The 56,536-nt window shown below is 69.9% G+C and carries 57 protein-coding genes (2 of these 57 running past the window's edge); 7 read left to right on the forward strand and 50 right to left on the reverse strand.

Translation table 11 applies throughout. The features are described from left to right. A protein-coding gene (locus AB6V29_RS11145) for an RNA-binding S4 domain-containing protein (RefSeq protein ID WP_369358669.1) crosses the window boundary here: on the forward strand, window positions 1-46 show its 3' portion. Its footprint begins 338 nt before the window's first position; 46 of the gene's 384 nt are visible here — the last part of the coding sequence; its start codon lies off the left edge, out of view; it ends in the stop codon at window positions 44-46. A 797-nt stretch (window positions 47-843) separates the two neighbouring features. Here AB6V29_RS11145 and AB6V29_RS11150 read toward each other — a convergent pair. Then, the gene (locus AB6V29_RS11150) at window positions 844-1,746 is read right to left on the reverse strand and encodes an NUDIX hydrolase (protein ID WP_267786667.1); all 903 of its coding nucleotides are present in this window, start codon (window positions 1,744-1,746) and stop codon (window positions 844-846) included. Between the two features lie 164 nt (window positions 1,747-1,910). Here AB6V29_RS11150 and AB6V29_RS11155 point away from each other — a divergent pair, with 164 nt between their 5' ends. Continuing rightward, entirely contained in the window at window positions 1,911-2,324 is a 414-nt protein-coding gene (locus tag AB6V29_RS11155; protein ID WP_369358672.1) for a GNAT family N-acetyltransferase, read from the forward strand. Between the two features lie 137 nt (window positions 2,325-2,461). On the opposite strand, the gene AB6V29_RS11160 is transcribed toward AB6V29_RS11155, so the two are convergent. The 29 genes from AB6V29_RS11160 to infC all read right to left on the reverse strand — a co-directional run bounded on the left by AB6V29_RS11160 (window position 2,462) and on the right by infC (window position 31,664). Beyond that, on the reverse strand, window positions 2,462-2,899 hold the full coding sequence (locus AB6V29_RS11160) for a DUF805 domain-containing protein (RefSeq protein ID WP_369358675.1): 438 nt from the start codon (window positions 2,897-2,899) through the stop codon (window positions 2,462-2,464). Between the two features lie 327 nt (window positions 2,900-3,226). Next, on the reverse strand, window positions 3,227-4,750 hold the full coding sequence (gene der / locus AB6V29_RS11165; RefSeq protein ID WP_210076496.1) for a ribosome biogenesis GTPase Der: 1,524 nt from the start codon (window positions 4,748-4,750) through the stop codon (window positions 3,227-3,229). Further along, a complete protein-coding gene (gene cmk / locus AB6V29_RS11170) occupies window positions 4,740-5,483 on the reverse strand; it encodes a (d)CMP kinase (protein WP_369358677.1) in 744 nt (247 codons plus the stop codon). Before cmk ends, der begins: the two co-directional genes overlap by 11 nt. Continuing rightward, window positions 5,476-6,609, reverse strand: coding sequence for a prephenate dehydrogenase (locus tag AB6V29_RS11175; protein WP_369358679.1), 1,134 nt, complete (start codon window positions 6,607-6,609; stop codon window positions 5,476-5,478). Before AB6V29_RS11175 ends, cmk begins: the two co-directional genes overlap by 8 nt. 52 nt (window positions 6,610-6,661) lie before the next feature. Then, window positions 6,662-7,447 (reverse strand): pseudouridine synthase, encoded by a 786-nt coding sequence (locus AB6V29_RS11180; RefSeq protein WP_267786661.1) that lies wholly within the window; start codon window positions 7,445-7,447, stop codon window positions 6,662-6,664. Then, window positions 7,444-8,070: an SMC-Scp complex subunit ScpB gene (scpB, locus tag AB6V29_RS11185; protein ID WP_369358680.1), complete on the reverse strand. Its 627-nt coding sequence runs from the start codon at window positions 8,068-8,070 to the stop codon at window positions 7,444-7,446. The genes AB6V29_RS11180 and scpB overlap by 4 nt, the downstream gene beginning before the upstream one ends. Continuing rightward, window positions 8,060-8,887 carry a ScpA family protein gene (locus tag AB6V29_RS11190; protein ID WP_210076524.1) on the reverse strand — a complete coding sequence of 276 codons (828 nt, stop codon included), beginning with the start codon at window positions 8,885-8,887 and terminating at the stop codon, window positions 8,060-8,062. Before AB6V29_RS11190 ends, scpB begins: the two co-directional genes overlap by 11 nt. A gap of 28 nt (window positions 8,888-8,915) precedes the next feature. After that, window positions 8,916-9,818: a ParA family protein gene (locus AB6V29_RS11195; protein WP_267786659.1), complete on the reverse strand. Its 903-nt coding sequence runs from the start codon at window positions 9,816-9,818 to the stop codon at window positions 8,916-8,918. Between the two features lie 286 nt (window positions 9,819-10,104). Continuing rightward, window positions 10,105-10,914, reverse strand: a complete 810-nt coding sequence (locus tag AB6V29_RS11200) for a DUF4184 family protein (protein ID WP_307316084.1) — start codon at window positions 10,912-10,914, stop codon at window positions 10,105-10,107. Between the two features lies 1 nt (window position 10,915). Next, window positions 10,916-12,229 carry a tyrosine--tRNA ligase gene (tyrS, locus tag AB6V29_RS11205; protein ID WP_267786657.1) on the reverse strand — a complete coding sequence of 438 codons (1,314 nt, stop codon included), beginning with the start codon at window positions 12,227-12,229 and terminating at the stop codon, window positions 10,916-10,918. A gap of 184 nt (window positions 12,230-12,413) precedes the next feature. Continuing rightward, entirely contained in the window at window positions 12,414-13,127 is a 714-nt protein-coding gene (locus AB6V29_RS11210) for a hypothetical protein (RefSeq protein ID WP_267786655.1), read from the reverse strand. Beyond that, window positions 13,124-13,771: a SatD family protein gene (locus AB6V29_RS11215; protein ID WP_369358682.1), complete on the reverse strand. Its 648-nt coding sequence runs from the start codon at window positions 13,769-13,771 to the stop codon at window positions 13,124-13,126. The genes AB6V29_RS11210 and AB6V29_RS11215 overlap by 4 nt, the downstream gene beginning before the upstream one ends. A 51-nt stretch (window positions 13,772-13,822) precedes the next feature. Next, entirely contained in the window at window positions 13,823-15,253 is a 1,431-nt protein-coding gene (argH, locus tag AB6V29_RS11220; protein ID WP_210071846.1) for an argininosuccinate lyase, read from the reverse strand. A 190-nt stretch (window positions 15,254-15,443) separates the two neighbouring features. Next, window positions 15,444-16,556 (reverse strand): heparan-alpha-glucosaminide N-acetyltransferase domain-containing protein, encoded by a 1,113-nt coding sequence (locus tag AB6V29_RS11225; RefSeq protein ID WP_267786652.1) that lies wholly within the window; start codon window positions 16,554-16,556, stop codon window positions 15,444-15,446. Continuing rightward, window positions 16,553-17,476 carry an ornithine carbamoyltransferase gene (gene argF, locus AB6V29_RS11230; RefSeq protein ID WP_369358684.1) on the reverse strand — a complete coding sequence of 308 codons (924 nt, stop codon included), beginning with the start codon at window positions 17,474-17,476 and terminating at the stop codon, window positions 16,553-16,555. Before argF ends, AB6V29_RS11225 begins: the two co-directional genes overlap by 4 nt. After that, the gene (locus AB6V29_RS11235; protein WP_267786651.1) at window positions 17,473-18,690 is read right to left on the reverse strand and encodes an acetylornithine transaminase; all 1,218 of its coding nucleotides are present in this window, start codon (window positions 18,688-18,690) and stop codon (window positions 17,473-17,475) included. The genes argF and AB6V29_RS11235 overlap by 4 nt, the downstream gene beginning before the upstream one ends. Then, window positions 18,687-19,589, reverse strand: a complete 903-nt coding sequence (argB, locus tag AB6V29_RS11240) for an acetylglutamate kinase (RefSeq protein WP_210071850.1) — start codon at window positions 19,587-19,589, stop codon at window positions 18,687-18,689. The genes AB6V29_RS11235 and argB overlap by 4 nt, the downstream gene beginning before the upstream one ends. Beyond that, window positions 19,586-20,743 (reverse strand): bifunctional glutamate N-acetyltransferase/amino-acid acetyltransferase ArgJ, encoded by a 1,158-nt coding sequence (gene argJ, locus AB6V29_RS11245; protein ID WP_210071851.1) that lies wholly within the window; start codon window positions 20,741-20,743, stop codon window positions 19,586-19,588. Before argJ ends, argB begins: the two co-directional genes overlap by 4 nt. Further along, complete coding sequence (gene argC, locus AB6V29_RS11250) at window positions 20,740-21,789, reverse strand: N-acetyl-gamma-glutamyl-phosphate reductase (protein WP_369358687.1); 1,050 nt, start codon at window positions 21,787-21,789, stop codon at window positions 20,740-20,742. The genes argJ and argC overlap by 4 nt, the downstream gene beginning before the upstream one ends. Before the next feature lie 501 nt (window positions 21,790-22,290). After that, on the reverse strand, window positions 22,291-24,801 hold the full coding sequence (gene pheT, locus AB6V29_RS11255; RefSeq protein ID WP_369358690.1) for a phenylalanine--tRNA ligase subunit beta: 2,511 nt from the start codon (window positions 24,799-24,801) through the stop codon (window positions 22,291-22,293). Beyond that, window positions 24,801-25,841 (reverse strand): phenylalanine--tRNA ligase subunit alpha, encoded by a 1,041-nt coding sequence (gene pheS / locus AB6V29_RS11260; RefSeq protein ID WP_267786647.1) that lies wholly within the window; start codon window positions 25,839-25,841, stop codon window positions 24,801-24,803. Before pheS ends, pheT begins: the two co-directional genes overlap by 1 nt. Window positions 25,842-25,924: 83 nt before the next feature. Next, a complete protein-coding gene (locus AB6V29_RS11265) occupies window positions 25,925-26,842 on the reverse strand; it encodes an amino acid ABC transporter permease (RefSeq protein WP_210071855.1) in 918 nt (305 codons plus the stop codon). After that, complete coding sequence (locus tag AB6V29_RS11270; protein ID WP_267786646.1) at window positions 26,839-27,489, reverse strand: amino acid ABC transporter permease; 651 nt, start codon at window positions 27,487-27,489, stop codon at window positions 26,839-26,841. The genes AB6V29_RS11265 and AB6V29_RS11270 overlap by 4 nt, the downstream gene beginning before the upstream one ends. Window positions 27,490-27,567: 78 nt before the next feature. Further along, window positions 27,568-28,488: a glutamate ABC transporter substrate-binding protein gene (locus AB6V29_RS11275; protein WP_369358694.1), complete on the reverse strand. Its 921-nt coding sequence runs from the start codon at window positions 28,486-28,488 to the stop codon at window positions 27,568-27,570. A gap of 132 nt (window positions 28,489-28,620) precedes the next feature. Then, on the reverse strand, window positions 28,621-29,349 hold the full coding sequence (locus AB6V29_RS11280) for an amino acid ABC transporter ATP-binding protein (RefSeq protein WP_369358869.1): 729 nt from the start codon (window positions 29,347-29,349) through the stop codon (window positions 28,621-28,623). A 105-nt stretch (window positions 29,350-29,454) separates the two neighbouring features. Continuing rightward, complete coding sequence (locus AB6V29_RS11285; protein ID WP_210071858.1) at window positions 29,455-30,252, reverse strand: RNA methyltransferase; 798 nt, start codon at window positions 30,250-30,252, stop codon at window positions 29,455-29,457. A 112-nt stretch (window positions 30,253-30,364) separates the two neighbouring features. Then, window positions 30,365-30,748 carry a 50S ribosomal protein L20 gene (gene rplT / locus AB6V29_RS11290; RefSeq protein WP_056227445.1) on the reverse strand — a complete coding sequence of 128 codons (384 nt, stop codon included), beginning with the start codon at window positions 30,746-30,748 and terminating at the stop codon, window positions 30,365-30,367. 29 nt (window positions 30,749-30,777) lie between these two features. Beyond that, entirely contained in the window at window positions 30,778-30,972 is a 195-nt protein-coding gene (gene rpmI / locus AB6V29_RS11295; RefSeq protein ID WP_013583375.1) for a 50S ribosomal protein L35, read from the reverse strand. A 47-nt stretch (window positions 30,973-31,019) separates the two neighbouring features. After that, on the reverse strand, window positions 31,020-31,664 hold the full coding sequence (gene infC / locus AB6V29_RS11300; RefSeq protein ID WP_144782047.1) for a translation initiation factor IF-3: 645 nt from the start codon (window positions 31,662-31,664) through the stop codon (window positions 31,020-31,022). Window positions 31,665-31,900: 236 nt separating this feature from the next. Between infC and AB6V29_RS11305 the strand changes: the two genes are divergently transcribed. Beyond that, window positions 31,901-32,317, forward strand: coding sequence for a DUF1844 domain-containing protein (locus AB6V29_RS11305; RefSeq protein ID WP_267789384.1), 417 nt, complete (start codon window positions 31,901-31,903; stop codon window positions 32,315-32,317). A 259-nt stretch (window positions 32,318-32,576) separates the two neighbouring features. Here AB6V29_RS11305 and AB6V29_RS11310 read toward each other — a convergent pair whose 3' ends face one another. From AB6V29_RS11310 to AB6V29_RS11335, 6 genes are read right to left on the reverse strand one after another with little or no spacing between them, the layout of a single operon-like run. Beyond that, window positions 32,577-33,377 (reverse strand): SseB family protein, encoded by an 801-nt coding sequence (locus tag AB6V29_RS11310; protein ID WP_369358698.1) that lies wholly within the window; start codon window positions 33,375-33,377, stop codon window positions 32,577-32,579. Continuing rightward, entirely contained in the window at window positions 33,361-34,107 is a 747-nt protein-coding gene (priA, locus tag AB6V29_RS11315; RefSeq protein WP_210071861.1) for a bifunctional 1-(5-phosphoribosyl)-5-((5-phosphoribosylamino)methylideneamino)imidazole-4-carboxamide isomerase/phosphoribosylanthranilate isomerase PriA, read from the reverse strand. The genes AB6V29_RS11310 and priA overlap by 17 nt, the downstream gene beginning before the upstream one ends. 46 nt (window positions 34,108-34,153) lie before the next feature. Further along, the gene (gene hisH, locus AB6V29_RS11320) at window positions 34,154-34,804 is read right to left on the reverse strand and encodes an imidazole glycerol phosphate synthase subunit HisH (RefSeq protein ID WP_210071862.1); all 651 of its coding nucleotides are present in this window, start codon (window positions 34,802-34,804) and stop codon (window positions 34,154-34,156) included. After that, window positions 34,801-35,415 carry an imidazoleglycerol-phosphate dehydratase HisB gene (hisB, locus tag AB6V29_RS11325; RefSeq protein WP_369358702.1) on the reverse strand — a complete coding sequence of 205 codons (615 nt, stop codon included), beginning with the start codon at window positions 35,413-35,415 and terminating at the stop codon, window positions 34,801-34,803. Before hisB ends, hisH begins: the two co-directional genes overlap by 4 nt. Beyond that, entirely contained in the window at window positions 35,412-36,506 is a 1,095-nt protein-coding gene (locus tag AB6V29_RS11330; RefSeq protein WP_369358705.1) for a histidinol-phosphate transaminase, read from the reverse strand. Before AB6V29_RS11330 ends, hisB begins: the two co-directional genes overlap by 4 nt. A 46-nt stretch (window positions 36,507-36,552) precedes the next feature. Then, window positions 36,553-36,903, reverse strand: a complete 351-nt coding sequence (locus tag AB6V29_RS11335) for a LysM peptidoglycan-binding domain-containing protein (RefSeq protein WP_307459666.1) — start codon at window positions 36,901-36,903, stop codon at window positions 36,553-36,555. A 258-nt stretch (window positions 36,904-37,161) separates the two neighbouring features. Here AB6V29_RS11335 and lexA point away from each other — a divergent pair, with 258 nt between their 5' ends. Together lexA and AB6V29_RS11345 are read left to right on the forward strand one after the other, a co-directional pair. Beyond that, window positions 37,162-37,851, forward strand: a complete 690-nt coding sequence (gene lexA / locus AB6V29_RS11340; RefSeq protein WP_210071866.1) for a transcriptional repressor LexA — start codon at window positions 37,162-37,164, stop codon at window positions 37,849-37,851. 97 nt (window positions 37,852-37,948) lie between these two features. Next, window positions 37,949-39,835 (forward strand): prolyl oligopeptidase family serine peptidase, encoded by a 1,887-nt coding sequence (locus AB6V29_RS11345; protein WP_369358708.1) that lies wholly within the window; start codon window positions 37,949-37,951, stop codon window positions 39,833-39,835. 134 nt (window positions 39,836-39,969) lie between these two features. On the opposite strand, the gene hflX is transcribed toward AB6V29_RS11345, so the two are convergent. Further along, on the reverse strand, window positions 39,970-41,487 hold the full coding sequence (hflX, locus tag AB6V29_RS11350) for a GTPase HflX (protein WP_210071868.1): 1,518 nt from the start codon (window positions 41,485-41,487) through the stop codon (window positions 39,970-39,972). Between the two features lie 86 nt (window positions 41,488-41,573). Here hflX and AB6V29_RS11355 point away from each other — a divergent pair, with 86 nt between their 5' ends. Further along, window positions 41,574-42,218 carry a class I SAM-dependent methyltransferase gene (locus tag AB6V29_RS11355; RefSeq protein WP_210071869.1) on the forward strand — a complete coding sequence of 215 codons (645 nt, stop codon included), beginning with the start codon at window positions 41,574-41,576 and terminating at the stop codon, window positions 42,216-42,218. 130 nt (window positions 42,219-42,348) lie between these two features. Here the strand turns inward: AB6V29_RS11355 and dapF are convergent, their stop codons facing one another. The 4 genes from dapF to miaB are packed head-to-tail and all read right to left on the reverse strand — an operon-like array spanning window position 42,349 to window position 46,161. Further along, window positions 42,349-43,203 (reverse strand): diaminopimelate epimerase, encoded by an 855-nt coding sequence (gene dapF, locus AB6V29_RS11360; RefSeq protein WP_369358712.1) that lies wholly within the window; start codon window positions 43,201-43,203, stop codon window positions 42,349-42,351. A 38-nt stretch (window positions 43,204-43,241) separates the two neighbouring features. Then, window positions 43,242-43,691, reverse strand: a complete 450-nt coding sequence (locus tag AB6V29_RS11365) for a GNAT family acetyltransferase (RefSeq protein ID WP_369358714.1) — start codon at window positions 43,689-43,691, stop codon at window positions 43,242-43,244. Next, entirely contained in the window at window positions 43,688-44,617 is a 930-nt protein-coding gene (gene miaA / locus AB6V29_RS11370) for a tRNA (adenosine(37)-N6)-dimethylallyltransferase MiaA (protein WP_307316035.1), read from the reverse strand. Before miaA ends, AB6V29_RS11365 begins: the two co-directional genes overlap by 4 nt. Continuing rightward, window positions 44,614-46,161 (reverse strand): tRNA (N6-isopentenyl adenosine(37)-C2)-methylthiotransferase MiaB, encoded by a 1,548-nt coding sequence (gene miaB / locus AB6V29_RS11375; protein WP_210071873.1) that lies wholly within the window; start codon window positions 46,159-46,161, stop codon window positions 44,614-44,616. The genes miaA and miaB overlap by 4 nt, the downstream gene beginning before the upstream one ends. A gap of 197 nt (window positions 46,162-46,358) precedes the next feature. Here miaB and AB6V29_RS11380 point away from each other — a divergent pair, with 197 nt between their 5' ends. Beyond that, entirely contained in the window at window positions 46,359-48,914 is a 2,556-nt protein-coding gene (locus tag AB6V29_RS11380) for a LuxR C-terminal-related transcriptional regulator (protein ID WP_369358717.1), read from the forward strand. 30 nt (window positions 48,915-48,944) lie between these two features. Here AB6V29_RS11380 and AB6V29_RS11385 read toward each other — a convergent pair whose 3' ends face one another. The 9 genes from AB6V29_RS11385 to AB6V29_RS11425 all read right to left on the reverse strand — a co-directional run. Continuing rightward, entirely contained in the window at window positions 48,945-49,682 is a 738-nt protein-coding gene (locus tag AB6V29_RS11385; protein ID WP_267786633.1) for a regulatory protein RecX, read from the reverse strand. A 143-nt stretch (window positions 49,683-49,825) separates the two neighbouring features. Next, entirely contained in the window at window positions 49,826-50,878 is a 1,053-nt protein-coding gene (gene recA / locus AB6V29_RS11390) for a recombinase RecA (RefSeq protein WP_210071875.1), read from the reverse strand. A 285-nt stretch (window positions 50,879-51,163) separates the two neighbouring features. Then, on the reverse strand, window positions 51,164-51,388 hold the full coding sequence (locus AB6V29_RS11395; protein WP_210071876.1) for a DUF3046 domain-containing protein: 225 nt from the start codon (window positions 51,386-51,388) through the stop codon (window positions 51,164-51,166). Window positions 51,389-51,397: 9 nt separating this feature from the next. After that, on the reverse strand, window positions 51,398-51,706 hold the full coding sequence (locus tag AB6V29_RS11400; RefSeq protein WP_055835145.1) for a helix-turn-helix domain-containing protein: 309 nt from the start codon (window positions 51,704-51,706) through the stop codon (window positions 51,398-51,400). A 171-nt stretch (window positions 51,707-51,877) separates the two neighbouring features. After that, window positions 51,878-52,405, reverse strand: a complete 528-nt coding sequence (locus tag AB6V29_RS11405; protein WP_210071877.1) for a CinA family protein — start codon at window positions 52,403-52,405, stop codon at window positions 51,878-51,880. Beyond that, window positions 52,402-52,989, reverse strand: coding sequence for a CDP-diacylglycerol--glycerol-3-phosphate 3-phosphatidyltransferase (pgsA, locus tag AB6V29_RS11410; RefSeq protein ID WP_267786632.1), 588 nt, complete (start codon window positions 52,987-52,989; stop codon window positions 52,402-52,404). The genes AB6V29_RS11405 and pgsA overlap by 4 nt, the downstream gene beginning before the upstream one ends. After that, entirely contained in the window at window positions 52,989-55,718 is a 2,730-nt protein-coding gene (locus AB6V29_RS11415) for a DNA translocase FtsK (protein WP_267786631.1), read from the reverse strand. The genes pgsA and AB6V29_RS11415 overlap by 1 nt, the downstream gene beginning before the upstream one ends. 50 nt (window positions 55,719-55,768) lie before the next feature. Then, a complete protein-coding gene (locus AB6V29_RS11420) occupies window positions 55,769-56,260 on the reverse strand; it encodes a GNAT family N-acetyltransferase (protein ID WP_267786630.1) in 492 nt (163 codons plus the stop codon). Window positions 56,261-56,338: 78 nt separating this feature from the next. Further along, a protein-coding gene (locus AB6V29_RS11425; protein ID WP_210071881.1) for a ribonuclease J crosses the window boundary here: on the reverse strand, window positions 56,339-56,536 show its 3' portion. 1,479 nt of this gene lie beyond the right edge of the window; only the last 198 of its 1,677 coding nucleotides appear in the window; the start codon falls outside the window, past its right edge; its stop codon occupies window positions 56,339-56,341.

Consider the following 56,536-nt stretch of genomic DNA (forward strand, 5'->3'; position numbering starts at 1 on the left):
CGACCGCCGCGACATCGAGAAGCTCCGCGGCCGCGACCCTGACTGACCGCGCGTCACAGCCTCGGCAATCCCCACAACCTCAGCCGCCCCCCGGCCCCGCCAACTGACCTTGTGCGAATCTCAGACCCTGAGCACGCCCCGCCCCGCGCAACCTCCACAATTCGCACAACCTCAGCCGACCCCCGGCCCCGCCGGCTGACCTCGCACGAATCTCAAACCTCGTGCACCCGCCGCCCCGCACATCCCGGCACAACCCCCACACCCCAGCCGAACCGCGCCCCCGCCAACTGACCTTGCGCGAATTTCAGAAGGAGCGCGACCGCCGCGACATCGCGAAGCTCCGAAGCCGCGACCCCGACTGACCGGCGCGTCACAACCTCGGTAACCCGCACAACCCCAGCCAAGCAGCGACCCCCGCATCTGATCGTGCGCGAACCTCAAACCTTTTGCACGCGCCGCCTCAGCACGCCCCGCACAACCTCCACAATCCGCACAACCTCAGCCGACCCCCGGCCCCGCCAACTGACCTTGCGCGAATCTCAAACCTTGTGCACGCGCCGCCTCAGCACGCCCCGCACAACCTCGGCAATCCACACAACCTCAGCCGACCCCCGGCCCCGCCAACTGACCTTGTGCGAATCTCAGACCCTGGACAGGCGCCGCCCCCGCACGCTCGCAGAACCTCCGCAATCCGCACAACCTCAGCCGACCCCGGCCCCGCCAACTGACCTTGCGCGAATCGCCGACCCAGCGACACCGCTGACCCAGCGACACCGCTGACCTAACGACACCGCAGACCCCTCGCCGCACGCACGACGTCGGGGCGGTGACGCCCCGCAGCCGTCAGTCCAGCTGATCCAACAACCAGCGCGCACCGCGCACGCTCGCCCCGAGCTCCTCGACGCGCGCCGACAGCTCGCGGTCGCTCGTCACGACGACCACCGGGCGGCACGCCCCCGCGACCTCGCGCACGACCGCGACGATCTCGTCGTCGCCCTCGCCCGGCGCGTGCCGCACCTCGACCGGGGGTGCCACCGGCTCGGCAGACCGCGCCTGGCCCTCCAGCACCGCCGTGACCACCGGGAACCAGCGCGTCGCGGACAGCCCGAGCGCCTCGGCATCCACTCCCCGCTCCGCCAGCCGCGAGAGCTTCGTAACCAAACGGGTCGCGGCACCGGCGCGATCCTTCCACCACCCGTCGGGAACCGAACCCATGACGTTGGCCACGTCGACGACGATCGCCGGCCGCGCGGTGAGCGCTTGGCGCAGGGCCGGCCACGAGGCGGCGAAGCCGGGGTGCAGCGGCAGGGAATCGACGTCGTCGACGGCGACCCACTTCAGGGCGACGCTCTCGGGATCGCTGATCACGGGCTCGAACGGGGTCGTCACATCGGCGACGAGAGTCGAATACGACCAGATGCCGAGGTCGAGAACGCTCTCGAAGCGCGCACTCACGGCATCCGCCGGCACTCCCGCCTCTTCGCCCGATTCGCGCAGGGCGCCGTCTCGAGCGGATTCGCCCTCGTGCCGCGCGCCACCCGGCAGGGCCCACGTGTTGCCGAAGTGGCTCCACGAGACGCGATGCTGCAGCAGCACTCCGCGCTCGGGGTCGAGGGCGAGCAGCCCCGCGGCGCCGAAACGACCCCAGTACTTCTCGCCCGTGGGCGCGACGACCCAGGCATCGCCCGGGTCGCGAGGCCCGTGCGGGCGTCGCGGCTCACCGGGGGCGGGGGGCTCGATCGTCATCGTCTCCAGCCTGGCACACACAGGACCGACGGTCCCCGCCGAGCGTCACGAGACGCCATGAGATCACCCGCGCCAAGGCACATACCGCGCCGAGAAGCGCGATATGACCGCCACCCCTCGGCCGCGGGGAAGTCCGACTTGCCTGGAGTTGCCAGAATCGTCGGATGGAGTACGAATTCGACGACGACCCCGAACGGATCGACCGCGACGCCATCTGGCAGTGGCTGAGCACCGAGGCGTACTGGGGGCGCTGGCGCACCCGAGCCGACGTCGAGGCCCAGCTCGACAGCGCATGGCGCGTGGTCGCGGCGTACCGCCGCGAAACGGGCGAGCTGGTCGGCTTCGCGCGGGCGATCTCCGACGGCGTCGGGTTCGCCTACCTGGCCGACGTGTTCGTCCTCGACGGGCACCGGGGCCACGGCCTCGGCAAGGGCCTGGTCTCGCTCATGATCGATGAGGGCCCCGGCCCCCACTTCCGATGGACGCTCTTCACCAGCGACGCGCACGGCCTCTACCGCCAGTTCGGTTTCGCCGAGCCCGACCAGACGGCTCTCGTCCGCCCCGCGGCGCCCCTCTGAGACACCGGATGCCGGCTCCCCCCGCCGACGCCGCATCCCGCTGACACGTCGGTCGCCGCCCGTCATCCCCCACCGCCGAGGCCGCGCGCGAGTGGATCGCCGGGCCCACGGCATCCGGAACGACGAGCGCCGATGTATCAGGCGTCGAAGCGCGCGCCCTCCGCCCGCGGCCCCTGGAGCGTGAAGACGAAGAGAACCAGGACGCCGATGAGCGGCACCACCCCGATGAACACCCAGAAGCCGCTGTGACCGGTGTCGTGCAGGCGCCGCACGAGCACCGCGAACGTCGGGACGATGGTTGCGAGGGCCCACACGAGCCAGATCGTCCCGAGGACCACCCCGAGCGGTCCGGTGACGGTCGTCGAGCCATCGGCTTCGATACGGATGCCATCGGTCAGCGTTGGCAGCGCGTTCAGCACCGTGCCCACGACGGCGGCGGTCAGCACCCACCACCAGTACTCGCTGCGGCTCGCGCGCCCACGGAAGGTGGCGTACTTCTCGAAGACGCGGCGGACCGCAGCGCCCAGCGGCGCGCCGTAGTACGGCTGGTCGAGCGGCGGGGCGGCGGTGGTCATGGGGTCTCCCGGCGTCAGTGGAGGGCGGATGCCACGGCGTCGCCGTCGCGAGAGCACTGTATCGACCACCCGGTCCGGCCCGACCCCGCTTGCGCTCATGCCCGTCCGTGCCTCACGGCACCCACCGCGCGCGAGACGGCATCTCGCTGACACACCCACGTCAGCCTGCAACCGACTCGTCAGCGAGCTGCAGTCTCGCGCGACATACGGGCCCGCAGTCGCAGCGCACACACGCCGCCGCCCCACCGCCGTGCGCGCGAGGCACACGCCCCAGCACGCGAAAGCGCCCCGACCCCCATGTAGGGACCGGGGCGCTCGCTGCGCGACTCAGCGCTGGCGCTTCTCGCGAATACGCATGTTGAGCACGATCGGCGTGCCCTCGAAGCCGTAGATCTCGCGCAGGCGCCGCTGGATGAACCGGCGGTAGCCCGGGTCGAGGAATCCGGTCGTGAACAGCACGAATGTCGGCGGACGCGTCGCCGCCTGCGTGCCGAACAGGATGCGCGGCTGCTTGCCACCGCGCAGCGGGTGCGGGTGCTCGGCGACGAGCTCCGACAGGAAGGCGTTGAACTTTCCGGTCGGGATGCGGGTGTCCCACGACTCGAGCGCCTGCTCGAGGGCCGGCACGAGCTTGTCGAGGTGGCGACCGGTGCGGGCCGAGATGTTCACGCGCGGGGCCCAGGCGACGTGCGCGAGGTCCTGCTCGATCTCGCGCTCGAGGTAGCGGCGACGGTCCTGGTTCTCCATGTCGTCGTCGTTGAGGCGGTCCCACTTGTTGAACGCCAGCACGAGCGCGCGACCCGACTCGAGCACGAGGTCGATGATGTTGAGATCCTGCACGCTGATGGGCTGCGACACGTCGATGACGACGACCGCGACCTCGGACTTCTCCAGCGCCGTCGAGGTGCGCAGTGACGCGTAGAAGTCGGCGCCCTGCGACAGGTGCACGCGGCGACGGATGCCGGCGGTGTCCACCAGCGTCCAGAGCTTGCCACCGAGTTCCACGACCTCGTCGACGGGGTCGCGGGTCGTGCCGGCGAGCTCGTTGACGACGACGCGCTCTTCGCCGGCCGCCTTGTTGAGGAGAGACGACTTGCCGACGTTCGGGCGACCGAGGATCGCGACGCGGCGAGGTCCGCCGATCTCGTATCGGGCGACCGCCGACACGTCGGGCAGCACCTTCATGATCTCGTCGAGCAGGTCGGCCACGCCGCGGCCGTGGATCGCCGACACGGGGTGCGGCTCGCCGAGTCCGAGGTTCCACAGGGCGGCGGCCTCGGGCTCGTGGCGGGCGTCGTCGACCTTGTTCGCGATGAGGAAGACCGGCTTGCCGCTCTTTCGCAGCAGCTTCACGACGTGCTCGTCGGTCGAGGTCGCTCCCACCGTGGCATCCACCACGAACAGGACGATGTCGGCGAGATCGATCGCGACCTCGGCTTGCGCTGCGACCGAGCGGTCGATGCCCTTCGCGTCGGGCTCCCAGCCGCCGGTGTCGACCAGCGAGAAGCGCCGGTCGAGCCACTCGGCCTTATAGGTCACGCGGTCGCGGGTGACACCGGGGGTGTCCTCGACCACGGCCTCGCGGCGGCCGAGGATGCGGTTCACCAGCGCCGACTTGCCCACGTTCGGGCGGCCGACGATCGCGACCACCGGCAGCGCCGGCAGGAACTCGATCGCTCCCTCGCCCGAGGCGAGACCGGCGAGCAGCGCCGCGTCCTCCTCGTCGAGGTCGAAGTCCTCGAGGCCCGCGCGCAACGCTTCGGCCCGCTGTTCGGCGAGCACCTCGTCGAGCTGCTCCATCTTCTCGGCGAGCTGGTCGGGCCCGCCCTCGTACTCGTCTTCAACGCCCATCGCGGGCTCCCATCGTGGAGTCGACGACGCTCAGCACGGCGTCGACGGTCTGTTCGAAATCAAGGTGGGTCGAATCGACGACCTGCACGCCGGGGGCGGCGGTGAGGAAGTCGACGACCGTGGAATCAGCGGCGTCGCGCTGGTGGAGGGCTGCGGCGACCTTCGCGGCATCCTGATCCGTCAGCTCCGCACTGCGGCGCGCGGCGCGCACCTCGGGAGCGGCGGTGAGGAGGATGCGCACGGGGGCGTCGGGGAACACGACCGTGGTGATGTCGCGGCCTTCGACCACGACGCCCGGAAGAGCAGCGGATGCCACGAGCCGGCGGAACAGCTCGTTCACCGCGTGGCGCACCGCGGGAACGCGGGCCACGCCGCTCACGGCATCGGTCACGCGGGGTTCGCGGATGGCGGCGGTGACGTCGGTGCCGCCGACGCGTACCCAGCGATCGGTCGGGTCGAGCGAGATCGCGTAGTCGAAGTCGCCGAAGACCTCCAGCACCGCCGTGGCGTCGGAGGTGTCGGCCTCGTGCGCGAGGGCGTGCCAGGCGAGGGCGCGGTAGGCGGCACCGGTGTCGAGGAAGCCGTACCCGAGACGGGTGGCGGCGGCCTTGGACACGCTGGACTTGCCGCTGCCGGCGGGGCCGTCGATCGCGACGACGGCGGGGGCGGATGCCGAACCCTCGGCGGGGGCGGCGAGACCGGGCCGGAAGAGGGCCGAGGTGGGATCAGTCATGGGTGGTGCTCGCAATCCGCCAACCGCGCTGCTGGAGGCCGTCGACGGCGCGGCGGACCGCGTCGGGGACGACGCTGATCTCGGCCAGGCCGAACGGGGCTCCGGGCGAGTGCTCGAGGCGTAGGTCTTCGACGTTGACGTCGAGGTCGCCGAGCTCGCCGAACAGGCGCCCCAGCTGGCCGGAGGTGTCGTCGACCATGACGACGAAGGTATCGAAACGGCGATTCTGGCCGTGCTTGCCCGGCAGGCGCTCCACGCCCTCGTTGCCGCGGCGAATGGTGTCGGCGACCGCGCGACGTGCACCGGGCACCTCGGGATCGCGCAGGGCCCCGGCGACAGCGGTGAGGTCGGCGGCGAGCTGATCGAGCACCTCGACGACGGGCGCCGCGTTCGCCCCGAGGATCTGCACCCACAGTTCCGGAGCGGAGGCCGCGATGCGCGTCGTGTCGCGCACGCCCTGACCCGCGAGACGCAGCGAACCGTCGGGGGCCTCGACGAAGCGCCCGGCGAGAAGGCTCGCCACGAGCTGCGGAACGTGCGACATGAGCGCGACGGACTCGTCGTGCTCCTCCGGCGTCATCTCGATCAGGGTCGCGCCGAGATCGAGAGCGAGGCCCTCGACCAGGGAGAGATCGTGCGCGGAGGTCTCGCCGTCGCGGCAGACCACCCACGGGCGCCCCACGAAGATGTCGGCGCGGGCCGAGATGGCTCCGCCGCGCTCACGACCGGCCATGGGGTGCGAGCCGATGTAGTGGGTGAGATCGACGCCGCGTTCACGCAGCGTGCGCAGCGGCTCGAGCTTCACGCTCGCGACGTCGGTGACCACGGCATCCGGGAATGTCTCGAGCTCGCGCTGCACGACGTCGGCCGTGACATCGGGCGGAACAGCCACCACGATCAGCGAGGGCCGGTCGTCGGGGCGTTCGGCCCGACCGGCACCGTAATCGATGGCGAGCCGCAGCTGCGACGGCGACGCGTCGACGAGCACGACGTCGACACCGCGGGCGGTGAGCGCGTGGCCGATGCTGGCTCCCAGCAGCCCCGAGCCGACGATGCGGACGGTGCCGCTCGTACGGGTCGCCAAAGGCCCGGCCGCGCGCGCGGACGTTCCGTTGACTTCGCTCATCGGGTCTCCTGCCCTGGGCGGCGCCGCTGGCACCGCGAAGCGCCCGAGAGGCTCACTCCGCCGGATCGGCCGGAGCGCTGTCGTCCTGGCGGGACAGCGTGAGCAGGGCACCGCGTTCTACTGTAGTCAACTCGCGGGCCTTGCCCACCGGGAGAGTTCCCAGGTGGAGCGGTCCGAACTGCCGCCGGACCAACTCGATGACCGGGTGACCGACCGCAGCCATCATGCGGCGGACGATCCGGTTCTTGCCCGAGTGCAGGGTCAGCTCGACCAGGCTCTCGCCGCGGGAGGCGTCGAGCAGGCGCGCCTTGTCGGCGACGATCCGCCCGTCTTCGAGGTCGACGCCCTTGATGAGGCGTTGGATCGTCTGGGGCAGCACCTGCCCCTCGACCTTGGCGATGTACACCTTGGTCACCCCGAACGAGGGGTGCGCGAGCACGTGCGCGAGGTCGCCGTCGTTGGTGAGGACGAGAAGACCGCTCGTGTCGGCATCCAGTCGTCCGACGTTGTAGAGGCGCTCCTCCCAGTCCTTCGTGTACTGGCGCAGATCGGGGCGGCCGCGGTCGTCGCTCATGGAGCTGACGACGCCGGTGGGCTTGTTGAGGATGACGTAGCGCTTGGACTCGTCGAGCTGGATGGCCGTACCGTCCACGTCGACGAGGTCGGTCTCGGGGTGGATGCGGCGGCCGAGCTCGGTGACGACGACACCGTTCACTCGCACGCGTCCCTCGACGATCATCTGCTCGGCGACGCGGCGCGAGGCCACTCCCCTGTTCGCCAGCACCTTCTGCAGGCGAATGCCGTCCTCGCTCGCCGCTCCCGTCGAATCGTCGCTCATTTCAATACCTCTCCGTCGAATCCGTCCGAGCCGTCGTCGAGCAACGGCGAGATGTGCGGCAGCTCGTCGAGCGAGTTGATGCCGAGGTTGACCAGCAACTGGTCGGTCGTTCCGTAGTGGATCGCGCCCGTGTCGGAGTCGGTGAAGACCTCCGTGATGAGTCCGCGCGACAGCAGCGTGCGCACCACGGAGTCCACGTTCACCGCGCGGATGGATGCCACCTGCCCGCGCGTGACGGGCTGCTTGTACGCGATGACGGCCAGGGTCTCGAGCGCCGCCTGGGACAAGCGCGAGGGCGCCTGGGTGTTCACGAACTCGCCGACGACGTCGTCGTACTCTTCGCGTACGTAGAGGCGCCAGCCGCCGCCGACCTCGCGCAGCTCGAAGCCGCGGACCGGTCCCCCGGTCTGGCCGTCGTAGTCGGCGACGAGCGCCTCGACGGCCTGGCGGACGGCCGGGACGGGCGCACCCACGGCGGCGGCGAGGCTCACGAGGCTCTGCGGCTCGTCGAGGACCAGCAGGATCGCCTCGAGGCGACGGGCGACGGATGCCGGATCGCTCGGGCGCGGGGCCGGAGCGGCGTCGGTGAGCTGTGGCGACGGGGACGTGGCGTCATCGGTCATAGTCGGCTCCCAGGGCGGCGAGGTTCTCTTCCGACCACCGCTCGGCGGTCCAGCGGAGCGTCAGCTCCCCCAGCGGTTCGAGCTGCTCGAACGACAGTGCCGCGTGGCGGTACAGCTCGAGGATCGACAGGAACCGAGCGACGACGACCCCGGTCTCGGTGACGCCGGCGACGAGGTCGCGGAAGTTCAGTGTCCCCGCCGATCGCAGCAGGGTCACCACGATCGCGGCCTGCTCGCGGATGCTCACGAGGGGCGCGTGCAGGTGGTCGAGACCCACCGTGGGGATCTGCTTCGGCGCGAAGGCGACGACGGCCAGCGCGGCGAAATCGTCGGCGCTGAGGGTCCACTTCAGCTCGGGCACCGCGCTGCGGTACTTCTCATCGAGCCGCACATTGCGCGTGTGCCGCTTGTCCTCGCGCTGCAGGCACCGGGCGAACCACGCCGACACCTCCTTGAAGGCGCGGTACTGCAGCAGGCGCGCGAACAGCAGGTCGCGAGCTTCGAGGAGCGCCACCGACTCGGCATCGACGAGCTCCCCCTGCGGGAGGAGACCGGCGATCTTCATGTCGAGGAGGGTCGCGGCGACGACGAGGAACTCGGAGGCCTCGTCGAGATCGCTCTCCGGGCCCATCTCGCGCAGGTACGCGATGAACTCGTCGGTCACGCGGCTCAGTGCGACCTCGGTGATGTCGAGCTCGGCGCGCGAGATGAGGGTGAGCAGCAGGTCGAAGGGTCCGTCGAAAACGGGGAGGGTGACCCGGAAGCCGGGGGCGTCGGGGGTTCCAGACCCGTCGACGGCCTCGAGGACCGATGGCACCGCGAGGCCGGTGCCGGCGGGGGCGTCGTCAGGCGACGGCGCCACGGGCGACCAGCTCCCGCGCCAACCGCAGGTAGGCCTGGGCGGCTGCGTGCTCGGGAGCGAACTCGGTGATCGGCATGCCCGAGACCGAGGCATCCGGGAACTTCACCGTGCGACCGATGACCGTCTCGAGCACGTCGTCGCCGAAGGCCTCGACCACGCGCTCGAGCACTTCGCGCGAGTGGAGCGTGCGGGGGTCGTACATCGTGGCGAGGACGCCGTCGAGCTCGATCGCCGGGTTGAGGCGGTCGCGCACCTTGTCGATGGTCTCAACGAGCAGGGCGACACCGCGGAGGGCGAAGAACTCGCACTCGAGCGGGATCAGCACGCCGTGCGCGGCGGTCAGGGCGTTGACGGTCAGCAGACCGAGCGAGGGCTGGCAGTCGATGAGGATGACGTCGTAGTCCGCCGCGACCTTGCGCAGCACCCGGGCGAGGATCGTCTCGCGCGCGACCTCGTTGACGAGGTGCACCTCGGCGGCCGAGAGGTCGATGTTCGCGGGGAGGATGTCGAGACCGTCGACGCGCGTCGAGACGATGACCTCACGGGGGTCGCGCTTGGTGTCGAGCAGCAGGTCGTAGATGGTCGGCACATCGTGCGTCTGGATGCCCAGGCCCGCCGACAGCGCGCCCTGTGGGTCGAAGTCGATCGCGAGAACACGACGGCCGTATCCCGCGAGCGAGGCCGCCAGGTTGATCGTGGTCGTCGTCTTGCCGACGCCGCCCTTCTGGTTGCAGAGGGCGATGATGCGGGCCGGGCCGTGGCTGTCGAGCGGCTTGGGGGTGGGGAACCCCTGGTAGGGGCGACCGGTGGGTCCGAGGATGACCTCGTCTGCGCCCGTCTTCTGGCCCTTTGTGCTCGCCGACACCGAGTCTCCCGCCTTCGTCATAACGTCCCCGAGTCTAGCCGCCACCCGCCGCCGAGCCCGTGTGACCCGCGGGTGGTCGCCGCCTCGGCACACGGCATCCCTCCGCCCCGCACGACCTCAGCGATTCGCACGACCTCAGCGCGAGAGGACCACGTCCCGCTGAGTCTGCGCGAATCACCGACCTCGTGCGCGCCGCACCCCGGCCCGCGGTCCCCGCACCTGTCGAAGGACCGCAACCCGTCGCACAACCTCCGTGATTCGTACACCCTCCGCGCGAAAGGCCCGCATCCCGCTGAGTCTGCGCGAATCACTGACCGTGCACCGAAGCCCGCTTCGCGTCGACCGCCCGCGCGCGCCGCACCTGCACGACCACCGCCAGCGCGAGCGTCAGCGCCGCCCAGGCCGCGGCGACCTTCGTCAGCACGCCGTAGATGAGGTGCGTGGGCGTGTAGTCCGCGCCGAACCCGCCCTGCACCGCGAGCGCGACGAGCGCGGCACCGACTAGCGCGACCGGGAGCGAGAGCCACCACGCCGCGCGGGCGGCATCCGGGATCACCCTCCGCACCGGGTGCGGCGCGTGCCGCGACAGCCACACGAGAGCGAAGATGGCGAGCACGAGCAGGCCGAACGCGCTCGACGCATGCTGCAGCCACTTCGCGCCCGTGAACATCCCCCACTGCCCCGAGAGCGCCGGGAACAGTTGCTCCCCCACCCGGCCTTCGTGCGTGAACAGGTCCCACGCGATGTGCGAGACGACGCCCAGCGCGAGCGAGACGACGAGCCACAGGATGCCGACGACTCCCCCGCCCACGCTCTCGCGCAGCGCCGTGCGGGCACCGGCATCCCACTCCGCCGGCAGGCGCTCCGCGACCGCGCGCGGCAGCAGCTCCCGGCTCGCCGGTCGCAGCACGCACCGCCACACGAGCAGGAGCACGAACGCCACCACGACGGTGATCGGCACCCACGCGAAATCGTGCGTGAGTCCGTAGCCGGGCCACATCCCGCGAACGAAGAGCGGCAGGTCCGGAGTCATCGCCCCGATCGCGATCGCCGCCGGAACCAGCCGCGTGCGCAGGAAGGGCAGCGCGACGACGGCGTGGCTCGGTGTGAACGGCATGTCAGCTCAGGAACAGCCCCGCGAGCGTCTTCTTGCCGCGGCGGAGCACCGAGACACCGCCGGGGAGCGTGCCCTCGACGACCGCCTCGTCGCTCGTGACCTTCTCGCCGTCGAGCGAGACACCGCCCTGCGAGATCGCTCGTCGCGCTTCGCTGAGGCTCGCGCACAGCCCCGTGGCGGTGAGCGCTTCGACGACGGTGGATCCGGCGGCGACGGTCGCGTGGGGCAGTTCCTCGAGCGCACTGCGCAGCACGGCGGCGTCGAGCACGGTCATATCGCCCTGCCCGAACAGCGCCTCGGTCGCGGCGATGACGGCCTCGGTCGCCTCGACGCCGTGCACGGTCGTCAGCACCTCACGAGCGAGACGCTTCTGCGCCGCACGACGGAACGGCTCCGCCTCGACGAGGGTCTCGTACTCCTCGATCTCGGCGCGCGTGAGGAACGTGAACACCCTGAGGCGCTCGATCACGTCGCGGTCGTCGGTGTTGAGCCAGAACTGGTACATGACCCACGGACTGCACATCTCGGCATCGAGCCAGATGGCGTTGCCCTCGCTCTTGCCGAACTTCGTGCCGTCGCTGTTGGTGATCAGCGGCGTGCCGATGGCGTGAACCGAGCCCCCTTCGACGCGGCGAACGAGATCGGTGCCGCTGGTGAGGTTGCCCCACTGGTCGCTGCCGCCGGTCTGCAGGATGCAGCCGTACTGGCGGAACAGCTCGAGGTAGTCCATGCCCTGAAGGATCTGGTAGCTGAACTCGGTGTAGCTGATTCCGGCCTCGGAGTTCAGGCGCGCGCTGACCGCGTCTTTCTTCAGCATCGTGCCGACGCGGAAGTGCTTGCCGATCTCGCGGAGGAAGTCGATGGCGCTGAGCGGCGCCGTCCAGTCGAGATTGTTGACGATGCGCGCGGCGTTCTCGCCCTCGAAGCTGAGGTAGCGCTCGACCTGATCCCGGAGTTTGCCGACCCACTCGGCCACCGTCTCGGGCGTATTCAGGGTGCGCTCGGCCGTCGGGCGAGGATCGCCGATCAGGCCCGTCGACCCGCCGACGAGCCCGAGTGGGCGGTGCCCGGCGAGCTGCAACCGGCGCATGGTGAGCAGCTGCACGAGGTTGCCCAGGTGCAGGCTCGGGGCGGTCGGGTCGAAGCCGCAGTAGAACGTGATGGGGTCGCCACCGAGGAGCTCGCGCAGCTCGCCCTCATCGGTCGAGACGTGCACCAGACCGCGATACACCAGCTCGTCCCAGACGTTGTCGAAGGTCGGGTCGTTGGCGGGGGCGAGGGCGCTCACGGGCGCCGCATCGGTGGAGGCAGACACCGGTTTAGGCTATCAGCGGGGGTGTCCGAGTCCGGATGCCATCGCCCGGGCGCTCAGCGGGGTCGCCGCGGAGACTGGCCGGCGGCGGGCGGCTCAGCGAAAAGAAGCAGCGTCCTCGAAGCCGTCTCCCCCGGTGATGACCATCGACCGTGTCGACCTCAGTCGGTGTCCCTCGCGCGACGCGTCAGTGCGCGTGCACGCCCCACCACACGAGGAATGCGACCGCGAGCGAGGTGACCCAGCTCACGAGGCTGCCGATGAGGAAGTACTCGGCGCGGTCTCCGTCGTCGCGGTCGCGCGAGATCTCGGGGAATCGCACGATTCCCTTCGCCGCGAGCACCGCGGCGAGCAGCGTGTACGCCCCGGTCAGCGTCAGCACGAACACGAGGATGCGCTCGAGCGGCCCGATGAGTCGACCGCCTCTGAGGGTCGGCACCGCGTCGCGCTCGGGATCGGCCGCGCGCCCGCCCATCTCGGACCGCAACGCGATGCGCACCACCGCGTTGCCCGACTCCAGCAGGAACACCAGCGAGCCGATGACGAGGACGGCGACGTCGATCGACGCCGACGCCCCCGGCCGATAGGCGGCCCACGCCTCGCCGAGCAGGCCCGGCCGCTCGCGCCCCGGCGCGATGACCACGCACGCCGCGGCGGCGAGCGCGAGCAGGGCGACCGGCCACAGCCCCGCTCGAGCGGGACCGTCTTCGGGCACGACCCACGTCCAGATAGCGGCAACGGCGACGGCGAGGAGCCCGGCGATCACGGCATCCAGTCCCGCCGAAACGACGACGAGAGCGAGGGATGCCACGGCGAAGGCGAGCCAGCGCCGCGTGCGGATCATCTGACGGATGAGGTCGACCGCGCCCACCGCGAGCAGCAGGAGGCCGGCGGCGATCATGAGCGCACCCGCGCGGTGAGAGCCGCGAAGCCCTCGACGAGAGCGGCGGAGCCTGCGGCGGAGAGCGCCTGCGATACCGCGGACTGACTGATGCCCTCGATGTCGGCGAGTTCGCGCTGAGAGCGTCCGACGCAGCGTCCGTAGGTCAACCGACGCGATCGCTCGCTCATGGCCGACACGAGCTGGTCGCGGCTCAGGGCGTAGGCGCGGGCCAGCGCGATGGTCTCGGTCATGCTGGCATCCTGCCCCTCGGCGAGAACGATCCAGGTGCGCGCGAGCGGCGCGGCGCGGGTCTGCAGCCGTTCGATGTGGTCGATGGCCTCTCGAGCGGCCCACCATGCCGGGCCCTCGGGGACGGTGCGGTCGGCGAGCTCGATCGGTCGCACCTCCCCCACTCCCGCACCGAAACGGCAGTCGACGTCGTCGGGCAGGGCCAGACGCAGCAGCAGGAGCGAGGCGAGCGCACCGGAGAGGTCGTCATACTCGCCTTGCAGCTCGTCGCCCACGACGGGCGCGAGGGGGGCCACGGCGACGGGCAGATCATGCTGAACCATGCGCACCGACTCGACGATGGCCCGCTGCGCGCCGGCGCGATCGTCGAGTCGCCGAGAGGCGATGATGTCGGCGATCACAGCGACGGTCATGAGATAAGTCTAACGCTTATTATCTCGTCTTGATAAGCGAATAGCTGATACTCAGGCGATGAGTGAGCGAGATGCCGCCTGCGCTCGGGCCACCAGCTCTTCGCGCTGTTCGCGCACGCGCTCCGGAGCAGTACCGCCGACACCCGTCCGGCTCGACACGGACCCCTCGATCGTCAGCACCTCGCGCACCCGCGGGGTGAGCTGGGGCGACACCGAGGCGAGCAGAGCGTCGTCGGCGTCTTCGAGTCCGATCTCGCGCTCCTCACACGCCCGCACCAGGGCCCCCGAGATCTCGTGGGCATCGCGGAAGGCCACCCCCTGACGCACCAGCCATTCGGCGACGTCGGTCGCGAGCGAGAAGCCCTGCGGGGCGAGCTCGGCCATGCGATCGGTGTGGAAGCGGAGCGTGGCGATCATGCCCGAGAACGCGGGCAGAACGAGCTCGAGGGTGCGCACCGAGTCGAAGACGGGCTCTTTGTCTTCCTGCAGGTCGCGGTTGTACGCCAACGGCAGGCCCTTGAGCGTCGCCATCAGCCCCGACAGGTTGCCGATCAGGCGGCCGGCCTTGCCACGCGCGAGTTCGGCGATGTCGGGGTTCTTCTTCTGCGGCATGATGCTCGAGCCGGTCGAGTAGGAGTCGTCGAGGGTGACGAAGCCGAACTCGCGGGTGTTCCAGAGGATCACGTCTTCGGCGAGGCGCGAGAGGTCGACGCCGATCATCGCGGTGATGAAGGCGAACTCGGCGACCACGTCGCGCGAGGCGGTGCCGTCGAGGGAGTTCTCGGCCGGACGGGCGAGACCGAGGCGGTCGGCCACCAGCTGGGGGTCGAGGCCGAGGGTCGCCCCGGCGAGCGCACCGCCGCCGTACGGCGAGACCGAGGCGCGCACCGACCAGTCGCGCAGGCGCTCGAGGCCGCGGACGAGAGCCCAGCCGTACGCCTGCAGGTGGTGGGCGAGGAGCACGGGCTGCGCGTGCTGCAGGTGGGTGCGACCGGGCATGATCGCGCCCTCGTGCGCCTCGGCCTGAGCGACCAGGGCGTCGATGAGGCGGAGGAGCTCACGCGTGATGGTGCGCGAGTGATCGATCAGGTACAGCCGCACGAGAGTGGCGATCTGGTCGTTTCGGCTGCGACCCGCGCGGAGCTTGCCGCCGAGAGCCGGGCCCACGGTCTCGATGAGCACACGCTCGAGAGCCCCGTGCACGTCTTCGTCGCCGGGTGCGGCGAGCAGCGAGCCGTCCTGCACGCGGGCCGCGAGCTCGTCGAGGCCGTCGTGCATGGACTGCGCCTCGTCGGCCGTGAGATACCCCGCCGCCTCGAGAGCGGCGGCGTGGGCGTGCGAACCCTGGATGTCGTAGAGCGCGAGATCCCAGTCGAAGTGGGTCGAGCGGCTCAGCGCCGCCAGTTCGGGAGACGGTCCGCCCGAGAAACGGGCTCCCCACAGGGCGCCCTCGTTCGTCGATTGACCGGTCTCGCTGCTCATGGCGTCCAGCCTACCGAGGGCCACCGACGCCGCCGTCGGCGCGCGGCCCGAACCGGTGACGCTCCCCGTGCCACACTCCGGAGAAATCGCGCCCGCCGGCACCGACCACGCCAGAAACCGGCCCCCGGCGCACGTTCCTCCGGAGTTCCGCACACCCCGCGCCGCGCACCCCGAGGCCAGGCCCCCGGCGTCAGCGGTGAGGTGTGACCGGCGGCCGGGTATCCCGTCCGACGATTAGACGCACGACGGCGTCGACGAACATCTCGAGCGGGCCGCGGCCGATCGTGAGCGCCCAGACCGTGCAGCCCACGATGAGCCCGAGCGTCAGGGGGACGAACAGCCCCGCCTCGCGGATGCCGACGAGGTCGGACGTGTCGCCCAGCAGGGCGGAGGCGACGATGGCCCAGACGACGAGTTGCAGCACGTACGCGGTCAGCGGCATCGACCCGACGGCGCGCAGCGGCACCGCGACCCAGCGCAGCGGCGTGCGGCACAGCAGCAGGCACACCCCGATCGTCAACAGCGCGAAGCCGCCGGAACCGATGACCTCCCACAGTCCCGAAGAGTGGTCTTCGGCGGTCAGCACCGCCGCGAGATACGGATCCCCCGCCGCCACCGGGGCCGTGGCGATCGCGAAACCGTACCCGGCGAGCGCGAGCGAGGCGCCCGCCATGGCGAGCAGCGCCTGATCCGTGACGTTGCGCAGGTCGAGTCGGCCCACGCCCATGCCCGCCAGCAGGAACGCGATCCACACGGTGAACGGGTACGCCCACCCCACGGCGGCCTCGAGCTCGGCTCCCGCCGGACCCGCCCAGATCGGCGCCGCGTCGAGGAACGGCTGGATCCACGGCATGACGATCGCGAGCACGCCGGCGGTCAGGAACAGATTCCGCGCACGCATGCCCAGAAACGGCAACGCCAGCACGAACAGCAGCGCGTACGCCGGGAGGATGACGTAGACGGGCACTCCCGTCATCACCAACGACAGGCCGATCACCCAGAGCAGGGCTCCGCGCAACGCCAACCGGGCGGCCGCGCGGGGTCGTCGCTGCGGGGCGAGCGGCCGCGGTCCACCGGTGACGAGGGCGATCGAGACCCCCGCGAGCACCGCGAAGAGGATCGACGAACGACCGTTCACGACGGTGACCCACGTGCTCGGATCCGGTGTGAAGGTGCGCTCGGTGTCGAGCAGGTGCGCGGCGAGCATGCCCAGGACGGCCAGCCCGCGCGCGAGGTCCACGCCGACCAGCCGGCCCGGTCCGTCGAAACGGGACCAGGCGCGGCCGAGCGGCGAAGAGGTCACTGCTGACGCAGAAGCCACACCAGGAGCGCCTTCTGGGCGTGCAGACGGTTCTCGGCCTCGTCCCAGACGACGCTCTGCGGCCCGTCGATGACCTCGGCGTCGACCTCGTAGCCGCGGTCGGCGGGCAGGCAGTGGATGAAGATCGCGTCGTCGTCGGCGCGCGCCATGAGCTCGCCGGTGACCTTGAAGCCGCCCAGGTCGCGGATGCGTGCGATCTTCTCCTCCTCTTTGCCCATCGAGACCCACGTGTCCGTGACGACGACGTCGGCTCCGGATGCCGCGGCCTCGGGGTCGGCGAGCAGGGTGATCGACCCGCCGGTCTCGGCGGCGATGCGCTCGGCGTCGGCGATCACGTCGGCGCGCGGCGCGTAGTCGGCCGGGGCCGCGACACGCACGTGCATGCCGGCGGTGACCCCCGCGAGGACGTACGAGTGGGCCATGTTGCTCTGACCGTCACCGAAGAACGACAGGGTCAGGCCCTTCAGCTCGCCCTTGTGCTCGCGGATCGTGAGCAGGTCCGCCAGCAGCTGGCACGGGTGGAAGTCGTCGCTGAGCGCGTTCACCACGGGAACGCGCGTCCCGCGCGCCATCTCTTCGAGACCCGCCTGCGCGTAGGTGCGCCACACGATCGCGGCGACCTGACGCTCGAGCACGCGCGCGGTGTCGGAGGGGGTCTCCTTGCCGCCGAGCTGGCTGTTCGCGGTCGAGATGATCAGCGGGGAACCGCCGAGGTCGGCGATCCCGACCGCGAACGAGACACGCGTGCGGGTCGACGACTTGTCGAAGATCACGGCGACGGTCTGAGGGCCCTTGAGCGGCTTCTGCGCCCAGCGGTCCTTCTTCAGCTCGATCGCAAGGTCGAGGATCTCGGCCTGCTCGGCCGGGGTCAGGTCGTCGTCACGCAGCAGGTGGCGGGTCACGCGGGGGCTCCTTCGAGGATCAGGGCATCGGAGACGGTGGCCAGCGCGGCACCGAAGAGGTCGAGGAACGCCGAGACCTCGGCATCCTGGATCGTCAGGGGCGGCGCGATGCGGATCGAGTTGTCGTTCGCGGCGTTGACCACCAGGCCGTGCTGCTGGGCGGCGGCCACCACGGCCTTGGCGACGGGACTGTTGAGCCCGATGCCGAGGAGCAGACCGCGACCGCGCACGCCCGACACGAGCGGGGAGCCGAGGGCGGCGATCCCCTCGCGCAGCTGGATCTCGCGGCGGGCGGCGTTCTCGACCAGTCCCGCCGACTCGATCTCTTCGAGCACGGCCCCGCCGACGGCGGTGCCCAGGGCGTTGCCGCCGAAGGTCGAGCCGTGCGTGCCGGGGAAGAAGAGGTCGCTGGCCGCGCCGAAGGTGATGAGCGCGCCGATCGGGAAGCCGCCGCCGATGCCCTTGGCGACCGTGATCGCGTCGGGGACGATCCCGGCGTGCTGGAAGCCGAACCAGGCGCCCGTGCGACCGGCACCGGTCTGGATCTCGTCGACGATCAGCAGGGCCCCGTGGCGCGCGGTGATCTCGCGCGCAGCCTGCAGGTAGCCCTCGGGCAGCTCGACGACCCCGGCCTCGCCCTGGATGGGCTCGACGAGCAGCGCCGCCACGCGCTCGTCCATCGCGGCCTCGAGAGCGTCGATGGTGGCGTCGATGTGCTCGACGCCCGGCACCATCGGCAGGAAATCGGCCTGCAACGAGGGCTTGCCGGTGAGGGCGAGAGCACCCATCGTGCGGCCGTGGAAGCCGCCCTTGAGGGTCAGGATCCGGGTGCGGTCGGTACCGCGACCGTGCAGGCGCGCGAGTTTGAGAGCGGCCTCGTTGGCCTCGGCACCCGAGTTGCCGAAGTACACACGGCCCGACTCGCCCGTGCCCGCGAGACGCTTCAGGCGCGCGGCCATCGCCAACTGCGGGGGCGTGGCGAAGTAGTTCGAGACGTGCGCGAGCGTCGCCGCCTGCGCCGAGACGGCCTCGACGAAGACGGGGTGGGCGTGGCCCAGGGCGTTCACGGCGATGCCCGCGAGGAAGTCGAGGTACTTGGTGCCCTCGCTGTCCCAGACGTACGCGCCTTCTCCGCGCACGAACAGCGCCATGCGGTCGCCGAAGCTGCGGACCAGGTCGCGTCCGGCGTCGTCCTGCCAGGTTGCGGTGGTCATGCGACCACCTCCGTTCCGATTCCCTTGCTGGTGAACAATTCGACGAGCACCGAGTGCGGTACGCGTCCGTCGATGATGGCCGCGGTGGGCACTCCCCCGTCGACGGCGTCGAGACACGCCTGCATCTTCGGGATCATCCCCGACTCGAGCTTCGGCAGCATCGCGCGCAGCTCCGTCGAGGTCAGGTGCGACACCAGCGAGTCACGGTTCGGCCAATCGGCGTAGAGCCCGGGGACGTCGGTGAGCACGACGAGCTTCTTGGCGTTGAGGGCCGTCGCGAGCGCCGCCGCCGCGGCATCCGCATTCACGTTCAACGAGGTGCCGGGGTTGTCGAGGTCGGGCGCGATGCTCGACACGATCGGCACGCGGCCGGCGGCCAGGTGGTCGAGGACCGGCTGCGGGTCGACCGTGACGACATCGCCGACACGACCGAGATCGTGCTCGACACCGTCGACGACGACGCCGCGACGGCGGCCGCCGAAGAGTCCCGCATCTTCGCCGCTCAGGCCGGTGGCCAGGGGGCCGTGGGCGTTGACCTTCGCCACCAGCTGCGGGTTGATCTGCCCGGTCAGCACCATGCGGACCACGCTGATCGCCTCGGTCGAGGTCACGCGGTAACCGCCGCGGAACTCGCTCGGGATGTCGAGGCGGTCGAGCATCGACGAGATCTGCGGGCCGCCGCCGTGCACGACGACGGGCTTGACGCCGACGTAGCGGAGGTAGGCGATGTCGGCGGCGAAAGCGTTCTGCAGCTCGTCGCTGACCATGGCGTTCCCGCCGTACTTCACCACCACCACCTGGTCGCGGTACTTGCGCACCCAGGGCAGCGACTCGACGAGCGTGACCGCCCGTTCGCTCGCCTGGGCGGGATCGGTGTCTTGGAGATCGACGTGGGTCATGAGGAGTAAGCGCTGTTCTCGTGGACGTAGTCGTGCGTGAGGTCGTTGGTGCGGATCGTCGCCGTCGCCTCGCCGACGCGCAGGTCGATGACGAGGTCGGTGGCGCGCGGGGTGAGGTCGACGTCTTCGCGGGGGCGGTCGGGGCCGCCGGCGGTGCACACGCGCACCCCGTTCATCCATACGTCCACGTCGTACGGGTCGAAGGCCGCGTCGGTCGTGCCGATCGCGGCGAGCACGCGGCCCCAGTTGGGGTCGTTGCCGAAGATCGCCGCCTTGAACAGATTGTTCCGAGCGACCGAGCGACCGACCTCGACTGCATCGTCCTCGCTCGCGGCGTTCACGACCTCGATCGTGATGTCGTGGCTGGAGCCCTCGGCATCGCCCTGCAGTTGCGCGGCCAGATCGTCGCACACCGCGGCGAGCGCGGCGGCGAACTCATCGGCATCCACGCGGATGCCACTGGCTCCGCTGGCGAGGAGCGTGACCTGGTCATTGGTCGACATGCACCCGTCGGAGTCGAGGCGGTCGAAGCTGACCCGCGTCGCAGAGCGAAGGGCCGCGTCGGCCTCGGCGGCGTCGAGCACGACGTCGGTCGTGAGAACGACGAGCATGGTCGCCAGGCCCGGGGCGAGCATGCCGGCGCCCTTCGCCATCCCGCCGATCGACCATCCCTCACCGGCGTGGACCGCGCGCTTGGGCCGGGAGTCGGTGGTCATGATCGCCAGCGACGCGTCTTCTCCGCCCTCGGCGGACAGGGCGGCCACGCCCTCGTCGACGCCCCGCAGAACCTTGGCCCGGAACGCCTCGTCCCCCGTGCCGATGAGGCCGGTGGAGCACACCACCACATCGCCCGCCCCGACACCGAGGAGCTCGGCGGCGCGCTCAGCGGTCTGATGAGTGGTCTGGAAGCCGAACGAACCGGTGAAACAGTTGGCCCCGCCGGAGTTCAGGACGACCGCCTCGATCGTGCCGTCCTTGACGACCTGCTCCGACCAGAGGATCGGGTTGGCCTTGGCGCGGTTCGACGTGAAGACGGCGGCACCCACTTTGAGCGGGCCGCGGTTGACCACGAGGGCGACGTCGCGCGCGCCGGTCGATTTCAGGCCGACCGCCACACCGGCGGCCTCGAATCCTGCGGGGGCGGTCACGCTCACGGGGCGACTCCGTTCAGGGGAAGGGCGGTGGTCTCGGCGAGACCCAGCGCCAGGTTCATGGACTGGATGGCAGCGCCGGCGGTGCCCTTGACGAGATTGTCGACCGCCGCGACGACCGTCACCCGGTTCGCCGCGCGATCGATCGCGATTCCCATCGATGCGATATTGGCGCCGAGCACGTCGGCCGTCCGCGGGAAGACGCCCTGGGGAAGCAGCTCGACGAAGGGCTCGTCGGCGTAAGCCGTCTCCCAGGCACCGCGGATCTCGGCATCCGTCACTCCCTCCCGGATCGGAGCGGACGAGGTGGCGAGGATGCCGCGCGACATCGGAACCAGAACGGGAGTGAAAGAGAGCCGTACGCCGCCGCTCGGCGCCCCGGCTGCCACCAGCGCCTGGCGGATCTCGGGAATGTGACGGTGCGTGCCGCCAACGGCATATGGGTTGGCGGAGCCGAGGATCTCACTCGCGAGGAGGTTCGTCTTGGCCGACTTCCCGGCACCACTGGGACCCACGGCGAGCACCGACACGATGTCGAAAGGATCGATGACCCCGGCGGCGACACCGGGAGCGAGGGAGAGAGCGACGGTGGAGGCGTTGCAGCCGGGAGCGGCGATACGCGCGGCCCCGCGGAGGTTCTCGCGCTGCTTTCCCCCCGCGACGGGCAGTTCGGGGACGCCGTAGGCCCACGGGTCGGGGTGAGCCCCGCCGTAGAACGCCGCCCAGTCCTCCGCCGAGGTGAGGCGGTGGTCGGCACCCGCATCGATCACGAGCGGGGTCTCGGCCAGGGCGTCGGTGTACTGCGCGGACTGCCCGTGTGGCAGGGCGAGGAACACCACGTCGTGCCCGGCGAGCACCTCGGGAGTCGTCGGTTTCAGCTCGAGGTGCGCGAGGGAGCGCAGGTGCGGCTGGTGGGCGACGAGGGGCTGCCCCGCGCTGGAGTGCGCGGTGACGGTGCGGATCTCGACGTCGGGATGAGAGGCCAGGAGGCGGAGGATCTCGCCGCCCGCATAGCCGGAAGCGCCGGAGACGGCGACCGAGAGGGTCATGTATCCACCTTACGAGTCGGGGCTGGTGCTGAAATCAGCGTGAACCGGGGCGGCGACGCCCGTACGCCCGACCGAAGGCGGGTTACGAGGTCGCCGAGAATCGGCGCGCGACCCGACGTCGACGCTCGCCACCGGTGCTCACGAAGAGCTCCTCGGTGCGCACGGTGATCGACGACATGTGGCGAGGGTATCCGCAGCGCAGGGATGGGGGCAAATCGAGCCTTCCGCCCGCCGGCGACGATCGATGCGCGCACGAACTGAGGTGCCCGCCCCCCTTTGTCCCCCAAATGGGGGACAAACAACCGGTATGATGAAGTACCTGCCCTCATCGCCGGGCGCTTCCGGCAGCCCCCTTACCGGCGGTGAGGGCAGGCCCACCGTGCGCGATCGCGTCCGAGCGTGTGACGCACACCACGCCGTCGACGAGAGAATCCGCCGACGGCGGGAACGCCGAAGCGCCGCACGGCCTGAGCCGGCGGCGCTCCAGAACGCGTGGAATGCTCAGTCGCGAATCGCGGCGCCGAAACGCTCGGCGGCCACGGCGACACCGGCGAGCTTCGCCTCGGTCGCCTCGGCTGCGGTGAGCGTGCGGTCCTCGGCCCGGAAGCGCAGGGCGAAGGTCAGGCTCTTCGTTCCCTCGGCCAGACCCGGGCCGCGGTAGTCGTCGACGAGCCGAGCGCCTTCGAGAAGCGGAGCCCCGCCCTCGAGAAGCGCGGCACGCACCGCGCCAGCGGCGACGTCGGTCGAAATGGTCAACGACACGTCCTGAGTCGCGGCCGGGAAGCTCGAGAGGGATGCCGCGACCACGCGCGCGTGAGCGAGCTCGAGCATCGCGTCGAGGTCGAGCTCGGCCACGAGAACGCGACCGGGCAGGTCGGCGGCGGCAGCGACCGCGGGCAGCAGCTCGCCGACGTAGCCGATGTCGGTCCCCGCGGCGAGCACGCGAGCCGTGCGACCCGGGTGCAGGGCTGCACGCTGCGCCTGCACCAGCTCGATGTCGAGACCCGCGGCGGCGGTGAGTACGCGCACGGCGTCGACGGCGGCGGCGAGGTCCGCTGCCACCGCGGCCTGGCCGGGCTGCTTGGCCACGGTGTGTCCCGTCAGCAGCACGGCGATATGGCGACGCTGCGGCGGAATCGATGCGTCGAGGGCCGTGAGCGTCGCGGCGTCCGGTCGCACGGCCAGCGGCGGCACCGACGGGGTGCCGTACTGCACGCCGGGCTTCGGCAGGAACACCGTGCCGGTCTCGAACAGCGCGAGATCCACGATGCCGCGTGAGACGTTGCGGTGCGCGACCTGCAGCAGAGCCGGGACGAGGGAGCGGCGCAGGAACGGCGCCAGGCCGTCGAGCGGGTTCGCGAGCTTCACGCTCGGCAGCCGGTCGCCTGACGGCGAGCCGTGCAGGGCGTTCTGCTCTTCGGTGGTGAACGGGAACGACGGCGTCTCGACGAAGCCGGCCGAGGCCAGGGCGTTCGCCACGCGACGGCGCCCCTGCTGAGCGGAGGTGAGGCCGCGACCCGACGGGGGCGTCGGGAGCACGGACGGGATGCGGTCGTAACCCTCGATGCGCGCGACCTCTTCGGCCAACGTCCACTTGTCGCCGAGGTCGTGACGCCAGGACGGTGCGGTCACGGACCAGCCGCCGTCGCGCTCGTCGACCGTGCAGCCGATGAGGCGCAGGGCCGAGACGATCTCGTCGTCGGTGTACTCGACGCCGATCAGACCGGGCACGAAGCCCGCCGGAAGCGTGATGGCCTCGCGACGGTAGGTCGAACCGAGCGAGGCGCCCAGCTCGGTGTCGAGCGTGCCGCCGGCCAGCTCGACCATCAGCGTGGCGACGCGCTCCGCCGCCACGTACGGCACGAGCGGGTCGACGCCGCGCTCGAACCGGCGCGAGGCCTCGGAGGGCAGCTTGTGCCGTCGCGCGGTGCGGGCGATCGATACCTGGTCGAAGGTGGCGACCTCGATGAGCACGTTGCGCGTGGCGTCGCTCATCTCGGTGAGCCCGCCGCCCATGACGCCGGCGAGACCGATCGGCCCCGACTCATCGGTGATCAGCAGGTCTTCGGCGTGGAGCGAACGAACCTGGCCGTCGAGGGTCTCGAGCTTCTCGCCCTGCTCCGCACGGCGCACCGTGATGCCGCCCCGCAGACGGTCGAGGTCGTAGCCGTGGATCGGCTGGCCGAGCTCGAGCATGACGTAGTTCGTGATGTCGATGAGCACCCCGAGGGAGCGGATGCCAGCTAGCGACAGGCGCGTGATCATCCACGGCGGCGTCGGACGGGAGGGGTCGACGTCTCGCACGATCCGCGCCACGAACTCGGTCGCGCCGTGGCGTCCGCGAATGGGTGCCTGATCGGCGACCGTGACCGGGAAACCGGAGGGCGTGCGCGCTGCAGCCTCGTCGTGCCCGAGGCCCGGATCGCGGAAATCCGCCCCGGTCGCGTGCGAGTACTCGCGGGCGACACCGCGCAGCGACAGGGCGTAGCCGCGGTCGGGGGTGACGTTGATCTCGACCGCGAGGTCGTCGAGACCGAGGAGCGCGATGGCATCCGTTCCGACCGGCGCATCGATCCCGAGATCGACCAGGCGCAGGATGCCGCCGTGCTCGCTGCCGAGCCCCAGCTCTTTCGCCGAGGCGATCATGCCGTCGGACACGTGGCCGTATGTCTTGCGGGCGGCAATCGGGAAGGGACCGGGCAGAACCGAGCCGGGCAGGGTCACCACGACCTTGTCGCCCTCGAAGAAGTTGCCCGCACCGCAGACGATGCCGCGCACTCCCCCGTGCTCGGCGCCGACGTCGACCTGGCACCAGCGGATGGTCTTGCCGTTGGACTGCGGCTCGGGAGTGAACTCCTTCACCTCTCCGACCACGATCGGGCCGGACAGCTCGAAGCGGTGCACGTCCTCTTCTTCGAAGCCGACCGACACCAGAGCCGCGAGGACGTCCTCGGGCGTGGCCTCGGCGGGCACGTCGACGTACTCGCGCAACCAGGAGAGCGGGACGCGCATCAGACCACCATTCCGAACTGCTCGCTGAAGCGCACATCGCCCTCGGCCATGTCGCGCATGTCTTGCACGTCGCTGCGGAACATGAGCGTGCGCTCGATGCCCATACCGAAGGCGAAGCCCGAGTACTCCTCGGGGTCGATGCCTGCGGCCCGAAGGACGTTGGGATTGACCATCCCGCACCCGCCCCACTCGATCCAGCGCGCCCCGCCCTTGAAGGTGGGGTGCCACAGATCGAGCTCGGCACTCGGCTCGGTGAACGGGAAGAAGTTCGCACGGAAGCGCGTCTTGGCCTCGGGCCCGAACAGCACGCGCGCGGCGTGATCGAGCGTGCCCTTGAGGTGCGCCATCGTGATGTTCTTGTCGATGACGAGACCCTCGAACTGCGTGAACACCGGCAGGTGCGTCGCATCGAACTCGTCGGTGCGGTAGACCCGGCCCGGGCACAGCACGTAGATCGGCAGGTCGCGCTCGAGCATCGACCGCACCTGCACGGGGCTGGTGTGGGTGCGCAGCACCAGGTGGCGCGCGACCGGGTCGACGAAGAACGTGTCCTGCATCTGACGCGCGGGGTGGTCGACGTCGAAGTTGAGCGCGTCGAAGTTGAACCACTCGTGCTCGAGCTCGGGGCCCTCGGCGATCTCCCACCCCATGCCGACGAAGATGTCCGACACCTGCTCCTGGAGGAGCGAGATCGGATGCCGCGCCCCGACGCGTGCGCGCTGCGGAAGGGCGGTGACGTCGATGCGCTCGGCCTCGAGCTGGGCGGCGGTCTCGGCTTCGGCCAGCTCGCTCTCTCGAGCGGCGAGCGCCTGGTTCACCTGACCGCGAGCCTGCCCGACGAGCTTGCCGAAGGCGGCCTTGTGCTCGGGGGCGACATTGCGCATCTGGGCGTTCAGCTGCGCGAGAGAGGACTGCTCCCCCGTGTGCGCGGAACGGGCGGACTTCAGCTCGGCCGTGGTCGCGGCTGCGGCGATGGCGGCAAGCGCGTCATCGACCGCGGAGGCGACGGCCTCAGGGGTGATCTCGGGTGCGTCGGACACGAGATGAGAGTCTACCGACGGGCGGGGACACTGCCCCGCCCGTCGGTCGGTTACATCGTCACTCGGAGTGTCTGCCGAGAGCGTCAGGCGGGAGAACCCGGGTCGTGCTTCCCGAGACCGCGCTGGGCGACGATCAGCTCGGTGTCGGTGCCGGTCTGCCCCGCCGGCTCGGCGGGGGCGACGTTGCCGCCCTTCGGCGACCGGCGCAGACCGATCTCGACGCGGTGCGCAGTGTACGACAGGGCGAGGCACATCGCGACGTAGATGACGCTGGCGACCATCGCGGCGGGGATCAGCGGCGACCCGTACTCGCCGTTCGATCCCAGCAGACGTGCGAAGTACAGGAGTTCGGGGTAGGTGATGATGAAGCCGAGGGCGGTGTCTTTCAACGTCACCACGAGCTGGGCGATGATCACGGGCAGCATGGCGCGGATCGCCTGCGGAAGCAGGATCAGGCGCATCACGCCGGCCTTGCGCAGCCCCACGGCGTACCCGGCCTCGCTCTGGCCGCGCGGCAGCGCCTCGACGCCCGCGCGGATGACCTCGGACAGGACCGAGCCGTTGTAGAGGATCAGCGCGATGACGACGGCCCAGTACGACGACATCTTGATACCGACGACGGGCAGGCCGTAGTACAGCAACAGCATGAAGACGAGGACGGGGACGGCGCGGAGCAGTTCGACGACCCACCCGACCGGAAGGCGCACCCAGCGGTGGTCGGACATGCGGCCGATGGCGAGGATAAATCCGAGGACGAGCGCGCCGACGGCCGCGACGGCGAACGCCGCGAGAGTCGCCAGCGTCGCCTGACCGAATCGCTCCCAGATCGCGCTGTAGCTGAAGACGTTCCACTTCGCCGCCGAGAACTGGCCGGTGTCGATGAAGCGCCACACGACGAAGCCGATGACGGCGGCGACGAAGACGAGCGTGATCACGCCGAGGATGCGGTTGCGCAGCTGCGCGCGGGGACCCGGCACGTCATAGAGGACGGAGGAACTCATCGGGCGACCTTCCACTTCTTCTCGGCGGCGTTCTGCAGCCCAGCGAGCAGCAGGACGAGGATGACGAAGACCGCCATCACGAGGAGGATGGTGACGAGCTGGTTCTCGCCGTTCTCACTCATCGTCGCTCGGATGTTTCCGAGGTTGACCACCGAGAATCCGGCGGCGACGGTGGTGTTCTTGAGCAGGGCGATGAAGACGCTCATCATCGGCGGGATGACCGAGCGGGTCGCCTGGGGCAGCACGACGAGCGTCATGACCTGACCGAAACCGAGGCCGAGCGCGCGAGCCGCCTCCGCCTGGCCGACGGGGACGGTGTTGATGCCGGCGCGCAGGGTCTCGGCCACATAGGTCGCGGTGTAGATGCCGAGGCCGCACACGGCCAGCGTCAAGAAGCTGCCGCGCGGGACGTCGATCAGCAGCGGGACGCAGAACGCGAAGAAGAACAGCACCAGCGTGAGCGGGGTGTTGCGGATCCAGTTCACGTAGACCGCGCCGACCGCGCGCGCGATGGGCACGGGCGACACGCGCATGGCGGCCACGATGAAGCCGAGCACGAGCGCGATCAGGCCGCCGCCCAAGAAGAGCACGACCGTCCCCCAGAGCGCCTGCGCCCACAGGTCGGGGTAGTCGAAGATCTGGTTCACCGTACGCTGTCCGTTTCTCTCTCGTCGTCCTCGTCGGGCGGTGCGGACGGCGCGGTGTGCGCCGCCCGCACCGGGAGATCAGCTGACGGGGTCGACCGCCGGCTGCTCGCCCTTGACGCCCGAGGCGCCGAGGTTCTTCTCGAAGATGGCCTCCCAGGTGGGACCGCCATCGGTGAACATGGTGTTCACGAACTCCTGGAAGGCGGTGTCGCCCTTGGCGATGCCGACGCCGTAGCGCTCCTCGCTGAAGGGCTCGCCCGCGATCTTGAGGTTGTCGGGGTCCTGCGCGGCGTAGCCGAGGAGGATCGCCTCGTCGGTGGTCACCGCGTCGACCTCGCCGTTCTTCAGCTTCTCGACGCACTGCGAGTAGGTGTCGAACTCGACGACCTTGGCCGGCGTCTGCTCGCGGATCCGCTGGATCGGCGTCGAGCCGGTCACCGAGCACACGGTGGTCTCGGCCGTGAGCGAGTCCTTGCCCGTGATGGTGTCGTTGTCGGCGGCCACGAGCAGGCCCTGACCGGTCAGGAAGTAGGGACCGGCGAAGGAGATCTGGTCCTTGCGCTTGTCGGTGATCGAGTAGGTCCCGACGTAGTAGTCGATGTCGCCGTTGATGATGGCCTGCTCGCGGTTCGCCGAGGCGATGGCCTTGTACTCCACCTTCGAGGTGTCGGCCGGGTCGTACCCGAGGGACGCGGCGATCCAGCGCGCGACGTCGACGTCGAAGCCCTTGCGCTCGCCCGTCACGGGGTCGAGGTAGCCGAGGCCGGGCTGGTCTTCCTTCACACCGACCACGATCTTGCCGGCCGAGGTGATCTTCTCGAACGTGGGGCTGCCGTCGATCTTGACGTCGGTGGCGACCGCGCCGTAGACGGGGGCGTCGGAGCCGCTGCCGCCGTCGGAACCGGGTGCTGCGCCCGGGGTGCCGCTGTTGCAGGCCGTCAGGGCCAGCAGGCCGGCGGCGACGATGCTCGCGCCGGCGAGAAAACGAGTTTTACGCATGTGATGTCTCCTTGGTTACGTGTGCTGTGCGGATAGGGGTCGTCGGTGACGGCGCGCGAGATCGACCGGGGGGAACGGTGCGTATGCGGTCGGCGGAAGAACCTCCTCGTTCATCGCCGTCAGGGGAAAGCCTCAGTGCGTGATGAGCTTCGAGAGGAAGTCCTTGGCACGGTCGGACTCGGGGCGGGTGAAGAACTGCTCGGGCGTCGCCTGCTCGACGATCTGCCCGTCGGCCATGAACACCACGCGGTTCGCGGCCTTGCGCGCGAAGCCCATCTCGTGGGTGACGACGATCATCGTCATGCCGTCCTTGGCGAGGCCGACCATGACGTCGAGCACCTCGTTGATCATCTCGGGGTCGAGAGCCGAAGTCGGCTCGTCGAAGAGCATGACCTTGGGCTTCATCGCCAGCGCACGGGCGATCGCCACACGCTGCTGCTGTCCACCCGAGAGCTGGGAGGGGAGCTTGTCGGCCTGGTGCCCGACGCCCACGCGATCCAGGAGCGCACGCGCCTCTTTCTCGGCATCCGCCTTCTTCATCTTGCGGACCTTGATGGGCCCGAGCGTGACGTTCTCGAGGATCGTCAGGTGTGCGAAGAGGTTGAACGACTGGAACACCATGCCGACGTCGGCACGCAGTTCGGCCAGGCCCTTCCCCTCTTTGGGAAGCTCCTTGCCGTCGATCGTGATCGACCCGCTCGTGATGGTCTCGAGACGGTTGATGGTGCGGCACAGCGTCGACTTGCCGGAACCCGACGGGCCGATGACGACGACGACCTCGCCGCGGTCGACGGTGAGGTCGATGTCTTTCAGAGCCTGGAACTGCCCATAATGCTTCTGGACGTCGGAGACGACGACCAAGGGCTCGGTCTTCGGGGGAACGGATGCCATGTCTTCACCCTATGAGGATGCTGGGCGCCCGACCACATTCCTGCGCACGCCTTAACCGTTCTGTAACAGCAGGGGTCAGCGTGCTCGCTGCGCGAAAGCCGTCTCGTAGAGGCAGACGCTCGCCGCGGTGGCCAGGTTGAGGGACTCGGCGCGACCGTAGATCGGCAGGCGCAGAGCGAGGTCCGCCTGAGCCAGGGCGGACTCGTCGAGACCGCGGGCCTCATTACCGAACAGCCAGGCCGTCGGCTCCGACAGAAGCTCTCGGGATGCCAAGAAATCGGTGCCCTCGACATCGGCGGCGACGATGCGCAACCCCGCCTCGTGAGCGCGGGCGACGACGTCCGCCAGCTCGAGATCGACCGCGATCGGCAGGTGGAACAGCGAGCCGGTGGTCGAGCGTACGACCTTGGGGTTGTAGGGGTCGACGGTCCGGCCGGTCAGGATCACGGCGTCGGCTCCCGCGGCATCCGCGGCTCGGATGATCGTGCCCAGATTGCCGGGATCACGCACTTCCTCGCAGATCGCGACCAGGCGAGGCTCCCCTGCCAGGATGTCCTTCAGCGCGGTGGGCGCCTGCCTCGCCACCGCGACGATGCCCTGCGGCGTGACGGTGTCGGCCATGGCGTCCAGAACCGCTTCGGTGGTGACCTGCAGGTCGACACCCGCCTGCTCGGCGGCATCGCGCACGTCGGTGTGTTTGTCGAGAGCGGCAGATGTCGCGTACACCTCGAGCACTGTCTCGGGCGCCCAGGCGAGCGCCTCGCGAGCGGCTTGCGGACCTTCAAGCAGGAACAGGCCTGTCTCCTGGCGGGCAGCGCGCTTGCTGAGCTTCGCCACGGCGCGCACCCGGGGCGAACGGGGGTTCTCGAGCACGACCCCAGTGTATGGCGCAGACGGAATGCTTTCCCCACGCCGCGCGAACGACTCGTGGGAACGACGAAACGGGCGCCCTCCGAAGAGGACGCCCGTTTCGAGAAGACGTGTCTTACGCGGTCTTCGCAGCGTTGACGTCGGTCGGCAGCGCGGCCTTCGCGGTCGCGACAAGCGACGCGAACACGGCGGGCTCGTTCACGGCGAGCTCGGCGAGCATGCGACGGTCGACCTGCACACCCGCGAGGCCGAGGCCCTGGATGAAGCGGTTGTACGTCATGCCGTTCGCGCGCGAAGCGGCGTTGATGCGCTGGATCCACAGACGACGGAAGTCGCCCTTGCGCTTGCGACGGTCACGGTACGCGTAGACCAGGGAGTGGGTGACCTGCTCCTTGGCCTTGCGGTACAGGCGCGAACGCTGACCGCGGTAACCGGACGCGCGCTCCAGGATGACGCGACGCTTCTTGTGGGCGTTTACTGCCCGCTTGACTCTAGCCATTTCTCATTCTTCCTAACGTGCGTCGGCGCTCAGAGGCCGAGGAGCTTCTTGGCGACCTTGGAGTCACCCTTGGCCAGGACCTGCTCCTGGTTGAGGCGACGGGTGCGCTTGGAGGCCTTGCCCTCGAGGTTGTGGCGCATGCCGGCCTGCTGCTTCATGAGCTTGCCGCTACCGGTGAGCTTGAAGCGCTTCTTGGCGCCCGAGTGGGTCTTCTGCTTCGGCATCTGTCTTCCTTCGTTGGGGTTCCCGCCGGAGCGGGAGTCGGGGAGCTTTACTCGGCGGACGCCGGAGCAGCTTCGTCTGTGGGTGCCGAGTCGCCTCGAGCGGCGCTACGCGCGGCTTCACGGTTCGCCGTGCGCTGCGCGTTCTGCTCGGTCTTGACCTCGGACTTGTTCTTGTGAGGGGCGACCACCATCACCATGTTGCGGCCGTCGATCGTGGGGTTCGACTCGACCGTGCCGAACTCGGCGACGTCTTCGGCGAACTTGCGGAGCAGACGGACACCCTGCTCGGGACGCGACTGCTCGCGACCACGGAACAAGATCATGGCCTTCACCTTGTCGCCCGCCTGGAGGAAGCCCTCGGCGCGCTTGAGCTTGGTGATGTAGTCGTGAGCCTCGATCTTCAGACGGAACCGGACCTCTTTGAGGACGGTGTTCGCCTGGTTACGACGCGTCTCTTTGGCCTTCTGAGCGGCCTCGTACTTGAACTTGCCGTAGTCCATGATCTTGACCACGGGCGGCTTCGAGCTCGGCGCGACCTCGACCAAGTCGAGGTCCGCTTCCTGGGCCAGGCGCAGCGCAGCTTCGATTCGGACGATGCCGACCTGCTCGCCGTTGGGTCCGACGAGACGGACCTCCGGGACTCGGATGCGCTCGTTGGTGCGGGGATCGCTGATGCGGAACTCCTCTTTCATACGGGTGGTGGCCGCCGCGATCCATCGGAATCGCGGGCGAAGAGGAGAGACACGCCACCCGGCACGGTGCTTTCAGCACCGGCTTCTGCACCCAGGCAACCCCGTGGGAAACGGAGCGGAGTGCGGGAACCCGGTAGCCTGGAGCGGCAAGCGCGGGTGGGATGTGATCCTCTTTCGTACGGAGTGAAACACTCCGAAGCCCGCCATAGTCTAGCAGAGAGATTCACGTGGACACGATCCCCTCCGACCAGCCCGCCCACGACCAGGGCACACACCGCCACGGAGCCGAAGACGAGCGCCTCGCCCGCTGGGAGGAACAGGAGCGCGCCGCGTCTTCCGCCACCCGTGACATCGCGGACGTACCGGCTGTCGAGGTCATCACCACGGCCGCCGTGCACCTCATGAGCGCCGCCGCCGTGAAGACCGGACTCGCCGACGACCCCGGCCAGCAACTCGACCTCGACGAAGCCCGCAAGCTCATCAACGCCCTCGCCGGCCTCATCACCGCCGGAGCTCCCGAGATCAGCGACATGCACGCCCGCTCCCTGCGCGATGGCCTGCGGTCGCTGCAGTTGGCTTTCCGCGAGGCGTCGACGATCCAGGACCCGATCGGCAAGGGCCCGGGCGAGAAGTGGACGGGGCCCGTCACGTAAGTCTGTCGCTTTGGGGTACCGGGCTTTGTGATGCCCCCTTCCCAAGGCTAGGGCGGGGCCCCTTCCCCGATTGCCTTGGGAAGGGGGCATCACTGCGCGCGGTGCCGCAGGCCACCTCTTCCGTGACACCCGCGGGGTATGGGAGCGGGCGACGCCTCGGCTGCTGTCACGAGCACAGGGGATGTCACGAGGACAGGGGTCCGGACGCCGGGGTGGCCTGTTCTCGACGCACCGTCCTGTTCTGGTGACGGTGCTGGGGTCAGGACTCGGTGCTGCGGTGGAGCTTGACCGTCAGGGAGTCGACGAGGACAGCGATCCGATCGTCCGCCGACCAGCGTCTCGCCAGACGCGCCAGCGTGGCATCCAGTTCCTCCTGCTCGAGGCCGGACATGAGCTGCAGGTGCACGACGAGTTCAGGCCCGCGCAGACGCCCGGTCGGGTCTCCCGACTCGACGGCGAGATCGAGGACGGCCAGCTCTCCGGCGATGCTCTCGTGAAGCCCGGTGAAGATCGAGGGCGAGGTGTGCGCGGGCTCCCAGGGCTCGCCCTGAGCGATCGCCCACACGGCCGGACGGCGGATGACGAACTCCGTCTCTGACGCGGGATCGACGACGATGAGTTCGGTGTCCTCCGATGCCGCCGCCAGCGCCGTGCGCCGTCCGTCGGCGGGCACCGGCCGTGCGGTGGTATCCCACGTCTGCAGAGCCGTCACCGAGGTGAAGACCGGGAGCACTTTGCGACCGTCGGGCGCGGCTACCGTCACGATCGACAGTTCCTGGGTCTTGTCGACCTCGAGGCCGTGCGCTCCGATGCCGTGGTCGCCCTTCTCCGCCACCAACGGAATGAGCAAGCGCGCGTCGCGATACGCGTCGACGACGGAGCGGGCATCGCCCTCGCCCGTGCGGAACGCCAGGAGAGCCGCCAGCAGCGCCGGATCGGCGGATCCGTCGTCCCCCGAGTGGGGGTTGGCCGAGAAGCTCCGGCCCTCCCACGGGACGCCTGCGGAATCCGCGTGAGCGCCGTGGGCGTGGCCGTGCGGATCGTCAGTGTCCGGCGACATCCAGCGCCTCGGCCAGGGTGAACTGGCCCGCGTAGAGCGCCTTGCCGACGATCGCGCCCTCGACACCGAGCGGGACGAGCTCGCGCAGGGCCGCGATGTCGTCGAGGCTCGAGACGCCGCCCGAGGCGACGATCGGCTTGGGGGTGCGCTGCGTCATCTCGCGCAGCAGCTCGATGTTGGGGCCGCGGAGAGTGCCGTCCTTCGTGACGTCGGTGACGACGTATCGGCTGCAACCGGCGTCTTCGAGGCGCTCGAGCACCGTCCACAGGTCGCCGCCGTCGCGGGTCCAGCCGCGCGCGGCGAGGGTCGTGCCCCGCACGTCGAGACCGACCGCGATCGCCTCCCCGTAGCGGTTGATGACGTCGGCGGCCCACTCGGGGTTCTCGAGGGCCGCGGTGCCGAGGTTGATACGGCTCGCGCCGCTCTCGAGAGCCGCCTCGAGGGAACGGTCGTCGCGGATGCCGCCGGACAGCTCGACCTGCACGCCCTTGACCTGCTTGATCACTTTGCGCATGACGCTGGCGTTGCTGCCGCGACCGAAGGCGGCGTCGAGGTCCACGAGGTGGATCCACTGCGCGCCCTGCCGGGCGAAGTCCGCGGCGGCGTCGACGGGGTCGCCGTAGCTGGTCTCTGTACCGGCCTCACCCTGGGTCAGACGGACGGCCTTGCCGTCGGCGACGTCGACCGCGGGAAGCAGCACAAGTTCGGGCGTGGACGCGAAATCGTTCATGGCTCCTCGCACCCTTCGGCGCATCTCGCCGAGCCGGGGCACGAGGTCACACAGTAGTCGTGCGCAGCCCGTCGATCCAATTGGCGAGCAGACGGATGCCGGCTTCGCCCGACTTCTCCGGGTGGAACTGGGTGGCCGACAGGGGGCCGTTCTCGACGGCCGCCAGGAACGGCGCCCCGTACGTGCACCAGGTCAGAACGGGTTGGGGGAACGGCGGGGCGACCTCGAGCGACCAGTCCTGCGCCGCGTACGAGTGCACGAAGTAGAACCGCTCCTTCTCGAGGCCGTCGAACAGGCGTGACCCGTCACCGGGTGCCACGGTGTTCCAGCCCATGTGCGGGAGCACCGGCGCCTCGAGCTCCGCGACGGTTCCGGGCCACTCCCCCAGGCCGGGGGTGTCGGCGCCGCGCTCGATACCGCGCGCGAACATGACCTGCATGCCCACGCAGATACCCAGCACGGGGCGACCGCCCGCCAGACGGCGATCGATGATCTCGCCGCCCCGGCTGTCGTTCAACGCGCCCATGACCGCACCGAACGCGCCGACGCCGGGGACCAGCAGCCCGTCGGCGTCGAGCAGCAGAGAACGGTCGGAAGTCAGCCGCGCGTCGGCTCCCGCCTCGATGAGCGCCTTGACCGCGGAGTGGACGTTGCCCGAACCGTAATCGAAGACGGCGACGACGGGTCTCCGCGTCACAATGCGCCCTTGGTGCTCGGGATGCCGTCGACGAGGGGGTCGAGAGCCTTGGCCCGACGGAAGGCACGCGCGAGCGCCTTGTACTCGGCTTCGGCGATGTGGTGGGGGTCGCGCCCACCCAGAACACGGACGTGGACGGTCAGCCCGGCGTGGATGGAGAGCGCCTCGAACGAGTGACGAACGAGCGACCCGGTGAAGTGACCGCCGATGAGGTGGTGCTCGAAGCCCGTGGGCTCGCCGGTGTGCACGAGGTAGGGACGACCGCTGATGTCGACCACAGCCTGCGCGAGTGCCTCGTCGAGCGGCACGAGAGCGTCGCCGTAGCGCGCGATACCGGACTTGTCGCCGAGCGCCTGGCGGATGGCCTGTCCGAGCACGATCGAGGTGTCTTCGACCGTGTGGTGGGCGTCGATGTGGGTGTCACCCGTGGAGCGGACGCGCAGGTCGGTCAGGGAGTGCTTCGCGAACGCGGTGAGCATGTGGTCGAAGAACGGCACGGTCGTCGAGATGTCGCTGACGCCTCGACCGTCGAGGTCGAGCTCGAGCTCGACGCGGGACTCGCTCGTCTCCCGGGTGATCGAAGCGGTACGGGGCGAGGCGGGGCCGGTCATGATCGCGATCCTACCGAGGCGAGCGCGTCGAGGAATGCGGTGGTCTCGTCGGCCGTTCCCGCGGTCACGCGGAGGTGGTGGGCGATGCCGACGTCTCGAATCAGGACACCCCGGTCGTAAAGCGCCTTCCAGGTGGCTGCCGGATCGTCGACACCGCCGAACAGGACGAAGTTGGTCCACGACTCGTGGGCCGTATAGCCCAGCGCCGACACCGTCGCCGAGATGCGGTCGCGTTGCGCCACGATGTCGTCGACCATCGACAGCATCGTCTCGGCGTGGCTGAGAGCCGCGGTCGCCGCCGCCTGCGTGAGAGCACTCAGGTGGTAGGGAAGACGGACGAGGCGGAGAGCGTCGACCAGCGCGGGGTCGGCCGCGAGGTAGCCCACCCGGGCGCCGGCGAAGGCGAAGGCCTTGCTCATGGTGCGCGAGACGACCAGCCGCGGGCGGTCAGGGAGCAGAGAAACCGCCGACGGCTCGTCCCGCGGGGCGAACTCCTCGTACGCCTCATCGACGATCACGATGCCGTCGGTGGCGTCGTACACCGCCTCCACCACATCGAGGCGCAGAGGCGTTCCCGTCGGATTGTTCGGCGCACAGAGGAAGACGACGTCGGGCCGCTGCTCGCGCACCTGCGCCGCAGCTGACGCGGGCGAGAGGGTGAAGTCGTGCTCCCGTTCCCCGGTGACCCAGCGCGCACCCGTGGCGCGCGTGAGGATCGGGTACATGGAATAGGTGGGAGCGAAGCCCATCGCCGTACGGCCGGGGCCACCGAAGGCCTGCAAGATGTGCTGGAGCACTTCGTTCGAGCCGTTGGCCGCCCAGATCTGTTCGGGGTTCAGGCCGTGTCCGAGATATCCCGCAAAGGCCTCGCGCAGTCCGGTGAACTCGCGGTCGGGGTACCGGTTGACGTCCCGAAGCGCCCGAGCGACGGCGTCCAGGATGTCGTCAGCCACCTCGGACGGAACAGGATGCGTGTTCTCGTTCACGTTGAGCGCCACGGGCAGTGCAGCCTGCGGGGCTCCGTACGGGGTCATACCCCGCAGATCGTCGCGAAGAGGAAGGTCGTCGAGGCGTACGGTCACCTCACCCATCGTAGGCGTCGAGCGGAGTCGAGGCGCACGAGCCGCGACCCGCCGTTCAGGCCGCGGGGGCGTACTCGGCGGGGATCGCGATGCGCTGACCCGCTGACACCGAGCCGCCGGGCAGAGCGTTGAGGCGCGTGATCTCTGCCACCACGTCGCGCGGGTCGGCGGAGGGGGCCACGTCTTCGGCGATGGACCACAGGGTCTCGCCGCTCATGACGGTGATCTCGGTGAACGAACCGGCGGGAGCGCCGGCGTCGCCGGAGGCGAGGGCGGATCCGCCACCGACGATCGCCACGGAGAGCACGGCGACGATCGGGAGGGAGATAAGGAACGCCACGACACGGCGGCCGCGCGCGGTGATGCGCAGGCGAGTAGACGGGGCGGTGAGGGCGATGCTGCTCATGATGTGCTCCTTGGTGGGGAGAGATTCGCACCCCACCCTCGGCCGGGAGGGCGGTGGTGCGAATCTGTATTCCGAATCTATATTCGAACCTGTTCGAGTGTCAAGACCTCGTGTATCGCAGACGAATCGAACGCGACACGCGTGGGCCTCCGTGTCAATCGGGTCGTCGACCGGATACGGTTTCGACACGGAGACCTCATCACCAACCTCCGACATTCGAATTTCCGCCGTGGTTTGCGCGGCGCGAGGGGAGCACAGATGACCGACGCGACGACCGCCGCCGGCCGCGAACGGCCGCAGACCCGGCGGCGCAAGAATCTCAGCGACAAGCAGCTGGCGATCCTCGAAGTGATCCAGCGATCCATCGCGCGGCACGGGTATCCGCCGAGCATGCGCGAGATCGGCGACGCGGTCGGGCTCAAGTCGCTCTCGAGCGTCACCCACCAGCTCAACCAGCTAGAGCTCAGCGGCTACCTTCGCCGCGACCCCGGCAAGACGCGCGCGATGGAGGTGCTCATCGACCTCCCCGGCGCCGCCGCGGAGAACCCCGCCGACGCCGCTCCCGCCCTCGGCGACGCCGCCCTGGTGCCCCTCGTCGGTCGTATCGCAGCCGGCGTGCCCATCACGGCCGACCAGCAGGTCGAGGAGATCTTCCCCCTCCCGCGCCAGCTCGTCGGCAAGGGGGAACTGTTCATGCTCAAGGTCTCGGGCGAGTCGATGATCGACGCGGCCATCTGCGACGGCGACTGGGTCGTCATCCGGTCGCAGGCCACGGCCGAGAACGGCGAGATCGTCGCCGCCATGCTCGACGGCGAGGCGACGGTCAAGACCTTCCGTCGGCGCGACGGCCACACGTGGCTGCTCCCCCGCAACAGCGCGTTCGAGCCGATCCTCGGCGACGAGGCCGTCGTCCTCGGTCGTGTCGTCGCGGTGCTGCGTACCGTCTGAGCCCGACGACTCGAGGCCGGATGCGAACCCAAAGGTGGCATCCGGCCTCTTCCGTTCCACGCGGGTGGATGTCGTAGGCCCTGCCTAGGCTGGGGTCATGGCTGACACCCTCCCCTACGGTTCCTGGCCCTCCCCGATCACGCCCGAGTCCGTCGCGCAGGCGTCACCGCGCGTCGACGGGGCTCGGCTCGTGGGCGACGAGATCTGGTGGGGCGAGTCCCTCCCCCACGAAGCCGGTCGTGTCGCGGTGAAGCGTCGCCGGGCCGACGGCTCCGTAGAGACGGTTCTCCCCGCACCCGCCAACGCCCGCTCCGCCGTCCACGAGTACGGCGGCGGTGCGTGGACCGCGTCCGACGATGGCGAGCTGTACTACGTCGAGAAGACCGACCAACGCGTGTGGGCGCTTCGCCCGGGCGGGACCGCGCGACCCCTCACTCCCGCCGACGACGCCGTACGCCACGGCGGCCTCCGCTGGGAGCACGGGGTGCTCCTCGCCGTCCGCGAGACACACGGTGCGTCCCGCGTGCCGCGCCGCGAGATCGTGCGCATCCCGCTCGACGGCGCGACGGAGGTGCTCGCCGAGGGCAGCGACTTCCTCGCGCAGCCCGCCCTCTCCCCCGACGGCCGTCGTCTGGCCTGGATCGTGTGGAACCACCCCGACATGCCGTGGGACGCCACGACCCTCCGTGTCGCCGACCTCGAAACGGGGGTCATCCTCGACGTGGCCGGCGGGGAACGACGCGCACCGCTGCAGCCCGTCTGGATCGCGGACGACGAGCTGCTCTACGCCGACGACCCCGAGGGTCGCTGGAACCTCTTCCGCCGTCCTCTCGATGGCGACGCCCAGCCCCTCGCCCCGGCCGATGCCGACACCGGCGGAGGCCTGTGGGTGCTCGGCACCCGCTGGTTCGGCGCAGCCGCCGACGGACGCGTCGTCGCGGTCCGCACGAACGGGGCAGACGAGATCGTCGAGATCGCCCCCAGCGGCGTGCGCCCGATCGACGTGCCCGTCGTCGCGGGGGCCGCGATCGACGACGTCCGAGGCTCGCGCGTCCTCGTCTCGGGGTCCGATGCCCGCGGACGCTCGGGGCTCTGGCTCGTCGACCTCGACTCCGGCGCGGTGGAACTCGTCACCGGCGGTTCCGGCTCGTGGGGAGACGAATGGATGCCGGCAGCCCGCGCCCTGTCCACCGACGGACCCCATGGCCCGGTGCACGCCTTCGCCTACGCCCCCACCAACCCCGGCGTCGCGCCGGCCGCGGGCGAGCGCCCGCCCTACGTCGTACTCGTCCACGGCGGACCCACCTCGCACGTGGGCCCCGCCCCCTCGGCGAAGACGGCGTTCTTCACCAGTCGCGGTATCGGCGTCCTCGACGTCAACTACGGCGGCTCGACCGGGTACGGCCGCGCGTACCGAGACCGGCTGAGGGGCCAGTGGGGCGTGGTCGACGTCGACGACGTGGCGGCCGCCGCATCCGCCCTCGCCGAGGCGGGGCTCGCCGACCCTGATCGTCTCGCCATCGCGGGTGGCTCGGCGGGCGGCTGGACGGTGCTGGCTGCCGTGACCCGCACCGACGTGTTCTCGGCCGGCATCTCGCGCTACGGCGTCGGAGACGCCCGGGCCCTGGCGGAGGACACGCACGACTTCGAGGCCCGCTACCTCGATGGCCTCATCGGGCCCCTGCCCGAGGCCGAGGCGGTGTACCTCGAGCGCTCGCCCCTGGGGCGCCCGGAGCTCTTCCGTGTACCCCTGCTCATCCTGCAGGGCTCGGAAGACCGGGTGGTCCCGCCGTCGCAGGCCGAGGCCATCCGCGATGCTCTGACCGCACACGGCGTGCCGCACGCCTACGTCCGCTACGAGGGCGAGGGCCACGGGTTCCGACGGTCCGAGACGGTGATCGACTCGCTCGAGCGCGAACTCGGCTTCCTCGGCGCGGTGTTCGGCTTCGAGACACCGGGCACTCCGGCGCTCGAGCTCGGCTGAGTCCGCGCGGGACGCAACGGACGCAGACGCCGCTGCACGCGGAGCGGCCCCGCGTCCGAGAGGACCCACCGCTCCCCCGGGAGAGGCGACGGGCCCCCGCGCCTACGCGCAGGGGCCCGTGACGCCGCCTCGGGTCAGGCTCCGAATGCCGCAAGCTCCGCCGCGAGACGAGCGCCCACGTGCGCGTGCAGGAACGTTCCGCTCTCGCGGTGCTCCTGCGCCACGATGAGTCCGCTCTCGTGGACGGCTGAGACGAGGTCGCCACGGTCGTAGGGAACGACCGCCTGCACCTCGACCGCCGGCAGCGGAAGGGCGTCCTCGATCGCGGCGCGGAGCTCGTCGATGCCCTCACCCGTCCGCGAGGAGACGAACTTCGCGTTCGGCGCGAGCCCCCGCAGCACGAGGCGGTCGTCTTCGCCGACGAGGTCGGCCTTGTTGAAGACGACGATCTCCTGACCGAAGTTCGCATCGACGTCGCCCATCACGTCGCGCACCGTCATGAGCTGTGCGGCCGGGTCGGGGTGCGAGGCATCGACGACGTGCAAGATGACGTCGGCGTCGCCGACCTCCTCGAGCGTGGAACGGAACGCCTCGACGAGCTGGTGCGGGAGGTTCCGCACGAAACCGACCGTGTCGGTCAGCGTGTACACGCGGCCGTCGCTCGTCTCGGAGCGGCGGACCGTGGCATCCAGCGTCGCGAACAGGGCGTTCTCGACCAGGACACCGGCGCTCGTGAGGCGGTTCAGCAGGCTCGACTTACCGGCGTTCGTGTACCCGGCGATGGCCACCGACGGGATGGTGTGCCGCTTTCGCTCGGCGCGCTTGGCCTCGCGAGCGGGAGCGAAGTCGCGCAGCTGCTTGCGCAGCAGCGCCATCTTCGTGCGGATGCGGCGGCGGTCAAGCTCGATCTTCGTCTCACCGGGTCCGCGTGAGCCCATACCGGCACCGCCGGCGCCGACCTGTCCACCGGCCTGACGCGACATCGAGTCACCCCACCCGCGCAGACGCGGGAGCAGGTACTCGAGCTGCGCGAGCTCGACCTGAGCCTTACCCTCGCGGCTCTTGGCGTGCTGACTGAAGATGTCGAGGATCACCGTCGTGCGGTCGATCACTTTGACCTTGACGACGTCTTCGAGGGCGCGCCGCTGGCTCGGGGCGAGCTCCGTGTCGGCGATCACGGTGTCGGCACCGACGGCGGCGACGATGTCGCGCAGCTCCGCCGCCTTGCCGCGTCCGACATAGGTCGCCGGGTCCGGATGCGGCCGGCGCTGCAGCACACCGTCGAGCACCACGGCACCGGCCGTCTCTGCCAGAGCCGACAGCTCGCGCAGGGAGTTCTCGGCATCCGCCTGCTCGCCCTGAGGGTGCACGCCGACGAGCACGACGTTCTCGAGGCGCAGCTGCCGGTACTCGACCTCGGTGACATCTTCGAGCTCTGTGGACAGACCTGCGACGCGGCGCAGCGCCGCACGTTCCTCGCGATCCCACTGATCGCCGTCGGAGTCGCCGCCGTAGGCCGTGGTGACGTCCTGGAGCGCTTGAGCGGCGCCGAAGACCCGGACCCCGCGGTGCGCTTCGGCGCGCGAGAGCACGCGGTCCACCGGATCCACCGGAGACGCGTCGGTGCTCGGGGGTGTGGTCTGTTCGGTCATGGGTTCCTTTCGTTCGCGGTGTTCCCGCGTGTTCTGGCACTTTATCCGTCCCCGCGGTGCGGCGGACGGTCGGATATCCTGGCGTGATGGGGAGCGAGCACTACTTCAGCGCGTCGCCGTCGAGTCCCGAGCAGCTCCGCCACCTCCGCGTGACGCTGGCCGGTCGAGAGCTCGAGGTGGTCACGGCCGGCGGCGTCTTCAGTCCCGACCATGTGGATGCCGGCACATCGGTGCTGCTCGCGAACACCCCGCCCCCTCCCGCCGGCGGGCACTTCCTCGACCTGGGGTGCGGGTGGGGTCCGATCTCGCTGTCTCTGGCGCTCGCCTCACCGCACGCGACCGTCTGGGCGGTCGACGTCAACGAGCGTGCCCTCGATCTCGTGAGACGCAACGCCGATTCGCTCGGCCTCGACAACATCAACGCCGTTCGGCCCGAGGATGTTCCCGACGACGTCTCGTTCCGCACCATCCGATCCAACCCGCCGATCCGCGTCGGCAAGTCCGAGCTGCACGGCATGCTGCGGCACTGGATCCCGCGCCTCTCGGAGCGCAGCGACGGCTGGTTCGTCGTGCAGCGCAACCTGGGCTCCGATTCGCTGCAGCGCTGGCTGGCCGCGACCTTCCCCGACGGCTACGGCGTACAGCGCGCCGCCACCGGCCGGGGCTTCCGTGTGCTGCGCGTCCGCAAGCACGGCTCGCCGCCGAGCGAGCTCATCGACGTCGTCTCCTGACGGCGCGGCGACCCGGCTCGCCGAGACCGGATGCCAAGATCACGCCTCTCACGCGAGACCACCCGAGCACGCGAGCCCGGGTCGTATCCCCTCGCGCCCATCGCGCCTGCCCAGGACAGGGCGGCGCGCCTCAGGCCAGCGCGACCTCGCCCGTGAAGACCAGCGACGCGGGACCCGACAGGTAGACGCGACCCTCGGCCACGCGCACACCCAGCGTGCCGCCCGGGGTATCGACCACCCAGGAGTCGGGTGCGGCCGCCCCGGCCCAGTGGCGCACGGCCAGAGCCGCCGCGGCCACGCCCGTACCGCAGCTCAGCGTCTCGCCCACACCGCGCTCGAACACGCGCAAGCGGATCGCCCCGACCCCGTCGCGCACGAGCGGGTCGGCGGGGACGACGAACTCGACGTTCGCGCCGTGACGGGGCGCCGGGTCGAGCACCGGCTGATAGGCGAGATCGAGACCCTCGAGTTCGGCGTCCGACGAAAGGGCGACCACGACGTGCGGATTGCCCACGTCGATACCCACCCCCGGTCGCGCGACCGGCAGACCCTTGGCGCGCACGAGGGTCTCATCGCCCTCGATCGCGTAGATGCCCAGGTCGACCTCGTAGCCGCGGTCGCTGCGTGTCAAGGTCTTCACTCCCGCGCGTGTGCCGATGCGCAGGCCCCCGTCGAGCGAGGCGAGACCGGTGTCGCTCAGGTAGCGCGCGAACACGCGAGTTCCGTTGCCGCACATCTCCGCCTTCGATCCGTCGGCGTTGCGGTAGTCCATGAACCACTCGACACCCGCGGCAGCGGCATCCGCCCCCTCGTCGATCGCGGCGCACCGCACGACGCGCAACAGGCCGTCGGCCCCGATACCGAAGTGACGATCGCAGAGCACGGCGATCTGCGCGTCCGAGAGGTCGAGTTCGCCATCGGGGTCGGCCACCACCACGAAGTCGTTGCCGGTGCCGTGGCCCTTGGTGAACGCGAGAGTCGCCATGCGCCCAGTCTAGGGAGGGGGCGCCGTCCGTTCGTCGCTCAGGCCGAGGGCGACGGCCCGCCCGGCCCGTCGACGACGAGCCGCTTGCCGGTCGCCCACGTGTCGAAAGGCTCGTAGCCGAGCGTGTCGTAGAAGCCGCGTGCGCCGGCGTTGTCAGGACGCACCATGAGCTGCACCTTGGGGCAGCCCATCGACTCGAGCAGCCGCTCCGCCTCGGCGACGAGGATGCGGCCGATCCCGCGCCCGCGGTGTGAGGCCGCGGCCGCGAGGTAGTACAGCCAGCCACGGTGGCCGTCGTAGCCGGCCATCACACTGCCGACGACCCGGCCGTCGTCGACGGCCACGAGGAAGAGCTCGGGCTGGACAGCGAGCTTGCGGCGGATATCGGCGCGCGGATCGTTCCAGGGCCGCGTGAGACCCGCCTCTTCCCAGAGCGCCACGACGACGTCCTCGTCCGTCGGCGCGAACGCACGGATGTCGATCGTCACGGTTCCTCCCCCGGTCGGGATGCCAGGTGGCCGGCATCCACCGCCCGCGCATCCACCCACCGGGCCGTGTCGTACCGCCGGAACCACGACACCTGGCGACGCGCGTAACGCCGCGTGAGCGCCTGGGTCTCGGCGACGGCCTCGTCGCGGGTCAGCTCGCCCCGCAACTGCCCGAGGGCCTGCGCGTAGCCGATAGCCCGCCCCGCGGTCGCGCCGCGCTCGAGGCCCTGCGCGCGCAGCTGCGCGACCTCGTCGACGAGCCCGTCCGCCCACATGCGCTCGACGCGCGCGTCGAGCAGCGGAACGAGCTCCTCGCGGTCGAGGGCGGTGGCCACGATCCGGGTGTCCGGATGCCAGAACTCCGGCGCCTCGGGAAGGGCACCGCCGTGCGTCTCGCTACCCTGCGCCAGTACCTCGAGGGCGCGGACGACCCGGCGGCCGTTGCGCGGATCGATGCGCTCGGCGGCCGCGGGGTCGGCCTCACGGAGACGAGCGAACAGCACACCCGCACCGTGTCGCTCGAGCTCGTCCTCGAGTTCGGCGCGCAGCTTCTCGTCGCGCGGCGGGAAGCGGAAGTCCCACAGCACGCTCGAGACGTACAGTCCCGAGCCGCCGACGAGGATCACGTCAGCTCCCCGCCGGTGGATCTCGCGGATCGCGGTGCGCGCGGCATCCTGATACCAAGCCACCGCGGCCTCGTCGGTGACCGCAAGGGCGTCGAAAAGATGATGCGGGATGCCACGACGCTCGGACTCGGGGAGTTTGGCGGTGCCGATGTCCATGCCGCGATACAGCTGCATCGCGTCGGCGTTGACGATCTCGACCGGCCGACCGCCGGCCGCCAGAGCCTCGGCGAGATCGAGCGAGAGCCCGGTCTTGCCCGTGCCCGTCGCACCGACGACGGCCCACAGGACCGGCGCGGTCACACGCCGACGCGGAGGGTGGGAAGGCCCAGCGACACCGCGCGCGGGGCACCGCTCTCGCCCGCCGGCGCCGGGATGCCGCAGGACTCGGCCTGCGACCGATCCCACGCGTCGCCCGCGCGCGTCCGGCGAATGCGCAGCGGTGCTCCGTCGGGCGCATCGGCGAGCAGATGGAAGGGCGCCGCGTGCGTCACCGTGACGGACACCACGTCGCCAGGGCGCGGGAGCGGCGAGCCCTCCGGCAGCTCGAAGTGCACCAGGCGGTTGTCTTCGGCTCGGCCGGTGAGACGGTGGGTCGAGGCGTCCTTCTTGCCCTCGCCGGCAGAGACGAGCACCTCGAGCGTGCGGCCGAGCTGCTTCTGGTTCTCTTCGGCGGCGATGCGGTCCTGCAGCGCGAGCAGACGCTCGTAACGCTCCTGCACGACCGCCTTCGGCACCTGATCGGCCATGGTGGCCGCGGGAGTGCCCTCGCGGATGGAGTACTGGAACGTGAAGGCGCTCGAGAAGCGCGCGGCCTCGACGACTCGAAGCGTCTCTTGGAAGTCCTCCTCGGTCTCACCGGGGAAGCCGACGATGATGTCGGTCGTGATGGCCGCGTTCGGGATGCGCTCACGTACACGGTCCAGAATGCCGAGGAACTTCTCGCTACGGTACGACCGGCGCATCGCCTTGAGGATGCGGTCCGAGCCCGACTGCAACGGCATGTGCAGCTGCGGCATGACCGCGGGGGTCTCTGCCATCGCCGCGATCACGTCGTCGGTGAAGGCAGCCGGGTGAGGACTCGTGAAGCGGATGCGCTCGAGGCCCTCGATCTCGCCCGCCGCACGCAGGAGCTTGCCGAACGCCAGACGGTCGCCGAACTCCACGCCGTAGGAGTTGACATTCTGCCCCAGCAGGGTGACCTCGATGGCGCCATCGTCCACGAGCAGGCGGATCTCGTTCAGGATGTCGCCGGGGCGACGGTCCTTCTCTTTGCCGCGCAGGCTCGGCACGATGCAGAACGTGCAGGTGTTGTTGCAGCCCACCGAGATCGACACCCACCCGCTGTGAACGGAATCGCGCTTCGTCGGCAGCGTCGACGGGAAGATCTCGAGCGACTCCAGGATCTCGAGCTCGGCTTCGCCGTTGTGACGGGCGCGTTCGAGCATGCCGGGGAGCGAGCCCATGTTGTGCGTACCGAACACCACGTCGACCCAGGGGGCCTTCTGCTGAACCGCGTCCTTGTCCATCTGGGCGAGGCAGCCGCCGACGGCGATCTGCATCCCGGCGTGCGCGTCCTTGCGTGATTTGAGGTGGCCCAGCGTTCCGTAGAGCTTGCCGGCGGCGTTGTCACGCACCGCGCAGGTGTTGATCACCACGACGTCGGCTTCCGTGCCGGCATCCGCTCGGACATACCCGGCGCTCTCGAGCGAGCCCGAGAGCCGCTCCGAATCGTGCACGTTCATCTGGCAGCCGAACGTACGGACTTCGTAGGTGCGCGGACCGTCGACGCCGTGAGCGGCGATGGACGGCGCGATCAGCGTCGGGGTCGAGACAGGGGTGGTCATGATGCGAGCAAGTCTAAACGCCGCCCCTGCGACGGACGTCTGATCGTCCGCACTCGTCCTCCCGCGGCGGACGCACCGATCGGCGCTTATCGGGTCAAAGGATGCGCAATCGGAATGATGCCGCGCGCTCCTCCTCGGTACGTTGGGGACACGTCAACGTCCGCGAGGTCTGCGGGCGGTCTCCGGGGGGAGAAATCATGGGGGAAGACCGTTCGACGAGGTGGTCGAGGGGGCTGGTCGGAACGGACCGGGATGCCGCGGCGCTGGCGCAGCGAGCGCGGAGCGGAACGTCGCTGATCCTGGCGGGACCGCGTGGGAGCGGACGCAGCTACCTTCTGCGCGCCGTCGCCGCTGAGCTGGAACGGGACGACGCCCTGGCTGTCGATCTGCGCACCTCCCCTGCGCTCACCCGCGTCGACTTCGGAGCGATCGACGCTTCCGGACACGCTGGGCTCCGCAGCCTCGCGGACCGCAGCGCCACCACTGTCGTCGAGGGAGTGGTGGTCGTCGACGACGTCGACTTGCTCGATGCGGCGTCGGCGCGAGCTCTCGCTCGGGGCATCGCCGCCAACCGCGTGATCGCAGTGATCGGGCTGCGGACGGCGCGTGCTGGATCGACCGGTCTCCCCGACGACGTGGGCGTCGTCCGCCGAACCGTTCTCGACCTCTGGCTCGATGGATTCGCGCACCGGATCGACCTCGCCGACCTCGGCAACGACGACGCCCTCGACATGATCGACCTCTTCCCGGGAGCCGACGTTCTCGACAGCTCCACCCGTGCCGGGATCGTCTGGCGGGCCGATCGGTCTCGGACCCTTCTTCGACACCTCATCGTCGAGGCGATCGATGCCGCCCGAGCCGGACGTGACCCGCTGAGAGAGCTGCAGACAGTGGATCCACGCAGTCGGCTCGCCATCGCCGTGTCCGAACACGTCGCCGACTTCTTACCGGAGGATCTCGCGTGCCTCGCCGCGGTGCGGCGACTGCCTCACCTCGAGCTCGCGGTCGCCGCGCGACTGCTCGATGCCGAGAGGATTCAGGCTCTCGTCGCGAGGGGTCTCCTGCACGCCGACGCTTCCGCCGATCGCCGCCTCACTGCGAACGATCTCATCGCCCAGCAGGCGCAGAGGCAGCTCGGTGCGGCTCGGGTCGACGAGGTGGTGGAGTCGGCGGGACATCGCATGCTGAGGGAATCGGCTGAGTGGTGGAGTCCGGCTGTCGCCATCTCGGTCGCGGAGCGCTGGCACCGGCATGGGAGCTCCTCGTCAGGCGAGGCAGACTGCTCCCCCGCACTGCGCGCCCGTGTCGCGCTCGACGCTGCTCGAGAGGCCAACGACCGAGGTGACACCGCACGCGCGGCGGCGTACGCCGCTCGGGGCCTTCGAGCGATGGAGGATCCCGAACTCCGACGGGAGGCGCATCTCGCCGCCGATCGGCCGGACCCGATGCCGGGGGCCGCCGAGATGGCGAGTACCGACACACGGCGACGTGTCGCGCGGTCCCGCGCGACACGTCCTCCCCGCGGCACGACCGGCCACCGCGTCGCGGCGTCGACGCTCGCCGATGAGCGCATCGACGTTCTGCTGCAAGACGCCGTTCACGCAGCCGCCGACATGGACTGGGCCCGGGCGGTGACCGCGACCGAGAACGCGCTCGCGGAGACCTCCGCGTCCCCGGCGGCTCGACTACGCGCCCTCGTCGCCGCGGGATCCGCACTGACGTTCCGGGGAGATTGGCGTCGAGCCCAGAAGCATTTCCGATCGATCGAGCGTGTCCTCGACGCCCGTCGATGCCCGGAGGGCATAGGGGTGCGCGACCGCCTGATGGCTCTGCTCACCATGCTCGCCTGCCATCAGATCGCCGGCGCCGACGGCACGGCAATGCGCAAGCGACTCGAGGACGAGACGAGCATCGCCGTCCGAGAGGGGGAATCGGCGGACCTCTCGGTCGCTGGCGCCGCCTGCGCGATCGCATTCGCGTGCGTCGGCCGTCCCGAGGCATCGCAACGGGAACTCGCCTCTGCGCTTTCACGGGAGTCGACGATGGTGCCCCCCTTGCACGCGGCCATGATCGAGCTCGGCGTGGCTGACGAGCTCGCCATGGCGGGCCGCACGAGGCAGGCTCGGGCGATCCTGAACAGCCTGCGAACGCAACCCGTGCCGCTGCTGGTGCGCAGCCGACTGTATGTGGAGACGACCATTCTCACGGCGGAGGGACGGATCAACGGAGCGCGGCGAACCGCCCGGGCCGCGGCCGACCTCTCGTGCGGGCGCTCCACCGCCGCGCTTCGCATTCGAGACCTGTTCCGGCTGGTGACCCTCGGAGAGGCCGAGGAGGGCGAGATCGACGAGCTCGTGCAGCTCGCCGCCACCACCGACCTCCCCCTCGCCTCCGCGGCCGTGCGCCGAGCGACGGCGCGCACCAGCGTGGAAGCGCGATCTCCGGTCGACGAGCTTCGACTCCACGATCTGTGGTCCGCCCCCGACACACCCGCGGCGCGCACCGCCGTCGTCGCTGCGCGCAGCACTTCACGAGACACACCGGCCAAGGCGATCGACGACCTCACGGCGCGCGAGCGCGAGATCGCGCTCCTGGCCGACGAGGGTCTGAGCAATCGCGATATCGCTCAGCGCCTGTTCCTGTCGATCCGGACGGTCGAGTCGCACGTCTACCAAGCGCGGATGAAGGTGGGAGCACCCTCGCGGCGGGAGCTCGGCCGTTTCGTGGCAGCGGCGTCCGGCGCCGGTAGCTGACAGGCGGCGTCGACCACGGAAGGCTCGACGTCAGCGGTCGGGCGTGAACCTCACACCCGAAGCGGGACGCGAGAACGACCGGGTCCGCCCGATCCCCGCCTCATCGAGAGCTGATCGCGCGGCCGTGAGAGCGACCGACGACGGGTACCCGCGTCGCGACAGCTGACCGGCGAGGCGTCGGAGAGCCGCGTCGTAGTCCTTGCCCTCGACTCCTCGCACCTTCGACCGCGCGAAATCGAGTGCGCGTTCGGCGTCGTCGTCGGGGAGGGAAGCCAGGACCGCCTCGGCGACTTCCCTGGGAATGCCACGCTTGCGTAGGGTCTCGGCGACGGCGCGTCGCCCCTCGCCTTTGCGCTCGACCGCCGACATCGCCAGTTGCTCCGCGAATGCGACGTCGTCGAGGTAGCCGAGGTCGACGAAGTGGTCGACGAGTTCGTCCGCGGTCGAGTCATCGGCACCCTCGACGCCGCGCACGACGGTCCGGGCCTCCGACAGCGACAAGGATCGCGAGCGAAGCTTGCGCAGGAGAACCGCTTCCGCCCGCTCACGGATCTCTACCCGCTCCGGGAAAGACTCGTCGTCACCGGTGTCGTCACCGACGACGGAGAATCGGGGACGCCCCGCGATAGGGGCGACCGCCCCTTTCACACCGGGCATTCCGGTCGAGTCGTCCGCGATGGCCTCGTCTCGGCGCGAGGGGTGGTCGCCGCCCGGCCGGACACCCGCCCCGAAGAGAGGGATGACCGGAGCAAGATCGGTATCGTCCACGGCCCGAAGCTCACGGCGCGTCGGAGACTCGTCGAGTCCGCCCCAGTCCTTCTTGCTTCCCCGTTCACGGCTGTCACCGAGACTCCGGTCGTCGCCCACTTCCTCGGACGGGCGACGACCGGAACCCCGCGTGTCGTCGGTCATCAGGCCGGGCGCCGTGCGGCCAGCTCGTCGTCTGCCGGCGCAGCAACGGCGGGAGCGCCTCCGATGCCCATCTTGGTCTTGATCTTCGTCTCGATCTCTTCCGCGATGTCGGGGTTCTTGATGAGGAAGTTGCGCGCGTTCTCTTTCCCCTGACCGAGCTGCTCACCCTCGTAGGTGTACCAGGCGCCCGACTTCTTGACGATGGCGTGCTCGACGCCGAAGTCGATGAGGCTTCCCTCACGCGAGATACCGACGCCGTAGAGAATGTCGAATTCCGCCTGCTTGAAAGGCGGGGCCATCTTGTTCTTCACGACCTTGACGCGCGTACGGTTGCCCACCGCCTCGGTGCCGTCCTTCAGCGTCTCGATGCGACGGATGTCCAGTCGCACCGACGCGTAGAACTTGAGCGCCTTTCCACCGGCCGTGGTTTCCGGCGAACCGAAGAAGACACCGATCTTCTCGCGCAGCTGATTGATGAAGATCGCGGTGGTCTTCGTGGTGTTCAGTCCACCGGTGAGCTTACGTAGGGCCTGCGACATGAGGCGGGCCTGGAGACCGACGTGCGAGTCACCCATCTCACCCTTGATCTCGGCCTCGGGAACGAGTGCGGCGACCGAGTCGATGACGACGAGGTCGATCGCGCCGGAACGGATCAGCATGTCGGCGATCTCGAGCGCCTGCTCACCCGTATCGGGCTGGGAGACGAGGAGGGCGTCGATGTCGACACCGAGCTTCTTCGCGTACTCGGGGTCGAGTGCGTGCTCGGCATCGATGAAGGCGGCGATTCCGCCGGCACGCTGCGCATTCGCGATCGCGTGAAGCGTCAGCGTGGTCTTTCCCGAGGACTCCGGGCCGTAGATCTCGATGATGCGGCCGCGAGGGAGCCCACCGATACCGAGAGCGACGTCGAGAGCGACGGAGCCGGTGGGGATGGTCTCGATGGGCGCTCGATCGTCGCTGCCCAGTCGCATGACCGAGCCCTTTCCGAACTGACGGTCGATCTGAGCCAGCGCGGACTCGAGGGCCTTTTCGCGCTCTGCAGGTGAGGGCATGACGTCTTCTTTCTTCTCGCGTTCCGGTCGCCTATAGGCTGTCGCGCCTCCCACCGACGGTGGGTTCACCCGACAAGGCGTTCAGAGTGTCGTTCGACATCTCTCACGTTAGAGAGGGCCTCCGACATTGGCTTCGGAGAACCCCCCGGCCGTGGACAGACGAGGAACAAACCCTGGTGTGAAGGAGCCTACGCCGGTTTCGAACGTAGATTCGAGGACACGCCGAAAGAACGGTGTCGACAGCCGAAAGCCTCGGCGGCACACCGTCGGACGCACGAAGACGCTTCAGGAGCGCCGCGGCTCCAGCCGACCCACTCCGTAACGACGGGTGGCGGGAACGTCCGTCTCTTCGCACAGTGCAAGCCAGACGTCTCGCGGGTCGACGCCCGCCGCGAGAGCGTCGACGCTGGTGCGCCCGCCCACCGACGACAACACGAGATCGGTCAACAGCGAACCCCCGCGCGCGCCGAACTCGTCACGGACGGCGCGATCGAACTCGCTACGACGCACGAGCGTCGCTCAGCGGAGCGAGAGCTCGGGCTCGACGGAGGCGACGAGCTCGTCGGGCACCACGTCGGGGAAGGTCTGCAAGCCCTCGAGCACCGAGAGCCGGTCGCCGACTTCGCGCATGATGGTCGAGATGGGAACGTCGAGGGCTTCCGCGACCGAGGCGAGGATCTCGCTCGACGCTTCCTTCTGACCGCGCTCCACCTCGCTGAGGTAACCGAGGGCGACGCTCGCGCGGCTGGCGACCTGGCGGAGGGTACGACCCTTCTGCTGGCGGAGGTCACGCAGGACTTCGCCGATCTCTTGACGAACCAGGATCATGTTGGGGCCCTCCTCACTGCTGATTCCGTCGCCGCCCTCCGTGGACGGCTGTGAAACACCTTCTGTGGTCACCCTAATGCTGTGCGCTGTGCACCGGATGGGAATCGCTACACGAAACCGGGATATGCGATGATTTGTTCCCGTTTTCGTCGACCGGGTACGCCGACGTCTTCACAAGGCCGCCAGCGCCCGCCGAATCGCCAGGTGGGCCGTCTCACGGCGGATGCGCTCACGGTCGCCGGCGATGACCAGGGAGTCGACCCGAGTGCCCAACGGCGTCGACACGGCGATGTGCACCGTGCCGACCGGCTGCCCATCCTGCTCTTCGGGGCCCGCGACGCCCGTCGTGGCGATCCCGACGTCGGTGGGCACGCCGTCTCGACCCAAGACGTCGCGCACGCCGCGGGCCATCTGACGCGCCACGCGAGGGTGCACAGCCCCGTGCGCCTCCAGCAGCGTCTGATCGACGCCGAGCAGACCGTGCTTCAGGTCGGTCGCGTACGCGACCACTCCCCCGCGCACCGTGCGCGAGGCGCCGGGGATGTCGACGAGCGAAGACACCACGAGTCCACCGGTCAAAGACTCCGCCACGCCGATCGTCCACCCCAGCTCGACGAGGCGCTCCAAGAGGACGGCAGCGCTTTCACGAGGTGTCCGGACGAGGGTCTCGTCGAGGTCGTCGGGAACGCCGTCGATCACCGTGCCGCTCGCTTCTTCCGCGCCGCCCGGACCTCGGTCACGACGTAGTCGAGTCCGGAAGCGATCGTAAGGACGACCGCGATCGTCATCGTGATGACGCCCGCCCACCAGACGGTGGCCTGCCACGCACCCGCACTCGACACCGTTGCGAACGGGATCAGAGCGATCGAGAGAGCGATGGCTTGGAAGACCGTCTTGAGTTTGCCCATCCACGCCGCCGCCAACACGTGATCGCTCACGACGAGGAAGCGGTAGACGGTGATGCCGATCTCGCGCACGAGCACCACGATGGTGACCCACCAGGGAAGCTCACCCAGGATCGACAGTCCCACGAAGGCGAGTCCCGTCAGGGCCTTGTCGGCGATGGGGTCGAGGAGCTTTCCGAGGTCGCTGACGATGTCGTACCTGCGGGCGATGTAGCCGTCGACGCCGTCGGTGGCGATGGCCACGATGAACAGCACGGCGGCTGCCCAGCGGAGGCCGCCGTCGGCGCCCGCGTCGACGAGAAGGAGCCAGAGGAAGACCGGCGCGCAGACGATGCGCGCGATGGTGATCGCGTTGGGCAGCTGCGGGTGCACGGCCATCAGTCGCGACCCGTCAGCTGCCAGGCGTCCTCGGAGCCCTCGTCGTCATCGGCGTTGACAACGGGCAGACCCTCGAACTGCGCCTCGATGGGATCGGAGCCGTACCGGTCGTCGGCGCCGGGTGCGGGGGCCGCCGGAGCGTCATCGCCTCGAAGGCGCGCGAGCACCGCGGGGAGTTGCTCGTTGGTCACCATCACGTCGCGCGCCTTCGACCCCTCGGACGGTCCGACGATCTCGCGGGATTCCAGGAGGTCCATGAGACGACCCGCCTTCGCGAAACCGACACGGAGCTTGCGCTGCAGCATCGAGGTCGAGCCGAACTGAGTCGACACCACGAGCTCGGCGGCGGCGAGCAGCAGCTCGAGATCGTCGCCGATATCGGCGTCGATCTCTTTCTTCTCGGCGGCGGCCTGCACGTCGGAGCGGTACTCGGGCCGCGCCTGCTGAGTGACGTGCGCGACGACCTTCTCGATCTCCTGCTCGCTCACCCACGCGCCCTGCACGCGAAGAGCCTTGGAGGCTCCCATCGGCAGGAAAAGACCGTCTCCCTGCCCGATGAGGCGGTCGGCACCGGGCTGGTCGAGGATGACGCGGGAGTCGGTGACGCTGGTCACCGCGAATGCCAGGCGTGAGGGGACGTTCGCCTTGATCAGCCCCGTCACGACGTCGACCGATGGACGTTGGGTGGCGAGGACGAGGTGGATGCCGCTCGCGCGGGCGAGCTGGGTGATGCGGACGATCGAGTCTTCCACGTCACGCGGGGCGACCATCATGAGATCGGCGAGCTCGTCGACGACGACCAGCAAGTAGGGATACGGCTTCAGCACCCGCTCGCTGCCGGCCGGCAGCGTGATCTCTCCCGCGACCACGGCGCGGTTGAAGTCGTCGATGTGGCGGAAGCCGAACGACGCGAGGTCGTCGTACCGCATGTCCATCTCTTTAACGACCCACTGCAGCGCCTCGGCCGCCTTCTTGGGGTTCGTGATGATGGGGGTGATGAGGTGCGGCACGCCGGCGTACGACGTGAGCTCGACGCGCTTCGGGTCGATCAGCACCATGCGCACGTCAGAGGGTTTGGCGCGCATCAGCAGGCTCGTGATCATGGAGTTCACGAAGCTCGACTTACCCGAACCGGTGGAACCGGCCACCAGAAGGTGAGGCATCTTCGCGAGGTTGGCGACGACGAACCCGCCGCCGACGTCTTTTCCTACGCCGATGGTCATCGGGTGCGTGGACGAGGTCGCGGCATCCGAGCGGAGGATGTCGCCGAGGGTCACGATCTCACGGTCGGCGTTGGGGATTTCGACACCGATCGCGCTCTTGCCCGGGATGGGCGCGAGAATGCGCACCTCGTTGGAGGCGACGGCGTAGGCGATGTTGTTGGTCAACGCGGTGATGCGCTCGACCTTGACCCCCGGACCGACCTCGATCTCGTATTGGGTCACTGTCGGGCCGCGCGAGAACCCAGTCACGCGCGCGTCGACCTTGAACTGCTCCATGACGCTCTCGATCGCCGCGACCACGGCGTCGTTCGCCGCCGAGCGCGCCTTCGGCGGCGTCCCGGCGGCGAGGGCGGTGACCGCGGGAAGGCGGTAGTTCGCCGCGGGGGGCGCACCGGCGTGGTCTCCGCCGAGACCCGAGATCCCGGGGAGATCGTCGTCCGGTGCGTGTTCGAGGGGCGAATCGTCGTGCAGACCACGACCCGCCGCGGCACCCGCCAGAGCCGTGGCGTCGAACACCTCGGTCAAGGCGTCGGGCGTCGGGGGCAGGGGCGGCGGCGTGGGACGGGTCGTCGGCTCGGGCTCGACCACGGCGGATTCGAAGCCGCCCTGCGTCGTTCCGGGCGACAGCAGCTCGGTCAGGTCGTTCGACCCGAGGGAGCCGTCGGTCTCTTCTTCGCGACCCGTCTTGTTTCGGCGCCACCACGGCAGCGACTTCTCGCCCGATTCCTCGTCGGAGTCACCCGCGGGCAACACCTGGGTCGCGGCAGTCTCGTCGCGCTCGGCACGCTCGGCCCCGAACATCCATGCGTACAGGTCGCCCAGGCGGCGTCCGATGCGGTTCGGCGGGGTCTTGGTGAGGATGAGGATGCTCAACACCGCGAGCACGGAAAGAGCGATGTACGCCCCGACGTTCTGAAGGACGAGCGCGAGCGGCTCTCCGACGATCCAGCCCGCGAGCCCGCCGGCGGGACTCAGCGCCGGCAGACCACCGATGTTCGGTGCGGGGCGACCCCCCGCGACGTGACAGAACCCCGCAACCGTCACGACGAACAGGGCGAAACCGATCCCCACGCGGCCGTTGTCGTGCACCGAGGCCGGGTGGCGGAACAACCAGCCCGCCAGGAGAATCAGCAGAACCGGCAGAACGAAGGCGACCCGGCCCACCAGTCCGCCGAAGCTGTACGCGCTGATCAGCGCAGCGGCATCCGTCCCGATGAAGAACCACTCGACCACCGCACCGAGAGCCGCGAGCACGACGAGGAAGAACGGGAAGCCGTCGCGTCGCTGATCGCGCTCGAGGTTCTCGGGGCCGAACGCGCGGAACATGCCGCCCACGCCGTGCGCGACCGCCATCCACGCGCGGGCCGCCGCAGCAGGCTTTTCGGGCTCGTCGACGTAGCGCTTGGGCGCCGGGGCTGCGCGCTTCGACGCGGGCGGCGTGGACTTCGCGCGCGACGACCCCTTGGCGGGAGCGCGGCCGCCGGACGGTGACGAGGTACGAGGCATTCCTCCACGGTAGGCCGACCCTCCGACATTCGGGCGTACCGACGCGGACTTCAGCCCAGGCGCTTGACCATGACGTCGCGCCCCATGCCCTTCCGCACGACGGCGAAGCCCTCCGACCGGTACAGGGAGAGCGCGTAGTTGTCACGCTCGACGCTCAAGCTGATGCGCGCGAATCCCTGCACGCGGGCGTGATCGACCAGGCGCTGCAGCAGTGCACGACCGGTGCCGTGCGCGCGCCAGACGGGGCGCACGCCGATGATGAGCTCGGGCACCCCCGTGCCGACCCACCCGAAGCCGGGTTCGTCGCGGGGAAGCATGCGGTACCACGCCGCCCCGACGGGCTCGCCGCTCGGCGACTCGGCGACGAACCCCGAGTCGCCGGGGCGCATCCACCCCGCGATGTAGCGGCGATACTCCGGGCTGCTGACGATCTCGTGACGCGGCCGCGAGACACCCGCGCGCCACGTCGCGGCCTCGACCGTCATGTCGGCGAGGAAGGCGCCGTCGGAGGCGAGCGCCGCACGGATCGGGAGACCGGGCATGCCCGAATGATAGCGAGCGCGCGCGGGGAGCGGGAACGACGAAGCGCCGCGGGCGAACCCGCGGCGCTTCGATGAGAATCAGGCCTCGATGACCATCGGCACGATCATGGGGCGCCGACGCAGAGACTGGTTGACCCAGCGACCGATCGTGCGACGGACGACCTGCGAGAGAGCGTGGTTGTCGCGCACCCCCGACTTCGCGGCCTCCGCGAGGGCCGCGGCGATCTTCGGCTTGACGCTGTCGAACACCTTGTCGGCCTCGGCGAAGCCGCGCGC

Source organism: Microbacterium sp. 20-116, from assembly GCF_041079415.1.
In the GTDB taxonomy this organism is placed as follows: Bacteria; Actinomycetota; Actinomycetes; order Actinomycetales; family Microbacteriaceae; genus Microbacterium.

Bases quoted from the DNA above. Each gene is read 5' to 3' on its own strand.
- AB6V29_RS11310 (WP_369358698.1), bottom strand. From the start codon at position 33,377: ATGTCGCCGGACACTGACGATCCGCACGGCCACGCCCACGGCGCTCAC.
- recA (WP_210071875.1), bottom strand. From the start codon at position 50,878: ATGCCCTCACCTGCAGAGCGCGAAAAGGCCCTCGAGTCCGCGCTGGCT.
- argC (WP_369358687.1), bottom strand. From the start codon at position 21,789: ATGACCCTCTCGGTCGCCGTCTCCGGCGCTTCCGGCTATGCGGGCGGC.
- miaB (WP_210071873.1), bottom strand. From the start codon at position 46,161: ATGACCACCCCTGTCTCGACCCCGACGCTGATCGCGCCGTCCATCGCC.
- AB6V29_RS11380 (WP_369358717.1), top strand. From the start codon at position 46,359: ATGGGGGAAGACCGTTCGACGAGGTGGTCGAGGGGGCTGGTCGGAACG.
- AB6V29_RS11330 (WP_369358705.1), bottom strand. From the start codon at position 36,506: ATGGGTGAGGTGACCGTACGCCTCGACGACCTTCCTCTTCGCGACGAT.
- AB6V29_RS11415 (WP_267786631.1), bottom strand. From the start codon at position 55,718: ATGCCTCGTACCTCGTCACCGTCCGGCGGCCGCGCTCCCGCCAAGGGG.
- lexA (WP_210071866.1), top strand. From the start codon at position 37,162: ATGACCGACGCGACGACCGCCGCCGGCCGCGAACGGCCGCAGACCCGG.
- AB6V29_RS11400 (WP_055835145.1), bottom strand. From the start codon at position 51,706: ATGATCCTGGTTCGTCAAGAGATCGGCGAAGTCCTGCGTGACCTCCGC.
- argB (WP_210071850.1), bottom strand. From the start codon at position 19,589: ATGACCCACGTCGATCTCCAAGACACCGATCCCGCCCAGGCGAGCGAA.
- AB6V29_RS11355 (WP_210071869.1), top strand. From the start codon at position 41,574: ATGGGGAGCGAGCACTACTTCAGCGCGTCGCCGTCGAGTCCCGAGCAG.
- AB6V29_RS11150 (WP_267786667.1), bottom strand. From the start codon at position 1,746: ATGACGATCGAGCCCCCCGCCCCCGGTGAGCCGCGACGCCCGCACGGG.
- pheT (WP_369358690.1), bottom strand. From the start codon at position 24,801: ATGCGCGTCCCGCTCTCCTGGTTGCGCGAGTACGTCGACGTGCCCGCC.
- infC (WP_144782047.1), bottom strand. From the start codon at position 31,664: ATGAAAGAGGAGTTCCGCATCAGCGATCCCCGCACCAACGAGCGCATC.
- rplT (WP_056227445.1), bottom strand. From the start codon at position 30,748: ATGGCTAGAGTCAAGCGGGCAGTAAACGCCCACAAGAAGCGTCGCGTC.
- hflX (WP_210071868.1), bottom strand. From the start codon at position 41,487: ATGACCGAACAGACCACACCCCCGAGCACCGACGCGTCTCCGGTGGAT.
- argH (WP_210071846.1), bottom strand. From the start codon at position 15,253: ATGAGCAGCGAGACCGGTCAATCGACGAACGAGGGCGCCCTGTGGGGA.
- AB6V29_RS11420 (WP_267786630.1), bottom strand. From the start codon at position 56,260: ATGCCCGGTCTCCCGATCCGTGCGGCGCTCGCCTCCGACGGCGCCTTC.
- pgsA (WP_267786632.1), bottom strand. From the start codon at position 52,989: ATGGCCGTGCACCCGCAGCTGCCCAACGCGATCACCATCGCGCGCATC.
- AB6V29_RS11210 (WP_267786655.1), bottom strand. From the start codon at position 13,127: ATGATCGCCGCCGGCCTCCTGCTGCTCGCGGTGGGCGCGGTCGACCTC.
- AB6V29_RS11275 (WP_369358694.1), bottom strand. From the start codon at position 28,488: ATGCGTAAAACTCGTTTTCTCGCCGGCGCGAGCATCGTCGCCGCCGGC.
- scpB (WP_369358680.1), bottom strand. From the start codon at position 8,070: ATGACCGATGACGCCACGTCCCCGTCGCCACAGCTCACCGACGCCGCT.
- AB6V29_RS11180 (WP_267786661.1), bottom strand. From the start codon at position 7,447: ATGAGCGACGATTCGACGGGAGCGGCGAGCGAGGACGGCATTCGCCTG.
- cmk (WP_369358677.1), bottom strand. From the start codon at position 5,483: ATGACTGATCCCACCTCGGCCCTCTTCCGGCCCGGTCTCGCCGCCCCC.
- AB6V29_RS11235 (WP_267786651.1), bottom strand. From the start codon at position 18,690: ATGACCACCGCAACCTGGCAGGACGACGCCGGACGCGACCTGGTCCGC.
- AB6V29_RS11345 (WP_369358708.1), top strand. From the start codon at position 37,949: ATGGCTGACACCCTCCCCTACGGTTCCTGGCCCTCCCCGATCACGCCC.
- priA (WP_210071861.1), bottom strand. From the start codon at position 34,107: ATGAACGATTTCGCGTCCACGCCCGAACTTGTGCTGCTTCCCGCGGTC.
- hisB (WP_369358702.1), bottom strand. From the start codon at position 35,415: ATGACCGGCCCCGCCTCGCCCCGTACCGCTTCGATCACCCGGGAGACG.
- AB6V29_RS11155 (WP_369358672.1), top strand. From the start codon at position 1,911: ATGGAGTACGAATTCGACGACGACCCCGAACGGATCGACCGCGACGCC.
- AB6V29_RS11200 (WP_307316084.1), bottom strand. From the start codon at position 10,914: ATGCCGTTCACACCGAGCCACGCCGTCGTCGCGCTGCCCTTCCTGCGC.
- der (WP_210076496.1), bottom strand. From the start codon at position 4,750: ATGGGCGTTGAAGACGAGTACGAGGGCGGGCCCGACCAGCTCGCCGAG.
- AB6V29_RS11195 (WP_267786659.1), bottom strand. From the start codon at position 9,818: ATGACGAAGGCGGGAGACTCGGTGTCGGCGAGCACAAAGGGCCAGAAG.
- AB6V29_RS11335 (WP_307459666.1), bottom strand. From the start codon at position 36,903: ATGAGCAGCATCGCCCTCACCGCCCCGTCTACTCGCCTGCGCATCACC.
- AB6V29_RS11265 (WP_210071855.1), bottom strand. From the start codon at position 26,842: ATGAGTTCCTCCGTCCTCTATGACGTGCCGGGTCCCCGCGCGCAGCTG.
- dapF (WP_369358712.1), bottom strand. From the start codon at position 43,203: ATGGCGACTCTCGCGTTCACCAAGGGCCACGGCACCGGCAACGACTTC.
- AB6V29_RS11175 (WP_369358679.1), bottom strand. From the start codon at position 6,609: ATGAGCGAAGTCAACGGAACGTCCGCGCGCGCGGCCGGGCCTTTGGCG.
- AB6V29_RS11215 (WP_369358682.1), bottom strand. From the start codon at position 13,771: ATGACCGTCGCTGTGATCGCCGACATCATCGCCTCTCGGCGACTCGAC.
- AB6V29_RS11160 (WP_369358675.1), bottom strand. From the start codon at position 2,899: ATGACCACCGCCGCCCCGCCGCTCGACCAGCCGTACTACGGCGCGCCG.
- rpmI (WP_013583375.1), bottom strand. From the start codon at position 30,972: ATGCCGAAGCAGAAGACCCACTCGGGCGCCAAGAAGCGCTTCAAGCTC.